The 55941-nt window shown below is 60.3% G+C and carries 53 protein-coding genes, 1 tRNA gene, 1 rRNA gene and 2 pseudogenes (1 of these 57 only partly in view); 31 read left to right on the forward strand and 26 right to left on the reverse strand.

Features of this window, described 5'->3' with window-relative positions; all coding sequences use genetic code 11:
• Positions 1 to 26: 26 nt before the first annotated feature.
• From rrf to BT199_RS05675, 4 genes are all read left to right on the forward strand, one after another.
• Positions 27 to 142 (forward strand): 5S ribosomal RNA (gene rrf / locus BT199_RS05660).
• Positions 143 to 333: 191 nt separating this feature from the next.
• The gene (locus BT199_RS05665) at positions 334 to 993 is read left to right on the forward strand and encodes a paraquat-inducible protein A (protein WP_014716779.1); all 660 of its coding nucleotides are present in this window, start codon (positions 334 to 336) and stop codon (positions 991 to 993) included.
• Positions 980 to 1603 (forward strand): paraquat-inducible protein A, encoded by a 624-nt coding sequence (locus BT199_RS05670; RefSeq protein ID WP_072434121.1) that lies wholly within the window; start codon positions 980 to 982, stop codon positions 1601 to 1603. Before BT199_RS05665 ends, BT199_RS05670 begins: the two co-directional genes overlap by 14 nt.
• On the forward strand, positions 1596 to 3899 hold the full coding sequence (locus tag BT199_RS05675; RefSeq protein WP_019817032.1) for a PqiB family protein: 2304 nt from the start codon (positions 1596 to 1598) through the stop codon (positions 3897 to 3899). Before BT199_RS05670 ends, BT199_RS05675 begins: the two co-directional genes overlap by 8 nt.
• A 186-nt stretch (positions 3900 to 4085) precedes the next feature.
• Here the strand turns inward: BT199_RS05675 and mksF are convergent, their stop codons facing one another.
• Genes mksF through mksB form a run of 3 tightly spaced genes read right to left on the reverse strand, consistent with a single transcriptional unit; the run spans position 4086 to position 8897 of the window.
• Positions 4086 to 6926 (reverse strand): Mks condensin complex protein MksF, encoded by a 2841-nt coding sequence (mksF, locus tag BT199_RS05680; RefSeq protein WP_072434122.1) that lies wholly within the window; start codon positions 6924 to 6926, stop codon positions 4086 to 4088.
• On the reverse strand, positions 6923 to 7630 hold the full coding sequence (gene mksE, locus BT199_RS05685) for an Mks condensin complex protein MksE (RefSeq protein WP_072434123.1): 708 nt from the start codon (positions 7628 to 7630) through the stop codon (positions 6923 to 6925). Before mksE ends, mksF begins: the two co-directional genes overlap by 4 nt.
• Positions 7620 to 8897: an Mks condensin complex protein MksB gene (mksB, locus tag BT199_RS05690; protein WP_014716784.1), complete on the reverse strand. Its 1278-nt coding sequence runs from the start codon at positions 8895 to 8897 to the stop codon at positions 7620 to 7622. Before mksB ends, mksE begins: the two co-directional genes overlap by 11 nt.
• A gap of 187 nt (positions 8898 to 9084) precedes the next feature.
• Here mksB and BT199_RS05695 point away from each other — a divergent pair, with 187 nt between their 5' ends.
• Together BT199_RS05695 and rimI are read left to right on the forward strand one after the other, a co-directional pair.
• Entirely contained in the window at positions 9085 to 9831 is a 747-nt protein-coding gene (locus BT199_RS05695; protein WP_014716785.1) for a flagellar biosynthesis protein FlhF, read from the forward strand.
• Entirely contained in the window at positions 9824 to 10276 is a 453-nt protein-coding gene (rimI, locus tag BT199_RS05700; RefSeq protein WP_003188286.1) for a ribosomal protein S18-alanine N-acetyltransferase, read from the forward strand. The genes BT199_RS05695 and rimI overlap by 8 nt, the downstream gene beginning before the upstream one ends.
• A gap of 133 nt (positions 10277 to 10409) precedes the next feature.
• On the opposite strand, the gene BT199_RS05705 is transcribed toward rimI, so the two are convergent.
• On the reverse strand, positions 10410 to 10814 hold the full coding sequence (locus BT199_RS05705) for a serine kinase/phosphatase (RefSeq protein ID WP_072434124.1): 405 nt from the start codon (positions 10812 to 10814) through the stop codon (positions 10410 to 10412).
• A 138-nt stretch (positions 10815 to 10952) separates the two neighbouring features.
• Here BT199_RS05705 and can point away from each other — a divergent pair, with 138 nt between their 5' ends.
• Positions 10953 to 11597: a carbonate dehydratase gene (gene can, locus BT199_RS05710; RefSeq protein WP_003188288.1), complete on the forward strand. Its 645-nt coding sequence runs from the start codon at positions 10953 to 10955 to the stop codon at positions 11595 to 11597.
• Here can and BT199_RS05715 read toward each other — a convergent pair.
• From BT199_RS05715 to acpA, 3 genes are all read right to left on the reverse strand, one after another.
• Entirely contained in the window at positions 11594 to 12118 is a 525-nt protein-coding gene (locus BT199_RS05715) for an SET domain-containing protein-lysine N-methyltransferase (protein WP_072434125.1), read from the reverse strand. The genes can and BT199_RS05715 overlap by 4 nt on opposite strands.
• A gap of 135 nt (positions 12119 to 12253) precedes the next feature.
• Positions 12254 to 13423: a hypothetical protein gene (locus BT199_RS05720; RefSeq protein ID WP_072434126.1), complete on the reverse strand. Its 1170-nt coding sequence runs from the start codon at positions 13421 to 13423 to the stop codon at positions 12254 to 12256.
• 119 nt (positions 13424 to 13542) lie between these two features.
• Positions 13543 to 15243 (reverse strand): acid phosphatase, encoded by a 1701-nt coding sequence (acpA, locus tag BT199_RS05725; RefSeq protein ID WP_072434127.1) that lies wholly within the window; start codon positions 15241 to 15243, stop codon positions 13543 to 13545.
• A gap of 155 nt (positions 15244 to 15398) precedes the next feature.
• Between acpA and BT199_RS05730 the strand changes: the two genes are divergently transcribed.
• Both BT199_RS05730 and BT199_RS27375 read left to right on the forward strand, forming a co-directional pair.
• Positions 15399 to 15689, forward strand: a complete 291-nt coding sequence (locus BT199_RS05730; RefSeq protein ID WP_032893707.1) for a nucleotidyltransferase family protein — start codon at positions 15399 to 15401, stop codon at positions 15687 to 15689.
• An 81-nt stretch (positions 15690 to 15770) separates the two neighbouring features.
• Positions 15771 to 15908, forward strand: coding sequence for a hypothetical protein (locus BT199_RS27375; RefSeq protein WP_230633863.1), 138 nt, complete (start codon positions 15771 to 15773; stop codon positions 15906 to 15908).
• A 68-nt stretch (positions 15909 to 15976) separates the two neighbouring features.
• On the opposite strand, the gene BT199_RS05740 is transcribed toward BT199_RS27375, so the two are convergent.
• On the reverse strand, positions 15977 to 17395 hold the full coding sequence (locus BT199_RS05740) for a short-chain fatty acid transporter (protein ID WP_003188294.1): 1419 nt from the start codon (positions 17393 to 17395) through the stop codon (positions 15977 to 15979).
• 186 nt (positions 17396 to 17581) lie between these two features.
• Here BT199_RS05740 and BT199_RS05745 point away from each other — a divergent pair, with 186 nt between their 5' ends.
• A complete protein-coding gene (locus tag BT199_RS05745; RefSeq protein ID WP_020301437.1) occupies positions 17582 to 18871 on the forward strand; it encodes an MFS transporter in 1290 nt (429 codons plus the stop codon).
• A 3-nt stretch (positions 18872 to 18874) separates the two neighbouring features.
• On the opposite strand, the gene BT199_RS05750 is transcribed toward BT199_RS05745, so the two are convergent.
• On the reverse strand, positions 18875 to 20245 hold the full coding sequence (locus BT199_RS05750) for a GntT/GntP/DsdX family permease (RefSeq protein ID WP_072434128.1): 1371 nt from the start codon (positions 20243 to 20245) through the stop codon (positions 18875 to 18877).
• 217 nt (positions 20246 to 20462) lie between these two features.
• Between BT199_RS05750 and BT199_RS05755 the strand changes: the two genes are divergently transcribed.
• The 4 genes from BT199_RS05755 to BT199_RS05770 all read left to right on the forward strand — a co-directional run bounded on the left by BT199_RS05755 (position 20463) and on the right by BT199_RS05770 (position 26992).
• Positions 20463 to 21368 (forward strand): cation diffusion facilitator family transporter, encoded by a 906-nt coding sequence (locus tag BT199_RS05755; RefSeq protein WP_047712521.1) that lies wholly within the window; start codon positions 20463 to 20465, stop codon positions 21366 to 21368.
• 109 nt (positions 21369 to 21477) lie between these two features.
• Positions 21478 to 22704: a TolC family protein gene (locus BT199_RS05760; protein WP_032902209.1), complete on the forward strand. Its 1227-nt coding sequence runs from the start codon at positions 21478 to 21480 to the stop codon at positions 22702 to 22704.
• Between the two features lie 19 nt (positions 22705 to 22723).
• A complete protein-coding gene (locus BT199_RS05765; protein ID WP_072434129.1) occupies positions 22724 to 23830 on the forward strand; it encodes an efflux RND transporter periplasmic adaptor subunit in 1107 nt (368 codons plus the stop codon).
• Positions 23831 to 23848: 18 nt separating this feature from the next.
• Positions 23849 to 26992: a CusA/CzcA family heavy metal efflux RND transporter gene (locus BT199_RS05770; protein ID WP_072434130.1), complete on the forward strand. Its 3144-nt coding sequence runs from the start codon at positions 23849 to 23851 to the stop codon at positions 26990 to 26992.
• A 59-nt stretch (positions 26993 to 27051) separates the two neighbouring features.
• On the opposite strand, the gene BT199_RS05775 is transcribed toward BT199_RS05770, so the two are convergent.
• From BT199_RS05775 to BT199_RS05785, 3 genes are all read right to left on the reverse strand, one after another.
• Complete coding sequence (locus BT199_RS05775) at positions 27052 to 28512, reverse strand: heavy metal sensor histidine kinase (protein ID WP_072434131.1); 1461 nt, start codon at positions 28510 to 28512, stop codon at positions 27052 to 27054.
• Positions 28509 to 29183 carry a heavy metal response regulator transcription factor gene (locus BT199_RS05780; RefSeq protein ID WP_014716797.1) on the reverse strand — a complete coding sequence of 225 codons (675 nt, stop codon included), beginning with the start codon at positions 29181 to 29183 and terminating at the stop codon, positions 28509 to 28511. Before BT199_RS05780 ends, BT199_RS05775 begins: the two co-directional genes overlap by 4 nt.
• A 337-nt stretch (positions 29184 to 29520) precedes the next feature.
• Positions 29521 to 30840 carry an OprD family porin gene (locus BT199_RS05785; RefSeq protein WP_038448772.1) on the reverse strand — a complete coding sequence of 440 codons (1320 nt, stop codon included), beginning with the start codon at positions 30838 to 30840 and terminating at the stop codon, positions 29521 to 29523.
• Between the two features lie 226 nt (positions 30841 to 31066).
• Between BT199_RS05785 and BT199_RS05790 the strand changes: the two genes are divergently transcribed.
• The 4 genes and pseudogenes from BT199_RS05790 (at position 31067) to BT199_RS05800 (ending at position 33448) form a co-directional block, all read left to right on the forward strand.
• Positions 31067 to 31399 carry a DUF2790 domain-containing protein gene (locus BT199_RS05790; RefSeq protein WP_014716799.1) on the forward strand — a complete coding sequence of 111 codons (333 nt, stop codon included), beginning with the start codon at positions 31067 to 31069 and terminating at the stop codon, positions 31397 to 31399.
• Positions 31400 to 31585: 186 nt separating this feature from the next.
• Positions 31586 to 32272, forward strand: a pseudogene (locus BT199_RS27640) (PAS domain-containing protein); the annotation flags it as partial.
• Positions 32273 to 32380: 108 nt separating this feature from the next.
• Positions 32381 to 32812, forward strand: a pseudogene (locus tag BT199_RS27645) (methyl-accepting chemotaxis protein); the annotation flags it as partial.
• 60 nt (positions 32813 to 32872) lie between these two features.
• Complete coding sequence (locus BT199_RS05800; protein ID WP_072434132.1) at positions 32873 to 33448, forward strand: flavin reductase family protein; 576 nt, start codon at positions 32873 to 32875, stop codon at positions 33446 to 33448.
• Between the two features lie 139 nt (positions 33449 to 33587).
• Here BT199_RS05800 and BT199_RS05810 read toward each other — a convergent pair whose 3' ends face one another.
• Positions 33588 to 34397 (reverse strand): AraC family transcriptional regulator, encoded by an 810-nt coding sequence (locus BT199_RS05810; protein ID WP_072434134.1) that lies wholly within the window; start codon positions 34395 to 34397, stop codon positions 33588 to 33590.
• A gap of 136 nt (positions 34398 to 34533) precedes the next feature.
• On the opposite strand from BT199_RS05810, the gene BT199_RS05815 reads away from it, so the two are divergent.
• Entirely contained in the window at positions 34534 to 35172 is a 639-nt protein-coding gene (locus BT199_RS05815; protein WP_072434135.1) for a LysE family translocator, read from the forward strand.
• A 44-nt stretch (positions 35173 to 35216) separates the two neighbouring features.
• The gene (ddlA, locus tag BT199_RS05820; RefSeq protein ID WP_038448779.1) at positions 35217 to 36314 is read left to right on the forward strand and encodes a D-alanine--D-alanine ligase; all 1098 of its coding nucleotides are present in this window, start codon (positions 35217 to 35219) and stop codon (positions 36312 to 36314) included.
• A 22-nt stretch (positions 36315 to 36336) separates the two neighbouring features.
• Here the strand turns inward: ddlA and BT199_RS05825 are convergent, their stop codons facing one another.
• The 5 genes from BT199_RS05825 to BT199_RS05845 form a co-directional block, all read right to left on the reverse strand.
• On the reverse strand, positions 36337 to 36651 hold the full coding sequence (locus BT199_RS05825) for a helix-turn-helix domain-containing protein (RefSeq protein ID WP_019817027.1): 315 nt from the start codon (positions 36649 to 36651) through the stop codon (positions 36337 to 36339).
• 500 nt (positions 36652 to 37151) lie between these two features.
• Entirely contained in the window at positions 37152 to 38981 is a 1830-nt protein-coding gene (ggt, locus tag BT199_RS05830; protein ID WP_072434136.1) for a gamma-glutamyltransferase, read from the reverse strand.
• Between the two features lie 38 nt (positions 38982 to 39019).
• Complete coding sequence (locus tag BT199_RS05835; RefSeq protein ID WP_020301448.1) at positions 39020 to 39799, reverse strand: PhzF family phenazine biosynthesis protein; 780 nt, start codon at positions 39797 to 39799, stop codon at positions 39020 to 39022.
• 128 nt (positions 39800 to 39927) lie between these two features.
• Positions 39928 to 40004, reverse strand: a tRNA-Met gene (locus tag BT199_RS05840).
• Positions 40005 to 40239: 235 nt separating this feature from the next.
• Positions 40240 to 40791, reverse strand: a complete 552-nt coding sequence (locus BT199_RS05845) for an RNA polymerase sigma factor (RefSeq protein WP_014716807.1) — start codon at positions 40789 to 40791, stop codon at positions 40240 to 40242.
• Between the two features lie 264 nt (positions 40792 to 41055).
• Here BT199_RS05845 and BT199_RS05850 point away from each other — a divergent pair, with 264 nt between their 5' ends.
• The 11 genes from BT199_RS05850 to sctU are packed head-to-tail and all read left to right on the forward strand — an operon-like array spanning position 41056 to position 51196.
• A complete protein-coding gene (locus BT199_RS05850; protein ID WP_014716808.1) occupies positions 41056 to 42120 on the forward strand; it encodes a TyeA family type III secretion system gatekeeper subunit in 1065 nt (354 codons plus the stop codon).
• Positions 42117 to 44210 (forward strand): type III secretion system export apparatus subunit SctV, encoded by a 2094-nt coding sequence (gene sctV, locus BT199_RS05855; protein ID WP_014716809.1) that lies wholly within the window; start codon positions 42117 to 42119, stop codon positions 44208 to 44210. Before BT199_RS05850 ends, sctV begins: the two co-directional genes overlap by 4 nt.
• A 37-nt stretch (positions 44211 to 44247) precedes the next feature.
• A complete protein-coding gene (locus tag BT199_RS05860) occupies positions 44248 to 45147 on the forward strand; it encodes an FHA domain-containing protein (RefSeq protein WP_072434137.1) in 900 nt (299 codons plus the stop codon).
• Positions 45144 to 46502, forward strand: coding sequence for a FliI/YscN family ATPase (locus BT199_RS05865; RefSeq protein WP_014716811.1), 1359 nt, complete (start codon positions 45144 to 45146; stop codon positions 46500 to 46502). The genes BT199_RS05860 and BT199_RS05865 overlap by 4 nt, the downstream gene beginning before the upstream one ends.
• Complete coding sequence (locus BT199_RS05870) at positions 46489 to 46917, forward strand: type III secretion system stalk subunit SctO (protein WP_014716812.1); 429 nt, start codon at positions 46489 to 46491, stop codon at positions 46915 to 46917. Before BT199_RS05865 ends, BT199_RS05870 begins: the two co-directional genes overlap by 14 nt.
• Positions 46914 to 47372 (forward strand): type III secretion system HrpP C-terminal domain-containing protein, encoded by a 459-nt coding sequence (locus BT199_RS27210; protein WP_014716813.1) that lies wholly within the window; start codon positions 46914 to 46916, stop codon positions 47370 to 47372. Before BT199_RS05870 ends, BT199_RS27210 begins: the two co-directional genes overlap by 4 nt.
• Positions 47369 to 48382 (forward strand): FliM/FliN family flagellar motor switch protein, encoded by a 1014-nt coding sequence (locus BT199_RS05880; protein ID WP_014716814.1) that lies wholly within the window; start codon positions 47369 to 47371, stop codon positions 48380 to 48382. The genes BT199_RS27210 and BT199_RS05880 overlap by 4 nt, the downstream gene beginning before the upstream one ends.
• Complete coding sequence (gene sctR, locus BT199_RS05885) at positions 48379 to 49032, forward strand: type III secretion system export apparatus subunit SctR (protein ID WP_014716815.1); 654 nt, start codon at positions 48379 to 48381, stop codon at positions 49030 to 49032. Before BT199_RS05880 ends, sctR begins: the two co-directional genes overlap by 4 nt.
• A 7-nt stretch (positions 49033 to 49039) precedes the next feature.
• Positions 49040 to 49303 (forward strand): type III secretion system export apparatus subunit SctS, encoded by a 264-nt coding sequence (sctS, locus tag BT199_RS05890; RefSeq protein WP_014716816.1) that lies wholly within the window; start codon positions 49040 to 49042, stop codon positions 49301 to 49303.
• 10 nt (positions 49304 to 49313) lie between these two features.
• Positions 49314 to 50102, forward strand: a complete 789-nt coding sequence (sctT, locus tag BT199_RS05895) for a type III secretion system export apparatus subunit SctT (protein WP_020301451.1) — start codon at positions 49314 to 49316, stop codon at positions 50100 to 50102.
• Complete coding sequence (gene sctU, locus BT199_RS05900) at positions 50099 to 51196, forward strand: type III secretion system export apparatus subunit SctU (RefSeq protein ID WP_072434138.1); 1098 nt, start codon at positions 50099 to 50101, stop codon at positions 51194 to 51196. Before sctT ends, sctU begins: the two co-directional genes overlap by 4 nt.
• On the opposite strand, the gene BT199_RS05905 is transcribed toward sctU, so the two are convergent.
• The 8 genes from BT199_RS05905 to sctJ all read right to left on the reverse strand — a co-directional run.
• Entirely contained in the window at positions 51197 to 51562 is a 366-nt protein-coding gene (locus tag BT199_RS05905) for a hypothetical protein (protein ID WP_014716819.1), read from the reverse strand.
• Positions 51559 to 51762 carry an HrpT family type III secretion system protein gene (hrpT, locus tag BT199_RS27380; RefSeq protein WP_072434139.1) on the reverse strand — a complete coding sequence of 68 codons (204 nt, stop codon included), beginning with the start codon at positions 51760 to 51762 and terminating at the stop codon, positions 51559 to 51561. The genes BT199_RS05905 and hrpT overlap by 4 nt, the downstream gene beginning before the upstream one ends.
• The gene (sctC, locus tag BT199_RS05915; protein ID WP_072434140.1) at positions 51759 to 53900 is read right to left on the reverse strand and encodes a type III secretion system outer membrane ring subunit SctC; all 2142 of its coding nucleotides are present in this window, start codon (positions 53898 to 53900) and stop codon (positions 51759 to 51761) included. Before sctC ends, hrpT begins: the two co-directional genes overlap by 4 nt.
• Before the next feature lie 14 nt (positions 53901 to 53914).
• Positions 53915 to 54307: a hypothetical protein gene (locus tag BT199_RS05920; protein ID WP_014716822.1), complete on the reverse strand. Its 393-nt coding sequence runs from the start codon at positions 54305 to 54307 to the stop codon at positions 53915 to 53917.
• Complete coding sequence (locus BT199_RS05925; protein ID WP_014716823.1) at positions 54308 to 54523, reverse strand: hypothetical protein; 216 nt, start codon at positions 54521 to 54523, stop codon at positions 54308 to 54310. It lies immediately after the preceding gene.
• A gap of 90 nt (positions 54524 to 54613) precedes the next feature.
• Positions 54614 to 55207 carry a type III secretion system stator protein SctL gene (sctL, locus tag BT199_RS05930; protein ID WP_014716824.1) on the reverse strand — a complete coding sequence of 198 codons (594 nt, stop codon included), beginning with the start codon at positions 55205 to 55207 and terminating at the stop codon, positions 54614 to 54616.
• Positions 55185 to 55766, reverse strand: coding sequence for a type III secretion protein (locus BT199_RS05935; RefSeq protein ID WP_224796991.1), 582 nt, complete (start codon positions 55764 to 55766; stop codon positions 55185 to 55187). The genes sctL and BT199_RS05935 overlap by 23 nt, the downstream gene beginning before the upstream one ends.
• 13 nt (positions 55767 to 55779) lie before the next feature.
• A protein-coding gene (gene sctJ / locus BT199_RS05940; RefSeq protein ID WP_014716826.1) for a type III secretion system inner membrane ring lipoprotein SctJ crosses the window boundary here: on the reverse strand, positions 55780 to 55941 show its 3' portion. The gene runs 639 nt beyond the window's last position; 162 of the gene's 801 nt are visible here — the last part of the coding sequence; the start codon falls outside the window, past its right edge; the stop codon is at positions 55780 to 55782.

Genomic DNA, 55941 nt, shown 5'->3' on the forward strand with positions numbered 1-55941 from the left:
CTGGCCACGACTCAGTACCCGAATTTCTTGACGACCATAGAGCATTGGAACCACCTGATCCCATCCCGAACTCAGCAGTGAAACGATGCATCGCCGATGGTAGTGTGGGGTTTCCCCATGTGAGAGTAGGTCATCGTCAAGATTAAATTCCGAAACCCCAATTGCGAAAGCAGTTGGGGTTTTGTTTTGGGCGCTCGAAAAGTGTCCACCTTGTCCCCGCACGCCTGTCCGCCCCCACCTGCGACCTGACTGGCCCGACAAATTTGCACAGTTATTTCTGAGCGACACCACTAGAATAGCCACCTAACCATTATTAGAGTCAGAGCCCTATCTATGCCCGATCCGGTTGATGCCCGCGAGGTGTCGGATTTACCGCTGGACGACCTGGTGGCATGCCATGAGTGCGACTTGCTGATGCGCAAACCAACGCTCGCCCTCGGCGAAAAAGCCCAATGCCCACGTTGTGGTTACGAGCTATACGCTCATCGGCACAATGTGGTCGAGCGCAGCCTCGCCTTGGTACTGGCAGCCCTGCTGCTGTACATCCCCGCGAACTTTTTGCCCATCATGCAGCTCAATCTACTCGGGCAGTCCTCGGAGGACACCGTGTGGAGCGGCGTGGTCGGCCTGTTCGATACCGGTATGCAAGGCGTTGCCGCCGTAGTGTTCCTGTGCAGCATGGGCATCCCCTTGCTCAAGCTCCTGTGCCAATTGGCAGTGCTGCTCAGCATTCGCTGGAACATCGGTCGCAACTACGGGCTGCTGCTATACCGCATCTACCACCACATGAAGGATTGGGGGATGTTGGAGGTCTACTTGATGGGTGTGCTGGTGGCGATCGTAAAGCTCGCCGATATGGCCTCCATCACCATTGGCCTGGGTCTGGTCTGCTTCGTCAGTTTATTAATAGTCCAAGTTCTGCTTGAGGTGGTGATGTCACCTCATCAGATCTGGCAAGCGCTGTCAGGAGAGGATGACCATGCGGGCGATTGATGCAGGCATTCTGATTTGTACCGAATGTCATGAGTTGAACAAGCAGGAAGCGGATACCGATGAGCAACTCTGCAACCGTTGCGGCGCGTTGATCCATGCCCGTCGCCCTAATAGCCTTACACGCACCTGGGCACTGTTGATCACCGCCGCAATCCTGTATATCCCCGCTAACCTGTTACCCATCATGACGGTCAGCTCCCTCGGGCAAGGCGACCCCAGCACCATCATGTCGGGTGTCATCCAATTGGTGCAGCACGGGATGTTTCCTATCGCTGCCGTGGTGTTCATCGCCAGTATCCTGGTACCGACCTTCAAGTTGGTCGGCATTGGCTTGCTGCTGTTCTCGGTGCAGCGTCACCAGCCACTGTCCGCGCAACAACGCATTGTGATGTATCGCTTTATCGAATTCATTGGGCGTTGGTCCATGCTGGATATTTTCGTGATCGCCATCCTGGTGGCGGTCGTTAACTTTGGGCGACTCGCCAGTGTCGAGGCCAACCTCGGCGCTGCGGCGTTCGCCAGTGTGGTGATCTTGACGATGCTTGCCGCAGTAACTTTCGATCCCCGACTGATTTGGGATAACACGGAGTCGGACGACGACCATGAGTGATTTGCCTAAAGCTAAAACCCGCCCAGCCTCTAACTGGTCGGCCATTTGGGTGTTGCCCCTGATTGCCCTGATCATCGGTGGCTGGCTGGGGTGGCGTGCCTATTCCCAGCAAGGTATCGAGATTCAAGTTCGCTTTGAGAGCGGTGAAGGCATTCAGATCAACAAGACCGAAGTGGTCTACAAAGGCATGACCGTGGGCAAGGTCAAAACCCTGGCCCTGGATGACGAGGGCAGCAATCGCGGGGTGATCGCCACCATCGAGATGAACAAGGACGTTGAGCAGTACCTGAAGACCAACACCCGCTTCTGGTTGGTCAAGCCCAGCGTCAGCCTTGCCGGCATCACCGGCTTGGAAACCCTGGTTTCAGGTAACTACATCGCCGCCAGCCCCGGTGACGGCGAGCCCACGCGCAAGTTCAAGGCGCTCTCCGAAGAACCGCCGTTATCCGACGCCAAGCCCGGCTTGCACCTGACCCTCAAGGCCGATCGCCTGGGCTCGCTGAACCGTGGCAGCCCGGTGTTCTACAAGCAGATTCAGGTCGGCCAGGTTAAAAGCTACCTGCTGTCTGAAGACCAGAGCACCGTCGAGATCAAGGTCTATATCGAGCCGACCTACGCCAACCTGGTGCGCAAACACACGCGTTTCTGGAATGCCAGCGGCATCAGTATCGACGCCAACCTTTCCGGCTTGAAAGTGCGCAGCGAATCCCTCTCCAGCATTGTCGCCGGAGGTATCGCCTTCGCCACTCCTGAAAACCGCAAAGACAGCCCGCCCACCGATCCGAGCCTGCCTTTCCGCCTATACGAAGATTTCGATGCCGCCGCAGCGGGGATCAAGGTCAAGGTCAAGCTCACTGACTTTGAAGGCCTGCAGGCCGGGCGTACGCCGGTCATGTACAAAGGTATCCAGGTTGGCAGCCTGAAAACCCTGAAGATCGATCCGGACCTGTCCAGCGCCAGCGCCGAGCTGACCCTCGATCCATTGGCTGAAGATTACCTGGTCGAAGACACGCAATTCTGGGTGGTCAAGCCGTCCATCTCCCTGGCAGGCATCACTGGCCTGGAGGCCTTGGTCAAGGGCAACTACATCGCGATTCGCCCAGGCGACAAAGGCACCCCGCCACAACGCGAATACGTAGCCCGCGCCAAGGCCCCGCCTTTGGACCTGCGTTCCCCGGGGCTGCACATGGTGCTGCTCACCGACAGCCTGGGCTCGTTGGATGTCGGCAGCCCGATTCTGTACAAACAGGTCAAAGTCGGTTCGGTGCAGAGCTACCAGTTTTCACGCAAGAAAAAACAGCTGGTGATCGGCGTTCATATCGAGAAGGAATACGAAAGCCTGGTCAACGGCTCGACGCGCTTCTGGAATGCCAGCGGCGTCACCCTTACGGGCGGCCTCACCGGCGGCATCCAGGTCAAAAGCGAGTCCCTGGCCAGCCTGATGGCGGGTGGTATCGCCTTCGAAACGCCGGAACCGAATGTGCCATTGAAACATCGCATCCCGCGCTTTCGCCTGTATGCCGACCGTGATGCCGCCAACCAGCACGGCACTCTGGTGACCATCAAAGTCGACCGCGCCGACGGCCTGAGCGCCGGCACACCGGTGCGCTTCAAGGGGTTGGATGTCGGCAAGATCGAAAGTGTCGACCTCAGTGCCGACATGCAGTCGGTGCTGCTCAAGGCGCGTATCACTCAGGTCGCGGACCGCATTGCGCGTACGGGCAGTCAGTTCTGGGTGGTCAAGCCGGAACTGGGCCTGATGAAGACGGCTAACCTGGAGACCCTGGTCACCGGCCAATACATCGAAGTGCAACCGGCCGCGAAAAATGCCGGCCCGCAAAAGAGTTTTGTCGCCCTGGCCCAGCCGCCCGAAGCGGTGCATCAGGAGGCTGGCCTGAGCCTCACACTCAGCGCTGCCCGCCGTGGTTCGCTGAAGGAAGGGGTACCGGTCACCTACCGTGAAGTGACGGTGGGTAAAGTCACCGGCTACGAGTTGGGCCAGACCGCTGACCGCGTGCTGGTGCACATCCTGATCGAACCCAAGTACGCGCCGCTGGTACGCAGTGGCAGCCGCTTCTGGAACACCAGCGGCTTTGGCCTCGACTTCGGCTTGTTCAAGGGCGCGACCGTGCGTACCGAGTCCCTGGAAACGCTGGTGGCCGGCGGGATCGCCTTTGCCACCCCGGATGGCGAGCGCATGGGTAACCCGGCACGGCCGCAGCAGACGTTCCCGTTGTTCGACAAGTTTGAGGATGAATGGCTGACCTGGGCGCCTAAGATTCCACTCGGTAAATAAACCGAGGCGCGGCTATCGCGGGCAAGCCCGGCTCCCACAGTTGGAATGCATACTTGCTGAAAATGCATATCCCTGTGGGAGCCGGGCTTGCCCGCGATGAGGCCCACAAACACACCGCAAATCCCAAACCGAAAAAAAGGCCGCGATCCAAAGGATCGCGGCCTTTTTGCCTTTCAGTACAACCCGTCAGACTTCATCCAGCTCCGGCTCGTCCGCCTGTACATTCATCGTCGCCTTCACCACATCATGGCGACGGATGTACTTCCAGTCCGCCTCATCGATGTAGATCCCGCTCGGCCCGCTGCCGCCTTCCAGGTCAATCGCCACCTGGGCGGACACCTGCGGCTTCACACTGGCCAGGATCGGTACAAAGCCCAATTGCAGGCTGGTTTCCAGCAAGGCGGCCTGGTTCTTCTCATCGATGTCTGCCGCTTCATCGAGGTAGTACGGCAACCGTACGCGACCGGCCTGGTCGCGGTCCATCAAGTGCAGCAACAGGTACATGTTGGTCAGCGCCTTGATGGTCATGGTGGTGCCGTTGGACGCAGCGCCGTCGATGTCGGTATGGATCACCGGCTGGCCGTTGACCTTGGTGATCTCGAACGCCAATTCGAACAAGTCCTTGAGGCCTAACTGGTTATGGTTGGCGGCTACCAGGCGAGCCAGGTATTCCTTGGCTTCTTCGTTCTTGTTGTCCTGTTCGGCGCTCTGGCTGAGGTCGAACACCGAGAGGGTCTCGCCTTCTTCATACTGACCGGCACTGTGGATGATCTGGTCGATATGCTTGAGGGCTTCCTTGTTCGGCGCCAGCACGATGCGAAAGCTCTGCAGGTTGGACACCTGGCGTTTGTTGATCTCGCGGTTGAACAACGCCAACTGGTGTTCAAGGCTGTCGTAGTCGCTGCGGATATTGCGCAGGGTACGGGCGATATCGGTGACCGCCGCACGACGTGCCTTACCAAGCGTCAACGCCTCATCGGTGCGGTGCGCATAAGCGTTGATCAGCAGCTGCAGGCGACGCTCCATGTCATCTTCGCTGTCGAACTTGGCCACGCCCTTGAGACGCACCTGGGCGTACAGCGCTTCGATCTGGCCATCGGCGCGCAGCAAGCCCTGCCAACTGTCCTGATAGTCATTGAGCAGCGGCAGCAGGTTGTCCATGGAGTCGTCGACCGGGTCCATGAATGGCGTGCCGAACGGCAGGTCCGCCGGCAAGAGCTGACGACGGCGCAAGGCGTCATCCAGCGTGCGTTGCTTGGCTTCCATATCGCCGATCTGGCGGCCGACCAATTGCAGCTTGGCCGACAGTTGCTGGACGCGCTCGGTAAAGGCATCGCTGGAACGTTTCAACTCGTCCTGGGCGGCTTCCATCTGCGCCAGGTTTTCCAGCTTCTCGCCTTCTTCGGCGCTCAGGGTCTGGGTGCGGCGGAAGTCTTCCAAAGCCTTCTGGGCGTCCAGCACCTGCTGGTACAGCGCTTCGGTCTGGGTCTTGCTTGCAGCGCGGTCGGACGCCACGGCCTGCTGGGTTTTCAGTTGCTTGAGTTCTTTTTCCAGACGTTCTTTCTGGTCACGCAACGCGGCGCGGTCCGCCAGGGCTTGCAGTGCCGGCGGCTCGATGTGGGAGATATCGATGGACAGCCCCGGCACTTCAAAGCGCTCGCCCTTGAAGCTATCGAGGATCTGCTCCAGGGATTTGACCCACTGGCCGTCTTCGTCCAGCGTGATGCCATGTTCGCCCAGCGGCAGGCTGAACAACGAGCTGTTGAACAGGCGCATCAGGCGCTCGACATCCTGCTGCGAGAACTCTTCGCGCAGCTTGGCGTAGCTGTTGTTGTCCGCGTGATCGAGCTGCTGCTTGACCGACTTCAAGCGCTTTTCCAGGTCGCGCAGGCGCTCGTCCAGGTCCTCGGCGCTGAACTGTCGCGACTGCGCCAAGGCGCCCGCCAGTTCATCGTGGGCGTCTTTGGCGGCGAGCAGTTGTTGCTCCAGCATCTTGACGTCATCCACCAGGGCAAAGCGATGCTTGAGCACCGACAACTCGCCCAACCAACGCTGGATGCCGCTGATTTCGCGCTCCAGGCGCATCAGCTCTTGGGTGCCGCCGCGCTGGTCGTTTTGCAGCGCGTCCTGCTCGTTGCGGTAGTGTTCGGCCTGGATGGTCAGCTCTTCCTTGCGCGCACTGGCGTAGTCCGACCAAGTGCCCAGCAATGAATCCAGCAGTGGCGACAGGCGATGCAGTTTGCCGCGCAGGGCGTCGCGCTGTTTCACGCCATTGGCCAAGGCTTCAACCAAGGGGCCGGCTGCCACCAGCGAGTTGTAGTCCTGCTCCATGCGTCGCACATCGCGGAAGGCTTCTTCACAGGCTGCGATGTAATCGACACTGCCCGAACGCAGGCTGTGTTCGAAGGCATCAAGGAACAGTTGCTTGAGCTTGGCCGCGGTGATTTCGCGCATGTGTAGCAGGTTGATAAACAGCGCGCGGAACGTCTTCAGGCTCTGCTCGCTGGTGGAGCGCAGCGGAATCAGGGTCAGGTCCAGCGGGATCGACGTATGCCCGCCCACCAGCAAGCGCCGCAGCTCATCAGGCTTGAGTTCGTAGGCTTTGAGGCCCTCGCGCTCAAGGTTGGTGAACAGCTCTTTCTGGCGCAGGCAGGTGTCGTTTTTCTGGTAGTGGGCCAGGTCCAGCTTGCCGGCGTAGGCAAAGAACTGATGACCAAAGCCGCCGCCCGGGCCGCGGCCGACCACGCCGATGACGTGGGGGCCGTGGGGCAGCGAGACTTCTACCAGGATGTAGCTGGTGTCGGTGGCAAAGTAGAAACGCCGTGATTGTTCCAGGGTGTACTTGCCGAAGCTCATGTCCGACATACGTGCCAGGATCGGGAACTGCAAGGCGTTGATCGAGGCGGATTTACCCAGGTTGTTGGCGCCGTACACCGACAGCGGCTCTTCCAGCGGGAACAAACCCAGGCTGTAACCGGCGGTGTTCAATAGGGCGAAGCGGCGGATGCCGTAGCGTTCCTTACTCATGCGTCGGTCTCCTGTTCTTCGGCAATGGCACGGGCCAGGGCATCTTCTTCGCTTTCCTCAGTGAAGGCGCTCAAATCCAGCGGGTCATCGGTCTTCAGCAGTTTCTCATCGCTGTCTTCGTCGATAATCACCGGTTCTGGCAGTGGCAGTACGCTGTGCACGCTGGCGGCGAGGTCGCGGTCTTGCTGCACCGACAGGCACACATCCAGGAAGCGGTGCATCGGCGGCAGGAAGCGGTAGATACCGTTGTCTTCGCTGGCAAAACCCAGTTGGGTCATGCGGCGCATGATTTTTTCTTCGAGTTCTTCCTGGGTTTGCACCTCGGCCTGGATAAACAGGTCACGGTATTTCTCCAGCAACGAAGGCAATTCATCACGGCCCAGGCTGCCGCCGTCGAGCACGGCAACCGGGTCGCGGCCTTGGTCGGCCAGGTGTTCGACGATGATGAAAGTAAACAAGGCCAGGCGCTGGGCGGTTTTGTTCACCTGCGCGGCAGCCACGGCGGTGTCCGGGACGAAGTAGTAGAAACCGCGGGTATCGCATACCAGCTCAAAGCCCAGCGCCTTGAACAGCGTGCGGTACTGGTCCTGGAAGTTCGACAATTGCGCGTACAGCTCCGGGTCGCGGCGGCTGACGTGGTAACCCTTGAACAGCTCGCGAAAGATCGGCGCCAGTTGGGACAGTTCGGATAGATCAAGATGCATAAGGCGTGCTCGCAGAATTCTCGGTGGCATCGACGCCGGCCGGGAGCAGGGCGAAGGAGCGCAGGCTGACCTGGTGCTCGTGGGTGTGGTAATCGCGACGTTCCAGGCGCTCGCGCTTGAAGCGTTTTTCCCGGGACAGGCGCGAGAACCAGTACAGCAATTCATCGGTGGCGCCGTCCGGTTCCTGCTCCAGCAGCCAGGTCATCAGGTCCGGCATTGGCAACGCGTCTTCGCAGCGTTCAAGCATTTCCTTGACCGTACGCGGTGCGCGCGGGGCTTCGCCTTTGTGGGACTTGTGCGCCTTGGGGAAACGCGCCGGTTTCGGCTCGAAATTCGCCAAGGCGTACACATAGGCTTCGACCTGGCTGGCACTGCCCAAGAAGGTACTTTGCGGCCGCGTGAACATCGGCATCGCCGCTTGCGGCACCGCGTCCAGGCCTTTGCGGCGAATCGCCGACAGGGCCAGCGCCGCACCGCGAGTCACGGCGTTATGCCGGCGTGCTTCTTCACGCAGCGGCAGCAGCAACTCCCGTGCATGGCGCAAGGTCAGCTGGGCGCTGGTTTGCATTTCGAGAATGCGTGCGTGGGTGCGCAGCAGCATGTCGTCGTCCACCAGGTGGCCAAGACGCTGTTGCTCGGTGAGCATGCGCAGCAGCACGTTTTCCACCTTACGCACGCCTTGCTCGAAGGCGCCGTCGGCGTTCACCAACTGGATCATCGGCTCGACGTATTCGTCCCAGGTCGCCAGTACTTCGGCGTAGCGCTGGCGCAACGGAATCTGGCGGTCGCTGGTCTTGGCGCGGTCAGCCACGGCGGCGAGGGCCTGTTCGTCGTTGGCAAGTTTTTTCAGCACGTCGCGCACGCGCATATCCAGCAGGCGCAGTTGCCGAGCCAGGTCATGGCCGTCGCGGATGTCGAAGGCGTCCTGGATATAACCGGCCAGGCGCTCCAGGTGGCGCAGGTAGGCTTCGATTTCCAGGCACAGGCCAAGCCGGTGCTCCTTGCGAAGATAGGCGAGGAAGTCGTGGATCTGCGCGTTGAGCTCGAAACGGTTCGGGCTCTTGGCGACAGGCACCAGGATATCCAGGCGAATCCACACGTCCAGCAGGCTGGTGATGTCCTGGGGCGTGCTGTCCAGTTGTTGGGCGGCCAATTGCGCGCGCAGCTCGCCCAGGCTCAGGGTGCCTTGGTCGAAGTGTTCGCACAGAGGCTCAAGTAAGGCCCAGTGTTCGGCGAGGGCGCGCAGGACGCGCTTGGGTTCGATCATGGGAATGGCCGGCTGGTTGGCGATTAAAAGTCGCGATTGTACTGCATCAGGCGCGGGATTTATCCACAGCCGGTCAGTGCGCAGTGGGCGATTGTGGCCGAACAGCGGTAGAATCCCCGCTCTTTACTTATCCACAAGTGGCCGAGCTGTGCTTATCGAGTCCCGACGTCGCGCTTACTTGACCGCCATGCAGGTGGTCAACTGGCTGCCCCGCACCGAACTGCCGTTTGCCGCACCATCGCGGCCCGAGTTGTTGCAGGCGCTTGAGCCCTACGAGGCGTTCGAGTCGTCGGGAGAAGAGGCGGCCGCGCCCGTGGCGGTGGTCAAACCCACCCCAGAGACGCGCCCGGCGGTCGAGCGGGCCAAGATCGAAGTGCCGCGCCCTGCGCCGGCGACCAAGGCTGCCAAGGTGGTGGAGGAGGCTGCGCCGGTGGCCAAGGCGCCCGTGGTGCCGCCGCCACGCTTTGCCCTGCAATTGCTGCGGGCCGGGCGTTGCCTGTTGCTGGTGGAACTGCCGACCGGCGAGCGTTTCCAGTCCCGCGACCCGGCCTACCTGTTGCTCAAGGACATGCTGCGCGCCGCCGGCCTGCCTGACAGTCCTCAGATAGTCGGTGAGCCGGTGCGCTGGCCGCTGCTGGTGCGCGGCACCATGGACCAGGGCCCGGAGGCCGCACGAGATTTCGTCCAGGGGTTTGTCTCGGCACGCCTGGAAGACGAGCCCTGCGTGTGCCTGTGGCTGATTGGCCTGCCCGCCGTGCGGTTTGCCGGTGAAGCCAACGCCGAGGCCTGGTACCGCGAGCTGCAGGTTGAAGGCCTGGGTTCGGTGTGGGCCCTGCCGGGCCTGGAATTATTAATGGAAGAGCCACAGCGTAAGGCTGATGTCTGGCAAGCCATGCGCCGGCTGATGGCGCGCTGGAAAACAACTGATGAGTGAGGCTTTATCCTTTCGCCCGATGACCGAGGCCGACCTCGACGCCGTGCTGAAAATCGAATACGCGGCGTTCAGCCACCCCTGGACCCGCGGGATTTTTCTCGACGGGCTGGGCAAGTACCAGATCTGGCTGATGTTCGAAGGCGAGCAGCAAGTGGGTCACGGGGTGGTGCAGATCATTCTCGATGAAGCGCACTTGCTGAACATTACTGTGAAGCCGGAAAACCAGGGCCGTGGTTTGGGCCTTGCTTTGCTGGAACACCTGATGTCCCGTGCCTATGCGGCCAATGCCCGGGAGTGCTTCCTGGAAGTGCGCGACAGCAATACCGGCGCGTTTCGCCTGTATGAGCGTTATGGCTTCAACGAGATCGGCCGTCGCCGGGATTACTACCCGGCAGTCGGTGGCCGCGAAGACGCGGTTGTGATGGCCTGCACCCTCGTCGACTGAAAAACCGTGAGCTGTAGGAGCGAGCTTGCTCGCGAAAAACGTCAACGATAACGCGTGCTTCCTGGATGAACGCGTCGCCTGTGGGTTTTTCGCGAGCAAGCTCGCTCCTACACTTACATAGGGTGATGATCGATCAGCGCTTGCGGTTCAGCGGGTCCAGATCCGCCAGTTCCGCCTCATCCAAGCCATTCCCGCCACCAATGTCATTTTCTCCCACGACGCTCAAGTCATAGTCGGCGGCATTGTCTTCGCCTTCCTCCTGCGCATCCCGCGCGCCATCCTCACGGATCAGCGTCTGCGGGCTCATATCGTCATCGGTGGATTCATGATCATCCGTCGAAGCGCCGGTCAGCCCGGCTTCGCGCACCCGTTCGTCGGGCATCAGATGGTCGCGCTCACGGCGCGGCAGCTCGTCGCCGATTTCCGCAGTCTGGTCCTGCTCGTCAAAATCCAGCTCGCGCATCTCACCCATGCGGTCTTCGTTGTCATCGATCGGTTCCGGCTGTGTTGCGCCGTAGGGACGTCGTGATTCAGTCATGGCCAATCCTCATACTGTGGGGCTTATAGTGTGTGGACAGGCATGGCAGCCAAAAAATTCAAGCTAATTAGCGCCTGGCGTGACCCGGACGAGGGCTTGTCAGTCACAAACCTGCGCATCATTCCTGAGGCTTCCCTGATGAACGAACTACAAGACCTGCTTGATAACAACGAACGCTGGGCGGATGCGATCAAACAGGAAGATCCCGAATTCTTCGCCAAGCTCGCCCGCCAGCAGACCCCGGAATACCTGTGGATCGGATGTTCCGATGCCCGTGTACCGGCCAACGAGATCGTCGGCATGTTGCCTGGTGACCTGTTCGTGCACCGCAACGTGGCCAACGTGGTGCTGCACACTGACCTCAACTGCCTGTCGGTGATCCAGTACGCGGTGGACGTGCTCAAGGTCAAACACATCCTCGTCACCGGCCACTACGGCTGTGGCGGCGTGCGTGCGTCGATGCAGGACCGCCAGTTCGGCCTGATCGATGGCTGGCTGCGCACCATTCGCGACCTTTACTACGAAAACCGCGATGTGCTGGCCCAGTTGCCGACCGAAGAAGAGCGTGTGGACCGCATGTGCGAGCTCAACGTGATCCAGCAGGTGGCCAACGTCGGCCACACCAGCATTGTGCAAAATGCCTGGCATCGTGGGCAGAGCCTGTCGATCCATGGCTGCATCTATGGCATCAAGGACGGTCGCTGGAAGAGTTTGAACACCACCATCAGTGGCTTCGAGCAACTGCCGCCGCAATACCGCCTGCGTCCGTTGGGCGAAGCCTAAGGTCGTTTGTGCTCACGCCACCAGGCCATGAAGGCCTGGCCTTCGGCGTTCAGCGGCTCCTTGCTGCCGGCGATCCAGCCCCGGCAGTTCAGCTCGCCGCAATGGCAAGCGAACTGCCGGGCCAGTGTGTCTTCGGTGGTGGCGTAATCCAGCGTCAGCAAGCTGCCGGCGCCGATGGGTTGCACCGTCCATAGCTCCAGGTACGTCGTGTCTAGAAACACGTTCGGGTTGCAGGAGTGCTGTAACAGGCCGCAGAGCCAACAATCGTACAAGTGGATGCGGGGTGACAGTTGCAGCGTGTACGGGCGCCGTTCGCTCACGGCATAACCGGAAACCTTAGCAATGCGCGTGCGACTCTCAAAGGCCACGCGCGCCGTGACCCTGGCCGCAACCCCTTCAGCCTCTTGCTTGACCTCAAAGTGCTCGGTCGAGGGGTAACCCTGTTCCACGAGCAGCGTCTTGAAGGGATAGAGGCAGTCATTCACAGCCGTTTCAGCCTTATCCATGGCTCGAGTTTTCATCACTCTCCTGAGCGGGGCTGCATGGACCTGCGGGTGTGACGGCTAGTCTTGCAGCAAATGGGCGCGGCCCAAGATTCGCCGAAGTGGGATCCGATTTCTACTGTCAAAGTTGACAGTAGAAACGGTTTATTCACCTTAAAGCGCAGGGGCCGTGACGGTGGGGGCGGGGGCGGCATTTCTCAGCTGTTTCAACTGCGCCTTGATGGGCGCTGTGGCGCACTTGGCGTTGGCCTGCTCGGGTGTCAGGTGGCGCACCGAGGTGTAGAACAACTCACACGTCTGCTCCTTGCGCGTGACCTGCCACGTGTTCTGGCAGGCCTTGAGCAATACATTTGCATCGCTGGCGGGCTTCTGGCCCATGCCGGCTTGCCAGCAGGCGGCGCTCAAGTCCTGGCCCATCACTTTCAAGCCGGCGTCGTCGGCTTTTTGCTCGTCACCGTCATAGCTGTCGGGGCTGGCGGCATACCAAATGTAGCTGGGGTGGTTGGCGCCCAATACCGAGACGGTTTTGCCAGGCTCCGGGCTGATCTGCGCCAGGCTCAGCACGCCCACGGTTTGCCCGTATTGTTGCTGGATCCAGCTACGCACCGGCGCGCCGAAGGCCACCATCGGCAATGCGCCGCCAGGGCGCAGGCTCAGCTCCTTGACCATGCGGGTCTGGTAGTCGGTGAAATACCCGTAGACAGTTTCCAAGTCTTTGCCGGCATTGGACGGTGCAGCGATGGGCGCGATATCGATGATGGTCTGGTACGCCGGCGTTTCCGTGGCCGGTACGCCATTTTCGCTTAACAAGGTGGCCCAGCGGTCGGTGGTGGCCGATTCCAGGTAATCCTGAGCCTGGGTCAGCGAGTAATCCGGAGGGAAGTGCAACAGCTCAATGCTTTTGCGGTTTTCCAAGGCCATGCCTAACGGCAGGAACAGGTACCAGTTGTAGGCCCATTTGCCATCGCTGTTGAGCTGGCGCGCACCTTGGTAAGCCAGGTCGGCGGTATTGAGCAGCGTGGTCAGTGGCTGGCCGTAACCGTCTGGCACGCCGCTGAAGGTCGCCGTGACCTGACCGTCGTGGGTCTTAACACTGACCTTGGCCCGGCTGTAACCGTCACGTTGCAGGCTCTGGTTCAAATAGTGTTCGGCCGTCTGCTCCAGTGACCATGGCCGAAAGCAGATCACGTTGCAGTTATTGGGGTACGCGAACAACTGGGTGACGCGCTGCGTGCTGCCCAGTGGCACCTCGATGTCGGCCTGTACGACCGCACTCGCCAGTAGTGCGGCGAGGGTGAAGGACAGCCTGGTCGGTTTAAACATAGTCAATTCCTTGTCAGCGAAGCCCGTCTGCGCGGGATGGAAGCCCACCTGCACACAGTAGCGGCTGACCAGGAAAATCGCGTGTTAAATCGCCCGGCATGTCGTTATTGGATAAGCCCCTACAGGCTGAACTGCAGAGCATTGCTCAGATCGCCCATGGGCTTCTGGCCGCGCGCGATCATCGCGTCATCACGCTGCTTGAGGCCGTCCAGGGTCTCCAATTGGAACACCCGGGTGATCAAACGCAGGATCGATGCCGTGTCGTACACCGTATGGTCCACCGTGCCTTTGCGGGCAAACGGCGACACCACCAGCGCCGGAACCCGCGAGCCTGGGCCCCAGCGGTCACCCTGGGGCGGCGCCACGTGGTCCCACCAGCCGCCGTTTTCATCCACGGTCACCACCACCACCATGTTTTTCCACTGCGGGCTTTCTTGCAGCACCTTCAAGGCGCGGGCGATATGGCGGTCGCCCGAGGCCACGTCGGCATAACCGGCGTGCATGTTCAGGTTGCCCTGGGGTTTGTAGAAGCTCACGGCGGGCAGCTTGCCGGTCTGGGCGTCGGCGAAGAACCGGTTGGTGCTCGACTCATCGCCCAAGCCACCGTCACGCAAGCGCTTGGCACGTTCTGCGGGGTTTTGCGGCCCTTGCTGTTTGAAGTAATTGAACGGCTGGTGGTGGTACTGGAAATTCGGAATCTTGGGGATGCCGCCGGAGTCCTTGAACTGCTCCAGGGTGGCTTGCCACGCACCGGCGTACCAGGCCCAGTCGATGTTCTTCTTCGACAGCTTGTCGCCAATATGCTCGTGGGTTTGCGGCACCAGCACATTGGGCAGGTCGGGCTTGGAATAATCCGGGTTCTGCGGGTCGCGGATCCAGGTGGGCCAGTAGGGCGGGGCCAGGGTGTTTACCCCGTAACCATCGGGTGTCAGTGCGCTGGGGCCGAATTGCGGCGGGCCGGTCATGGCGCTGGCCGGTGACGTGTCCAAGGGTTTGAGGCGTGTGCCGCGAGGGTCATCGCTTTGCAGCGTGGCGATCTGCGCTTTGGCCACCGACTGCGCGGCATTGGGATAAAACGGCGCGGTGGCGCTGATCAGGTACTGGTGGTTAAGGAACGAGCCACCAAACGCGCCCTGGAAGAAGTTATCGCACAGCACAAACTCCTTGGCCACGTCCCACAGGCGCAGGGCATAACGGCTTTGGGCGTAATGGCCCATCACCAGCCCACCGGAATCGCCCCAGGCGACAAAACCATCATTCTTGCCGCCGTTGATCTGCATCTGGTTCTGGTAGAACACGTGCCACAGGTCGCGAGTCACCAGGCTCAATGGCAGGTCTTCGCCCTGCGGGCCTTTGAGGGCAAACGGCGCGTTGGGCAGGTTTTGCTGGAATTGCACTTCGCTGGGGTAAGTCACCCCGTCCACCGTTTGTGGGCCGACTTGCAACACACCGCCCCAGCTCGGTGGCAGGGCAGGCAATACGCTGCCATCGCGGTCGCGCTGCTGGAAGTCCTTGGCGGTTAACGCCGACAGCGGTTTCTCCACCCCGGGGAAATCTGCGAACAGATTGTTGAAGCTGCGGTTCTCGGCGTAAATCACCACCACGGTTTTCACCTGCTCGCGCAGCGCTTTGTCCAGTTCCTGGGGCGTGAGCGGCCGCGTCACGGGTGGGCTCGGTGCTTCGCTGGTATTGCCGCAGGCACTCAAGGTTGCACCCACCCCCAACACCGCCGCACCGCCGAGGAAGCGCCGACGGCTGGTGTCTACCGGCGTTTTGGGGGCGCAGTCGTGGGCAGGGTGGTCGTTGTGCTCGTCACTCATTGCGAGGAATCCTTGGCGAGATGTTGCAAGATATTTCGCAGGACGGTAGCAATGGAATGTGACGGAACAAAGACAGGCGTGTGATGGGCGGGGCGTGTCTACACAGCTCAAGCGCTGCTAGACTGCCCTTCTGATGCACATCACTGAGATGAGTCGTGAGACCTTCAACTGCACTTGATCTGCAACGAACGGCTGTACGAGAAGTGGTCGGACGTTTCCGTATTTCCAATCCCAGAGTATTTGGGTCGGTACTGATGGGGACTGACCAAGAAGGCAGTGATCTTGATTTGCTGGTAGACGCGCCGCCGGGCACAACGCTCTTTGATCTCGGTGGGTTGCAGGTCGAGCTTGAGGACTTGCTCGGCGTTAATGTCGACCTGCTTACGCCTGGCGACTTGCCTTTGAAGTTTCGCGATAAAGTGCTAGCGGAGGCCCGGCCAGTATGACGGAAAGTCGGCTAGGGGATTATCTGGCAAGCTGCCACTGACGCGATCACTTTTGTAGAGGGCTTGAGCAAAGAAGAGTTTTTGGAGGACCGGCGAACACAACAAGCTGTGGTCATGAGCCTGATCATCATTGGTGAAGTGTCGACGAAAATCATGGATCAGCATCCGGACTTCGCGGCACGCCATTCACATATTCCTTGTACAGAGTGCATTACCTGATCTATTGGCACGCCTTCCTGTAAATCCTTGACCGCAACTGTTTACCAACAGTTGCGGTCACCCGTTATTCAGGGCATCACAGGCGGCAAATACTTCAGCGTCGTTCCCAACGCCCACAGCAGAAACAACACCAGCGGCGTATGCACCAGCAACTGCACAAATGAAAACCCGATCAAATCCCGCGCCTTCAGGCCCAGCACACCCAGCAACGGCAACATATAAAACGGGTTGATCAAGTTCGGCAGCGCCTCGGCGGCGTTGTAGATCTGCACCGCCCAGCCCAGGTGGTATTGCAGGTCATTGGCCACTTGCATCACATACGGCGCTTCGATGATCCACTTGCCGCCACCCGAGGGGATGAAGAAGCCCAGCACTGCCGAGTACACACCCATCAGCAGGGCGTAGGTGTCGTGTGAGGCGATGGAGGTGAAGAACGTCGAGATGTGGTGCGCCAGGGTCTGGCCGTCGCCGCCCTTGACTACCGTCATCAGCGCGGCGATCGAACCGTACAGCGGGAACTGGATCAGCACGCCGGTGGTGGTCGGCACCGCACGGGCCACGGCATCGAGGAAGCTGCGCGGGCGCCAGTGCAGCAGCGCGCCCACCATGATGAACAGGAAGTTATAGGTATTGAGCCCCGAGATGGCGCTGATTGCCGGCTTGGTCGAGAACTCATGGAACAGCCAGCCGGCCGCCAGCAACGCCAGCAGAATGGTCAGCAACGGGCTGTGTTCCAGCCATTCACCGGGGCGTGTCGGCGCCTGTGGCTTGGGCAGGTTGAAGGCCGGGTCAATGCCGCAGGCCTTGGCATCCCGGGCGCTGTTGGGGCCAGGAGCGGTGGCGTAGGCGATGATCAGCGACACTACGATCAGCGCCAGCAACAGCACGCCGGATTGCCACAAAAAAATAGTCTCGGTGAACGGGATCATGCCGGTGATCGACAGAATCGACGGCGGCAAGCTGGCCGGGTTGGCCTGCAACTGCGCGGCCGACGACGACAGCCCCAGCGCCCATACGGCCCCCAGGCCCAGGTACGCTGCAGCGCCAGCGGCACGGTAGTCCATGCGCAAGTCCGTGCGCCGGGCCAATGCCCTTACCAACAAACCGCCGAACACCAGGGACAGGCCCCAGTTAAGCAATGAAGCCACCATGGAAATCAACGCCACCCAGGCCACGGCCGAACGGCCATTCTTGGGAATACGTGCCAGGCGGTCGATCAATTTTACTGCGGGTGGTGAGCTGGCGACCACGTAACCGCCGATCACCACAAAGGCCATCTGCATGGTGAACGGGATCAGGCTCCAGAACCCATCGCCAAATGCCTTGGCCGCTTCGGCCGGTGCGGCGCCCATGCCCAGGGTCGCGACGGCGACGATAATCACGGCGAGGGCGGCAAACACCCAGGAGTCAGGAAACCAGCGCTCGGCGAAGTTGGAGCAACGCAGGGCAAATCGGGCATAGCGGCTGTCTTCGATAGCATCGGCCACGAGTCTTTCCTCTTGTAGTTATTATGGGGTTTGGCAGTTTTACGGCATGTTCCTCTACGGCCATTGATTTGGGAATGTTGTTATCTTCAACGATCAATGAGTAAAACAAATATATCCGCCGCGATTGCCATCGATGGGCTCAGCTCATAACCTGCACGCCATTTTGTTTGTCTGCCGAGCCTGCACATGACTGCCACCTTTTCCCCACGGGCGCAGCGTTTTTCCCGCTCCGACTACAAAACTCTGGGCCTGGCCGCCTTGGGTGGAGCCCTGGAAATCTACGACTTCATTATCTTCGTGTTCTTTGCGCTGACCCTTAGCCAACTGTTCTTCCCCCCAGAAATGCCCGAGTGGCTGCGCCTGCTGCAAAGCTTTGGCATCTTCGTCACCGGTTACCTCGCCCGTCCACTGGGCGGCATCCTGATGGCGCACTTTGCAGACCACCTGGGACGCAAGCGCGTCTTCAGCCTGAGCATTCTCATGATGGCCTTGCCCTGCCTGCTGATCGGCGTCATGCCGACCTACGCGCAAATCGGCTATTTCGCCCCGCTGATCCTGCTGGCGCTGCGCGTGCTGCAAGGCGCAGCGGTGGGCGGCGAAGTGCCCAGCGCCTGGACCTTCGTCGCCGAGCACGCACCGCGTCACCATCGTGGCTATGCCTTGGGTTTTTTGCAGGCCGGCCTGACCTTCGGTTACCTGCTGGGGGCACTGACCGCCACTTTGCTCGCGCAAGTCTTCACCCCCGCCGAGATCCTCGACTACGCCTGGCGCTTCCCCTTCCTGCTGGGCGGGGTATTCGGCGTGATCGGCGTATGGCTGCGCCGCTGGCTCAGCGAGACCCCGGTATTCCTAGAGATGCAGGCGCGTCGCCAGGCCGCTGCCGAAATGCCCTTGCGCACCGTGCTGCGCGACCATCGCGCCGTGCTGCTGCCGGCGATGATCCTCACCTGCGTGCTGACGTCTGCCGTGGTGGTGCTGGTGGTCATCACCCCGACCATGATGCAGAAAACCTTCGGCATGAGCCCCAGCCATACCTTCGCTCTGAGTGCCCTGGGCATCGTCTTCCTGAATATCGGCTGCGTCCTCGCCGGCCTGCTGGTGGACCGCATCGGCGCGTGGCGCGCGGTATTGGTCTACAGCCTGTTGCTGCCGGTGGGCATTGCGCTGCTGTACGCCAGCCTGATCGCCGGCGGCGTGTGGCTCGGCGCGGCGTATGCCGTGGCGGGCCTGAGTTGCGGCGTGGTGGGCGCGGTGCCGTCGGTGATGGTCGGGCTGTTTCCGGCGCAGGTGCGGGTGTCGGGCATTTCCTTCACCTACAACATTGCCTACGCACTCTGGGCAAGTACTACACCGTTGTTGTTGATCGCGCTGATGCCAACCAGCCCGTGGATCTGCGTGGGGTATTGCGTGGTGATGGGGGCGGTCGGGGTAGCGAGTGTGGCGCTGTTTGGCAAGCGCCACACCTTGGCCGCCTGAGGGTCAGGTCAGGAAGTGCCAGAGCAACAAGGTACCCACCAACCCAACCACCGAAACAATCGTCTGCAGCACCGACCACACCCAGATTGTCTGCTTCAACTGCAAGCCAAAGTACTCACGCACCATCCAGAATCCGGCGTCGTTGACGTGGCAGAAGAACACCGAGCCGGCGCCGATGGCCAGGGCGACCAATGAGCTTTGAGTCGCCGCCAACCCGGCCATCATCGGCGCGAGGATGCCGGCGGTCGTGGTGGTGGCCACGGTGGCCGAACCGGTGGCCTGGCGCAGGGCCACGGCAATCAGCCAGGCCAGCAGCAAGTAGGGCATGTGCGCGCCTTCGGCGACTTTGCTGATGGTCTGGCTGACGCCGGCGTCCAGCAGGGTTTGCTTGAGGCCGCCGCCGGCGCCGATGGTCAGCAGCAGTACGGCGATAGGCGCCAGGGCTTTGCGCAGGGTGTTGCCGACGTCGGCGCGTGGCATGCCCGCCGCCCAACCCAGGCAGACGACCGCGGCGATTACGGCCAGGCCGAGGGCGACCAGCGGTTCACCGAGGAATTTCAAGGTCAGGGCGAGGGTGCTTTCCGGCGCCAACGCGACTTTGGCCAAGGTGCTGCCGAGCATCAGGATCACCGGCAACAGAATGATCAGCAATGACACACCGAAGCTCGGCTGGCGCGGGGCCTTGGGCGGTGCGCTGAACAAGGCGCCGATATCCGCCGGTTCATCCACGTGCAGGCGCTTGGACAGCCAGTTGCCATACAGCGGCCCTGCCAGGATCACGGCCGGCACCGCCAGGCAAAAGCCCAGCAACATGGTCAGGCCCAGGTCGGCGTGCAATGCGCCCACGGCGATCAGCGGCCCCGGATGCGGCGGCATCAAGGCATGCAGGGTGGTCATGCCCGCCAGCGCAGGGATGGCGATTTTCAGCAATGGCTGGTTTGAACGCTTGGCCATCACAAAGATGATCGGCACCATCATCACCAGGCCCACTTCGAAGAACAGCGGCAGGCCGATCACCATGGCAACCAACGCCATCACCCAGGGCAATGACTTGCCTTTGCCCAGCCCGAGCAACGTGGTGGCAATACGGTCGGCCGCGCCGGATTCGGCCATCAGCGCGCCGAGCATCGCACCCAGGGCAATGATGATCCCGGCTTCGCCGAGAAACGCCCCGGCGCCTTTACTGAACGCCTTTGCCACTTCTTCCGGCGGCAGGCCGGCGCCGACCCCGGCGATAAAGGTGCCGATCAAAATCGACAGGAAGGGCGGCAGTTTGGTCGCGCTGATTAGCACAATGATGCTGGCGATCGCCAACAGTACGCAGAGCATGAGGCGGGTGTCGTGAACCATCCACGCGGCAGTCGATAACTCCAAGACGGGACTCCTTATCGAGCAGGTTGGCTAATGTGTTTCTTTTTGTTTCAGCCTGAAAAGCATACCTGATAGCGCTCCCCCAACGCGTGCATGAACGATTTTGGTGCGCCCGAAGCTAACGACGCTCTGGCGCTCAGATGACAATTTTGCAAACCATGCCAGTGGAACTGGCCTATAGCTCTATGATCCGCCCCATCCCAACCCACGAGGACATTTCATGAGCGCAGGACACAGCCACGCCCAAGTACGCGCCGGCCACGAACGCAAGTTATGGATCGCCCTGGGGCTGACCGGCAGTTTCATGCTGGCCGAAGTCATCGGCGCCTTTGTCACCGGCAGCCTGGCGCTGTTGTCCGATGCAGCGCACATGATGACCGACGCCCTGGCCCTGGCGATTTCCCTGGTGGCGATCCAGGTCGCCAAGCGCCCGGCAGACCGCAAGCGCACCTTCGGTTATGCGCGGTTCGAGATCCTGGCGGCCGCCTTCAATGCATTACTGCTGTTCGCCGTGGCGTTCTACATCTTGTACGAGGCTTACCAGCGGCTGCAGGCGCCCGCCGAAATCCAGTCCACCGGCATGCTGGTGATTGCGCTGCTGGGGCTGGTGGTCAACCTGATCTCCATGCGCCTGCTCAGCGCTGCCAGTGGCGAGAGCCTTAACGTCAAGGGCGCCTACCTGGAAGTCTGGAGCGACATGCTGGGCTCCGTCGGCGTGATCATTGCCGCGCTGGTGATCATGTTCACTGGCTGGGGTTGGGTTGACTCCGTGGTCGCGGCCGCCATTGGCTTTTGGGTATTGCCGCGCACCTGGACGTTGCTCAAGGCGAGCATGAACATCCTGCTGCAAGGTGTGCCGGAGGGTGTGGACATCGAGCAGGTGGAGCAGGGCATTCGCAGCGTGCCTGGGGTCAAGGACGTGCACGACCTGCACATCTGGGCCCTCACCAGTGGCAAGAACGTGCTGAGTACGCACCTGGTCGCGGATGCGTCCCAAGGCAGCGAGCAACAGATCCTCAGCCGAGTGACGGAGTTACTGCACGAACAATTCGATATTTCCCACGCCACGATCCAAGTGGAGGGCGAGGGATTCACGCACGACGAGCATGACGAAGTGCATGCCTGAGCCTGGCTAACGGATTTGTAATCTTTCGCCCACGGCCCTGATAAGTACCGAAAGCTACATTGCCCCCGCTGGGAAACCTCAGCGACTTCATGGGCGTGGAACTCTCGTTATGGCAATTTTTGTTAGAACACTGTTGGGGGCGGCGGCATTGGCAGTGTGGATATCCGCAAACGCCGCCCAGGCACAACCCCTCACCCTCGATGCTGCCTTGCAAACCGCCTTCGCCAACAACCCGGACCTGGCGGCCGCACAATGGGAAATCGACATCGCCGAAGGCGGCCGCCAACAGGCCGGCTTGATCCCCAATCCGGTGGCCTCCTGGGACGCCGAAGACACCCGCCGCAACAGCCGCACCACCAGCATCAAACTCAGCCAGACCCTGGAACTGGGCGGCAAGCGCGGTGCGCGTATCGAAGTGGCCACCCGCGCCCAGGATGCCGCCGCGCTGACCCTGGAGCAGCGTCGCAACTTGTTGCGCGCCGAGGTCATCGACAGCTACTACGGCGCCCTGCGTGCCCAGGAACGCCTCGACCTGGCGCAACGCTCCATGACGCTTGCCGAACGCGGCCTGGTGGTCGCCAACGGGCGCGTCACTGCTGGCAAGTCGTCACCCGTGGAAGCCACTCGCGCCCAGGTGCAGGTGTCGCAAATCCGTCTGGAATTGAACCGCGCACAGATCGGCCTCACTGACGCCTACCGTCGTCTGGCCACCAGCACCGGCAGCGCCGCCACCGACTTCCAGGTCGTCGCCACGCCAAGCACTTCCGTACCGGCGTTACCCGCCGCCGCGCCATTGTTGGCACGCCTTGAGCAGACCGCCGAATTGCGCCTGGCCGAACTCAACATTGTGCAGAACGAAGCCAGCGTGGGCCTGGAAAAAGCCCAGCGCATTCCGGACCTGGACGTGTCCATCGGCAGTCAATACGACGCCAGCGTGCGCGAACGGGTGAACCTGGTGGGCGTGTCGATGCCGATCCCGTTGTTCAACCGCAACCAGGGCAACATCCTCGCGGCCACCCGACGCGCCGACCAGGCCCGCGACCTGCGCAACGCCGCGGAGCTGCGCCTGCGCACCGAAACCCGCCAGGCCCTGGACCTGTGGCAGACCGCGAATACCGAAGTGCGCGCGTTCAACCAGCAGATCCTGCCCGCCGCACAAAGTGCGGTAGACAGCGCCACCCGTGGCTTCGAGATGGGCAAGTTCAACTTCCTCGACGTGCTCGACGCCCAGCGCACCTTGATCGCGGCCCGCACCCAATACCTTGCGGCCACCGCCCAGGCCACCGAGGCCTGGGTACGCATCGAACGCATTTACGGCGACCTCGCCCGCTTTTGATTTTTCCTGGAGTCTTCTGATGAACAAAAAACATGGCATGGCGCTCGCCGTCGCCCTGGGCCTGATGCTTTCCGGCTTCGCCCACGCCGAGGAAGAAGAAGGCAAGCTCGAACTCACCGAGCAGCAGATTCAAGCCGCCGGCATCCAGTTGGCCCAGGCGCAACCGCGTGCCATCAGCACCGTGCTGACGCTGCCGGGCGAAGTGCGTTTTGATGAAGACCGTACCTCCCATATCGTGCCCCGTGCGGCAGGCGTGGTGGAGGCGGTGAAGGTCAACCTGGGCCAGTCGGTGAAGAAGGGTGAACTGTTGGCGGTGATCGCCAGCCAGCAGATTTCCGACCAGCGCAGCGAATTGGCGGCCAGTGAGCGCCGGGTCGAACTGGCGCGTACCACCTTCCAGCGCGAGCGTCAGTTGTGGCAGGACAAAATCTCTGCCGAACAGGATTACCTGCTGGCGCGGCAGACCCTGCAAGAAGCCGAAATCGCCCTGAACAATGCGCGGCAAAAGATGACCGCCCTCAGCGGCAGCGCCGTATTGGCCGGCGGCAATCGTTATGAACTGCGTGCGCCCTTCGCCGGTGTGGTGGTGGAAAAACACCTGGGGGTGGGCGAGGTGGTCAGTGAAACCAGCAATGCCTTCACCCTCTCGGACCTGTCACAGGTGTGGGTCACCTTCGGCGTATTTCCCAAAGACTTGAACAAGGTTCGCGTGGGCAAACCGGTGAAAGTCAGCTCGACGGAAATGGGCACCGAAGTGCTGGGCACCGTGGCCTATGTGGGCAACTTGCTCGGTGAGCAGACGCGCACCGCCACCGTGCGCGTAACGGTCCCCAACCCTGACGACGCCTGGCGCCCGGGCTTGTTCGTGGCCGTGCAAGTGGCCACCGATACCTACCAGGCCAAGGTCACCGTGCCGCAAACCGCTATCCAGACCGTCGAGGACAAACCCTCGGTGTTTGTGCGCACGGCGGACGGCTTTATCACCCGCCATCTTGAACTGGGCGTCAGTGAAAACGGTTACGTCGAAGTGCGTAAAGGCCTGGAGGCCGGCGCGCTGGTGGCGACGGCTGGCAGCTTCATCCTCAAGTCCGAACTGGGCAAAGGCTCGGCCGAACACGCCCATTGATCCTGCGAGTGATTCCCCATGTTTGAGCGCCTTATCCAATTCGCCATCGAGCAGCGCATTATCGTGTTGCTGGCGGTGCTGTTGATGGCCGGTGTCGGCATCGCCAGCTATCAGAAACTGCCCATCGACGCGGTACCTGACATCACCAACGTACAGGTGCAGATCAACTCGGCGGCGGCCGGTTTTTCGCCGCTGGAAACCGAGCAGCGCGTCACCTTTCCCATCGAAACCGCCATGGCCGGCCTGCCGGGCCTGCAGCAGACGCGTTCGCTGTCGCGTTCCGGTTTGTCCCAGGTCACGGTGATTTTCAAGGACGGCACCGACCTGTTCTTTGCCCGCCAACTGGTCAACGAGCGTCTGCAAGTGGCGCGCGAGCAATTGCCCGACGGCATCGAAACTGCGATGGGGCCGATTTCCACTGGCCTGGGGGAAATTTTCCTATGGACCGTCGAAGCCGAGGACGGTGTGCGCAAAGAGGACGGTACGCCTTACACCCCCACCGACCTGCGGGTGATCCAGGATTGGATCATCAAACCGCAGCTGCGCAACGTGCCAGGCGTGGCCGAGATCAATACCATCGGCGGCTTCGCCAAGGAATACCAGATTGCGCCAGACCCCAAGCGCCTGGCCGCCTACAACCTGACGCTCAACGATCTGGTCACGGCGCTGGAGCGCAACAATGCCAACGTCGGCGCCGGTTACATCGAGCGCAGCGGCGAACAGTTGTTGATCCGCGCGCCGGGCCAGGTGGCGTCTATCGACGACATCGCCAACATTGTCATCACCACCTCGGACGGCACGCCGATCCGCGTGCGCAATGTGGCCCAGGTCGACATTGGTCGTGAGCTGCGTACCGGCGCCGCCACCGAAAACGGCCGTGAGGTGGTGCTGGGCACGGTGTTCATGTTGATCGGCGAGAACAGCCGCAGCGTGTCCCAGGCGGTGGCGAAAAAGCTTGAGGAGATCAACCGCTCGCTGCCCGAAGGCGTGGTGGCTGTCACTGTTTACGACCGCACCAACCTGGTGGAAAAAGCCATCGCCACCGTGAAGAAAAACCTCTTCGAAGGTGCATTGCTGGTGGTGGCGGTGTTGTTCCTGTTCTTGGGTAATATCCGTGCAGCGCTGATCACGGCGATGGTGATTCCGCTGGCGATGCTGTTCACCTTCACCGGCATGTTCACCAACAAAGTCAGCGCCAACCTGATGAGCCTGGGCGCGCTGGACTTCGGCATTATCGTTGACGGTGCGGTGGTGATCGTCGAGAACGCCATCCGCCGTCTGGCTCATGCGCAACACCGTCATGGCCGGTTGCTGACCCGCAGTGAACGCCTGCACGAAGTGTTCGCCGCGGCCAAGGAGGCGCGACGCGCGCTGATCTTCGGGCAGTTGATCATCATGGTGGTGTACCTGCCGATCTTCGCCCTCACGGGCGTGGCCGGGAAGATGTTCCACCCGATGGCCTTCACGGTGGTGATTGCCTTGCTCGGCGCGATGATTCTGTCGGTGACCTTCGTACCGGCGGCGATTGCGTTGTTTGTCACCGGCAAGGTCAAGGAAGAAGAAAACATTGTGATGCGCAGTGCACGCCGGGTGTATGACCCGGTGCTCAACTGGGTGATGGTGCGTCGGCCCTTGGTGTTCGGCCTGGCCGCACTCACCATCGTCGTCTCGGGTCTGGTTGCCAGCCGCATGGGCAGTGAATTTATCCCCAGCCTCAGCGAAGGCGACTTTGCCCAGCAGGCGCTGCGTGTGCCCGGCACCAGCCTGACCCAATCGGTGCAGATGCAGCAGCAACTGGAAAAAACCTTACTGGCCCAAGTGCCGGAAATCGAGCGGGTGTTTGCACGCACCGGTACGGCGGAAATCGCCTCCGACCCGATGCCGCCGAATATTTCCGACAGCTACGTGATGCTCAAACCCAAGGACCAATGGCCGAACCCGAAGAAGTCCCGCGAGGCAATTATCGCTGACATCCAACGGGCCAGCGCGATTGTGCCGGGCAGCGTGTATGAGCTGTCGCAGCCGATCCAGTTGCGTTTCAACGAGCTGATTTCCGGAGTGCGCAGCGATGTGGCGGTGAAGGTGTTTGGCGATGATATGGCGGTGCTCAACCAGACAGCTGGGGAAATCGCCGAGACCTTGCAGAAGCTCAACGGCGCCTCGGAAGTGAAGGTGGAACAGACCTCCGGCCTGCCGGTGCTGACCATCAATATCGACCGCGACAAGGCCGCTCGCTTTGGCCTGAATGTAGGTGATGTGCAGGACACCATCGCCGTCGCGGTCGGTGGGCGCCAGGCCGGTACGCTGTACGAGGGTGATCGGCGTTTTGATATGGTGGTGCGCTTGTCCGATACGTTGCGCACCGATATCGACGGCTTGTCACGCCTGTTGATCCCGGTGCCGGCGCTGGCGAGTAGTACCTCGGGGCAGTTGGGCTTTATCGCCTTGTCCCAGGTTGCCAGCCTCGACCTGGTGCTGGGCCCCAACCAGATCAGCCGCGAGAACGGCAAGCGCCTGGTGATCGTCAGCGCCAACGTGCGCGGGCGCGATATCGGCTCGTTTGTCGAGGAGGCCGAAGCCGCCATCACCACCCAGGTGAAAGTCCCCGCCGGTTACTGGACCATCTGGGGCGGCCAGTTCGAACAGTTGAAGGAGGCTTCTGAACGCTTGCGCATCGTGGTGCCGGTGGCCTTGCTGTTGGTGTTCGGGTTGCTGTTCATGATGTTCAACAACCTCAAGGACGGCCTGCTGGTGTTTACCGGCATCCCCTTCGCGCTCACCGGCGGGATCATGGCGCTGTGGCTGCGCGATATTCCGTTGTCGATTTCAGCGGGGGTGGGCTTTATCGCCTTGTCGGGCGTTGCGGTGCTTAATGGCCTGGTGATGATCGCCTTCATCCGAAACCTGCGCGAGGAAGGTCGCTCATTATCGGTGGCGATCCACGAAGGCGCGTTGACCCGTCTGCGCCCGGTGCTGATGACCGCGCTGGTGGCGTCCCTGGGGTTTATCCCCATGGCGCTCGCCACCGGCACCGGTGCCGAAGTGCAGCGCCCATTGGCGACCGTGGTGATTGGCGGGATTATTTCTTCGACCTTGCTGACCTTGCTGGTGCTGCCGGCGTTGTACCAATGGGCTCATCGCCGCGATGAAGAGACCGCCTGACAACCGTGAAAACGCCGCAACCCCCCTGGGGGAGCGGGCTTGCTCGCGAATGCGCCGGGTCAGTCGATACCTTTACTGACGGATACACCGCCTTCGCGGGCAAGCCCGCTCCCACAGGGGGCCAACGGCGCTTCCAGAGCCTGGGGAAACACCAGGCTGAACCGCGTAAAACGCCCAGGCTGGCTGGTGACATGAGCATGCCCCTGATGCAAATGCATGATCGATTTCACGATGGCCAGCCCCAGCCCGGTGCCGCCCTCGGCACGGGTACGGCTGCTGTCGGCGCGGTAGAAACGTTCGAACAGGTGCGGCAGGTGGTGCGCTTCAATGCCTCGCCCCGGGTTGCCCACCGACAGCGATACGCTCTGCTCGTAGGTCTCCACCAACAGCAACACGGTAGAGGCCTCGGGTGTGTGGCGAATGGCATTGGAGAGCAAGTTGGAAATCGCCCGCTGGATCATCAGCCGATCGCCCGTCACCCAGGCATCGCCGCGCAGGCTCAGGGTGATGTGTTTGTCTTCGGCACTCAGGGCAAACAACTCCATCGCCCGCTGGGCTTCCTGCGCCAGGGACACCTCGGTGAATGAGGCCCGGGCCGCCGGGTGGCTGACCTGCGCCAGAAACAGCATGTCGCTGACAATCCGCGCCAGGCGTTCGAGCTCTTCGGTGTTGGATTCCAGCACCGCCTTGTATTCCTGCGGCGGGCGCTGGCGCGACAGGGTCAACTGGGCCTTGCCCATCAGGTTGGTCAAGGGCGCGCGCAGTTCGTGGGCCAGGTCATCGGAGAATTGCGAGAGTTGCTGCACCCCGGCGTCCAGGCGGTCGAGCATCACGTTGATGCCGTGGGCGAGTTCACCCAGTTCGTGGGGCAGGTTGTCCACAGACAAGCGATGGGTGAGGTCTTGGGTGGTGACTTTCGCCGCCACCTGGCTGAACTGCTTCAACGGCGCCAGGCCCCGTTGCACCAGCCACCAGGCGCCCATGCCAATCAGTATCAGCAGTAGCGGCAGCGCAATCAGCGTGGCGCGCAGGTAGGCACTGAGCAATGCCTGGTCGTCCATGCGGTCCAGGGACAGCAGCACCCGCACGCGTTCACCGTTGGCCAGGCGCATCAAGCTGGAGGCACTGAGTATCTGGTTGCCGTAGCTGTCGACCCAATTGAGGTAGCCCAGGGTTTCCCGTGGCTTGAAGTCGGTGAGCAGTGGCTCCTGGGGCTTGCTGCCGACGTTCAGCAGCACGCTGTTATCGGGCGCGGTGCCGACGATGGTCAGGTGGAAATTGTCGTGGCCGATCACCAGGTCCATCAGCGAGTGCGGGCGGCCGCGAATGGCGTGGGCGTCCAGGCCCAGGGCCAGGCTGTGCTGGATCTGTTCCATTTTGCTTTCCAGGTTCTTGCGCGCGAGTTTTTCCAGCTCATGGGTGAGGGCCAGGTAGGCCAGGGTCGCCAGCAGCAACACCAGGCCCGCGCCCATCAGGCTGACCGTCAAGCCCAGGCGCATCGACAGGCTGCCGGTCTTCATGGGCGCGCTTCCAGCACGTAGCCCACGCCGCGAATGGTGTGGATCAGCTTGACCTCGCTCTGGTCATCCACCTTGGCGCGCAGGCGGCTGATGGAGACTTCGACCACGTTGGTGTCGCAGTCGAAATTCATGTCCCAGACCAGGGAAATAATCTGTGTGCGGGTCAGCACTTCGCCGGCCTGGCGCATCAGCACTTGCAACAGGGCGAACTCCTTGGTGGTCAGGTCGATGCGCCGGGTGCCGCGATAAGCGCGGTGGCGGCGCGGGTCCAGTTCCAGGTCCGAGACGCGGAACACTTCCGGCTGTGGAATGTGCTCGCTGCGACGCATCAAGGTGCGCACGCGGGCCAGCAGTTCGGGAAACTCGAACGGCTTGACCAGGTAATCGTCGGCGCCCATGTCCAGGCCCTTGATCTTGTCAGCCAGCCGGCCACGGGCGGTGAGCATCATCACGCGCTGGGTGCCGTTGCGGCGCAATTCTTCCAGTACTTGCCAGCCATCCTTGCCCGGCAGGTTGACGTCCAGAATCACCAGTTCATAGGCGTGTTGCCCTGCCAGGTGCAGGCCGTCGACGCCATTGGCGGCGCAGTCGACCACGTAGCCACTTTCGTTCAAGCCCTGTTGCAGGTAGTCGGCGGTTTTCTGCTCGTCTTCAACCACAAGAATACGCATGGGGGTTACCTCTTGAATTAGGGGGAGAGAAGGCGCCCATGTCCCTATGGCGGCGGTTTCGGAAGTGGGAAAAGTCTGAAGGCTAAAGTAGCTTTAGGGTCAACTGCGACCGTCGGTCGCATGTGTCGCAGGCAAAAAAAACGCCCCAAGCGGGGCGTTAAAAATTCATCTCTTTCCAAAGGAGCTACACAAAAGCTTCAGAGATGAATGTGCTCGGGTGAATAAGTTGAAGCGAGTATAGAAAGTTCCACTTAACGAGAAGCTGAGGCCAATATTACAATTTTGATAACTGGCTATTTGTGAACAGATGTTAGTTAATCGCGAGCGAATGTAAGGGCTACAGCACGACCAATGGGTATTCGGCAATCAGACGAACTTCTTCCAGGTCTGACTCGAACGCACTGGAGCGCACGGTGGCCTGGCGCAAGCGCAGGGACAAATCTTTCAAACGCCCACTTTGCACCACGTATTTGGCCTCGATATCCCGTTCCCAGCGGCGTTGATCGGTCAAGGGGTTACCCGCTGCATCGCGGCGCATATACACGGCATTGGCGTTGCTGTAGTCGGCGCCGGTGCCTTTGCCGTAGCGGGTCATGAACGACAGGCCGGGAATGCCGAACGCCTGCATGTCCAGGTCGTAGCGCAGCATCCATGAGCGCTCCTTGGGCGCGTTGAAGTCGCTGTACTGGATGGAGTTGTTGAGGAAGATCGAATCAGACTGGCGCAGATAGTCGAAGTCATCGTCGCCGTTGTTACGCTGGTGCGACACGGCCAGGCTGTGGGCACCGACCTTGACCCCGAGCCTGGCGCTCCAGATGTTGTTGTCGAACTCGCCGAGCCGTTTCTGGCCTTCGTCCACGGCCTTGTAGTAGTTGAAGTCGCCGAACAATGACACGTCGTCGGTCAATGCGTAATTGGCATTGCTGCCGAAGTAGTACTGGTCCCAGGCGTCCTTCAAGCGGCTGCTGTACAGGCTAAAGCCCAGATGGCTGTTGAGCTGGTAGTCACCGCCGAAGTAGGCGATCCAGGGCGAGTCGACCTTGCCTGCATAGAAGGTGGCAAAGCCTTTGTTCATGCCGCTTTCACTGGGCTGGCTCATGCCGCTCAGGCGCCCGCCTTGCAGGCTCAAGCCTTCCAGGCTGGTGTTTTGCAGGGTGACGCCGCGAAAGCTCTCGGGCAACAGGCGAGAGTCGCCGTAGGCCACCACCGGGGTGAGTGGGAACACGTCGCCGGCCTTGATCACCGTGTCCAGCACGCGCAGTTTCGCCGCGCCGCCGATTTTGCTGTAGCTGTCTTCCGGCTGGTTGTCGCTGTTCACCGGCAGCACGCCGAACGAGCCTTTGCCGCCGCTGCGGCCGCTGCCCGAGTCAAGCGTCAGGCCGTACATGGCGAACGCGTCCAGGCCAAAACCCACGGTGCCCTGGGTAAAACCGGATTCGAATTTGCCGATAAAGCCCTGGGCCCAGGCTTCGGAGTAACCATTGCCAGTGGGGCTGGACTGGCCTTTGCGGTCATCGCGGTTGAAGTAGAAATTGCGTGCCAGCACGTTGATGCGGCTGCCCTCGATAAAACCTTCGGGCTTGTCCTCCACCGCCAAGGCGGCCATGGGCAGTGCAGCCATCAGTGAAAAGGGAAGGGTGTAATGACGAATGCTCATGATGCGCTCCTCGGTGATGGCAGTTATCGGCTTCTTATAGAGGCGGGCGTTTTTATTGATCTGGCCCTGGCTGATAGTTGCAAACGACGGATAACAGCTGCATGGCGCGAAGATTACAATTCTGGAAACTAACGGCCATCTAACAAATAAGTAATGTTCTGGTGAACCTGGCGTCAGGGTGGGTTGGTTAATCTCGACACTGAACTTTTCAGTCGAGGAAACCGCGATGAACTTTTATAAAGCAGGTTTGGCTGTATTAACGGCTGTGTTGTCATTCGGCGCACTGGCCGAAGGGGGTGGGGATCGCACCTTTGCCCTGATGATGGAGCGCAATGAGAAAGCCATGGCCGCCTACGCCATCAAAAAAGGCAAGCCGGTGCCCGAGGTCCAGGCGTACCGCTATGGCATGGACCTGGACATTGCCAAGGTCGTCAACGTGACGCCGCCGATCCGCTCGTGCAACGCCGTGCCGTCGCGCATGACCTATGAAGACTCCAGCGGCAAGCTCAATACCCTGGAATATCAGGTCATGGGCGTATGCCGTAACAATGGCGGTTGAAAATATAGTTCGGCCCAGGGCTCAAGCGCTCTTCAGAAAACCCCGGCAGCGCCGATGCAAGGGAGTACACCCACCTCACTTGCCTAACGGTGCCCCATGTTCAATACCCGCCTGAAGCAGGAGCTGACCGCTCTGCGCGAAGAATTGTCGAGCTTGCTTCAGGTGAAAGAGAGCCTGGAAAGCGAAATGCTCTGCCTGACGCTGGACCCTGAAGGCCGTGTGGAGTGGGCCAATGCCAACTTCCTGCAGGAGCTGGCTTACTCGCTGGGCGAGATTGTCGGGCGCGCGATCGAAGACTTGGTGCCGGCCCACGTGCGCCAGGACGAGTTCCAGCTGCGCTTCAAGCACGCGCTGGCCCGCGGCGAACACTTTGCCGGCGCCGTGCGCCTGATGCGCGGCAATGGCAAGGAAGCCTGGTTGCGCTCAATCGTGCAGCCGGTGCGCAGTTCTGAGGGGCGCATCAAGCAGTTTTCGATGTTCTCCAGCGACCTTACTCGCACCATCGAGAGTTCGCGTGAACATGAAAACCTGATCACCGCGCTGATGCGTTCTACCGCGTTGATCGAGTTCGATCTGGAGGGGCATGTACTCACCGCCAATGACCGCTTCCTCGGCGCCATGGGTTACAGTCTGGCGCAGATCGAAGGCAAACATCACCGTATGTTCTGTGAACCACAGGAATACAACAGTGCCGAATACCAACAGTTCTGGAAGCGCCTGAACGCCGGTGAGTTCGTCGCCGCGCGCTTCAAACGCGTGGACAGCCACGGCCGCCTGGTGTGGTTGGAGGCCACCTACAACCCGGTGCTGGACGCCAATGAGCGGTTGTACAAAGTGGTCAAGTTCGCCACGGTCATTACCGACCAGGTCAACCGCGAGCAGGCGGTGGCCGAGGCCGCCAATATTGCCTACAGCACCTCGTTGCAAACCGACGACAGCGCCCAGCGCGGTACCACTGTGGTCACCCAGGCCGTGGACGTGATGCGCGACCTGGCCCAGCACATGCAGCAGGCCGGCGAAGGTATCGAGGCGCTGAATGCCCAGTCCCAAGTGATCGGCAGCATCGTCAAGACCATCAGCGGCATTGCCGAGCAAACCAACCTCTTGGCGCTCAACGCCGCCATCGAAGCGGCGCGTGCCGGTGAACAGGGGCGGGGCTTTGCGGTGGTGGCCGATGAAGTGCGGCAATTGGCGTCACGCACCAGCAAAGCCACCGAGGAAATTGTCGGTGTGGTGCGCCAGAACCAGGACATGGCCCGCGACGCGGTGGCCTTGATGGCCGACGGTCGTGCGCAAGCCGAGCAGGGCCTGGCCCTGGCGGCGGAGGCGGGTACCGTGATCGTCGAGATTCAGGACGGTGCGCAAAAGGTGGTGAGTGCGGTCGGGCAGTTTGCCAATCAGCTGTCGAGCTGACCTGTCGGGCTTGTGCTTGAGGTATCGTAGGTCTTTTCTCGCTTGCAGAGCTGATCGACCATGAGCCCTACGTTCCGTCGCCCCGTCCCATTGTCCAAGGCTTACCGTTTGCTCAACCACGGGCCGACCGTGTTGGTGAGTGCAGCCCACAACGGCCAGCGCAATATCATGGCCGCTGCCTGGGCCATGCCGTTGGATTTCGAACCACCGAAAGTCGCGGTGGTGCTCGACAAGGCCACCTGGACCCGCCAACTACTGGAAGGCGCCGGCACTTTTGTGCTGCAGGTGCCTTGTGTTGCGCAGGCTGATCTGGTGCAGACGGTGGGCAATACCCGCGGCGTTGAAACCGACAAATTCGCAGCCTATGGCCTGCACACTTTCAGCGGTGAGCACACCGAGGCGCCGATGCTGGAAGGCTGCGTGGCCTGGCTGGAATGCCGCCTGCTGCCCGAGCCGCATAATCAGCAGGCCTATGACCTGTTCCTGGGCGAAGTGGTCGCGGCCTATGCTGATGAGCGGGTATTCAGCGAGGGGCGCTGGCATTTTGAGGGGCATGATGAACTGCGCACGTTGCACCATGTGGCGGGCGGAAACTTCCTGGCCATTGGTCAACCGGTTGTCGGGCGCCAGCTCTGACAGAGGCGCAAAGCCACGAAGATCAACTGTGGGAGCTGGCTTGCCTGCGATGGCATCACCTCGGTGTACCTGATGTACCGAGGTGTCTGCATCGCAGGCAAGCCAGCTCCCACAGTTTGAACGTATTCCAACCCAGTACTCAGCGTCCGAGCATTTTCACCCAACGCGATGGCGGCATGCCGTAGGTGCTGCGAAATTGGCGGGTCATGTGGCTTTGGTCGGTAAAGCCAGCGGTCATCGCCGCATCCACCAACGATTGGCCCTGGGCCAATAAGTGGCGCACCAGGTCCAGCCGGCGCATGGTCAGGTAGCGGTAGGGGCTGGTGCCGAACAACAGACGAAAATCCCGCGATAACGCCCAGCGGTCGCGGCCGGCATGGTCGGCAATTTCATCGAGGTTGATGCTGCGGCCCAGGGCGCTGTGGATGAATTCACGGGCGCGTTCGGCCGCGACGTAGTCGAAGGATTTACGGCGAATGAGGGCCCCGGACGCAGCGCTCAGCGCGTGGGCCAGGTCGAACATAGCGTCTTGTTCTTGCATCGGGTCTATCGGGCAATCCAGGCTCTGCAGCAACACTTCGCTGGCGCGGTGCAGCCGTGGGTCGGTGGACAAGCCGTCGGGGATAAACGGCAACGGCTGGCCACCGAGGATCTGCTGGATCAGCGCCGGCTCCACATAAATCATCCGATACTTGAAGCCTTCGTCGCTGCCGGCGCGACCGTCATGGGTTTCATCCGGGTGGATCACCATGGTGGTGCCAGGCAGGCTGTGGGTCGTGCCGCCGCGATAATGAAAACTCTGTACGCCGAACAACGTGCGCCCGATGGCGTAGGTGTCATGGCGATGAGGGTCGAAGGCAAAGCCGGCAAAGTACGCCTCGATACGGTCAAGGCCACTGGCGTGGGGCGCGCGGTGCAGCCAGTCGAGGGAGTGGATGGGGTTGCCCATGGTGACTTGTCACAAAAGGAAGTGGAAACACGTTAACTGAGTCTGCACCGGTTGTCTGCTGGGGTCTTGTACGATTGTGCAGGTGTGGGGCGAGGCCTATGCTCCCTGTTCGTATACTGCGCTGGTGGTGCTCCTCATGGATGTTTTCAACCCTGCCTATGTGGCGCCGCTGGTCTCGCTCGCGCTGCTGTGGACGGTCGCCGTGGTGACCCCCGGTCCCAACTTCTTCAATACGGCGCAGTTGGCCGCCAGCTGTTCGCGGCGTCACGGTGTGGTGGCGTCGGCGGGCGTGGCGACCGGCACGATTATCTGGGGGTTGGCTGGTGGCTTGGGCATCAAGTCGCTGTTTACCGCCGCGCCCATGTTGTACCTGGCGTTCAAGATCATCGGCGGCTGCTACCTGATCTATCTTGGGCTGAAGCTGTTCAAACGCTCGGCGCCGAGCACGGGGCAGACGGTGTTGCCCGATGAGCCGCGACGGTCACTATTTTCCGCATGGCGTTTCGGTTTACTGGGCAACTTGTCCAACCCCAAGGCAGCTCTGTTCGTCGCCACAGCCTTTGCCTCGACGATGCCACCGTCACCCTCGCCGGCGCTGTTGACGCTGGCGGTCATCACCATGGCTACCTTGTCGTTCAGTTGGTATTGCAGCGTCGCCCTGGTGTTTTCCAGCGAGCACATGGCCAACCTCTACAGCCGTTCGCGCAAGTGGCTCGACCGCTTTGCCGGGAGCTGCTACCTGTTATTCGGTGCACATCTGGTAGCGAATCGCTAACCACCCATGGTAAGAAGCCTTACTTTCAACAGTGAGGCCGGGTCATGAGCAAGGTGCGGGTAGGGATTATTTTTGGTGGCCGTTCGGCTGAGCACGAGGTCTCGCTGCAATCGGCGCGCAACATTGTCGATGCCCTTGATCGCTCACGCTTCGAGCCGGTTTTGATCGGTATCGACAAGGCCGGTCACTGGCACCTCAATGACACCTCGAACTTCCTGCTCAACCAGGAAAACCCGGCGCTCATCGCCCTCAACCAGTCCAACCGTGAATTGGCCGTGGTGCCCGGCAAGGCCAGCCAGCAAGTGGTAGAGACCTCTGGCCAGGGCGTGCTGGAACACATCGACGTGATCTTCCCGATTGTCCACGGCACCCTCGGTGAAGACGGTTGCCTGCAAGGCTTGCTGCGCATGGCGGACTTGCCCTTCGTCGGTTCCGACGTACTCGGCTCGGCGGTGTGCATGGACAAAGACATCAGCAAGCGCTTGCTGCGCGACGCGGGCATTGCGGTCACGCCGTTCATCACCCTTACGCGAGCTAATGCGGCGCGCACCTCTTTTGAAACGGCCGCTGGCAAGCTCGGTGTGCCGATGTTCGTCAAGCCCGCCAACCAGGGTTCGTCGGTGGGGGTAAGCAAAGTCGGCAGCGAAGCCGAGTACCGCGCTGCCGTTGAACTGGCGTTGGGGTTTGATGAGAAGGTGCTGGTGGAGTCCGCCGTCCAGGGCCGTGAGATCGAATGCGCCGTGCTGGGCAATGACGAGCCCATCGCCAGTGGTTGTGGCGAGATCGTGGTGAGCAGTGGTTTCTATTCCTACGACAGCAAATACATCGATGGCCAGGCCGCCCAGGTGGTGGTGCCGGCGGCGATCAGTCATGACGCCAGCGAGCGGATCCGCAGCCTGGCCATTGAGGCGTTTGAAGTGTTGGGCTGCGCCGGGTTGGCGCGGGTGGATGTGTTCCTGACGCAGGACGGCGAAGTGCTGATCAACGAGATCAACTCACTGCCCGGTTTTACCCGCATCAGCATGTACCCCAAGCTGTGGCAGGCGGCAGGCATGAGCTACAGCGAGCTGGTGAGCCGGTTGATCGAGCTGGCGCTGGAGCGGCATGCGGGGCGCAAGGGCTTGAAGATCAACCGCCAGTGATTGGCCCGAAGCAGTAACGCGATCAGGCGTTACTGAGTACTTCGCGAAAAACGTCCGGCCTTATGGCCGCAATATGCAGTAGCGAACGTGCTGCTCCGGAAGGTGCGCGACGCCCTTGCTCCCATTCTTGAAGGGTTCTTACTGACACGCCCAGAAGCTCGGCAAATTTGGGTTGTGAGAGCCCTGTCTTGCTTCTTGCTTCGGCAGCCTGAGTGACCTCAACGTGCTGCACGGCACCGTAACGTCCCGCTTTGACATCCTGAATGGCTGTGAGTAGTTCTTCGCCTATATTGCGTTTGGCGTCACGTTCCTTCAGTTCTTTATCAGTGAGTGGCATGGTTCATTTCCTTTGCGATTTTGTACAGGATATGTGCCGGAATATTCTCCGTGGCGCTCTTGCCATAAATCAGTAGCGCGACGACTGCTCCGCACTCCAGTTGTGTGGTGTAGATGACCCGCACTGATCCACTTTTACCCCGGCCTCCATGCTCCAGCGTATCTTTCGGCAACCTCCCGAGCGCGGAATGACATTTCCAGCATCAGGATGGCTGGCGAGAAACGCCATGAAGATACCTTTTTCATCTTCAGTCCAATAGTCAGGCCATTGCCTGCTGAAGAGAGGGGATTCTATGAGAGTGAACACGCGAAATTCTACGTCTTTGACGTAGCCTCTGGCAAGAAAGGGCGGGCCAGAAAATCGCAGGTGAGATGGGGCTGCTCAAGAAGGTTTTTATCGCAAAAGATGACATGGCACTTTGAGTTCTGGCGCTCCGCGTAGGATTTAAGGCGTAAGGGTGCAGGTCTTTTTTTATAAGCCTGTACGGATAGATCAACACCTTAATCACCCAACGCCTCACCTTCACGCCGAGGGTCCGCGCCACCACTGAGCGTCACCTTACCCTGGGCATCCCGTGTGCGCACGATGGCCTGCACGCCGCTGGTCATCTCGATCTCGCTCAGGGCGTGGCTCTTGTCCTTGAGCGCCTGTTTCAGCGCCGGACTGAACAGCCCAGCTTCCAACTCGGTAGCACCATTGCGACTGCCAAAGTTGGGCAGGCTGATGGCCGCCTGCGGGTCGAGCTTCCAGTCGAGCATGGCCACCAGGGATTTACTCACGTACTCGATGATCTGCGAGCCGCCGGGGGAGCCGACGGTAGCCAGCAGTTCGCCCGAGTTGCGGTCGAACACCAAGGTCGGCGCCATGGCCGAGCGTGGGCGTTTGCCCGGTTGTACGCGGTTGGCTACAGGCTGGCCGTTTTCTGCGGGGATGAACGAGAAGTCGGTCATCTGGTTGTTGAGCAAAAAGCCCTGGACCATCACATGAGAGCCGAATGCCGCTTCAACCGTGGTGGTCATCGACACGGCGCCGCCCTGGTCGTCCACCGCCACCACCTGTGAGGTGGAGATGCGCAGCGGCGAGCGGTCTGGCGCATACGCTACCTGAATACCGGCGGGTTGGCCGGGCTTGGCGATGCCCATGCTGCGTTCGCCGATCAGCGTGGCGCGCTGCGCCAGGTAACTCGGTGCGACGAGGCCGGCGACGGGTACGGGGGTGAAGTCTGCATCGGCCACGTACAGCGCGCGGTCGGCAAAGGCCAGGCGCCCGGCTTCGGCGAGCAGGTGCACGGCCTCGGGTGTCGGCTCAAGCCCGGCCGGCGAGGCACTCTTGACCGGTGTCATAGGGGCGATGGCCAGGCGCGGGGTGCGGTTTTCCAGCGCCTGCAGTGTCCCGAGGATCTGCGCCACGGCAATCCCGCCCGAGGACGGCGGTGGCATGCCGCAGACCTTCCATTGTTTGTAGTCGGTGCACAGCGGTGCGCGTTGCTTGGCGGTGTAGCCCTTGAGATCAGCCTGGGACAGGCTGCCGGCATTGCGATGGCCCTGCACCTTGCGTGCGATCTCATCGGCAATCGATCCTTGGTACAGCGCATCCGGCCCTTCCTTGGCGATGCGCTTGAACACCGCGGCCAGAGCCGGGTTTTTCAACAGCGTGCCGGTGGCTTTTGGCGAGCCATCGGCATTCAGGAAGTACGCCGCCATGTCGGGCGATTGCGCGATAAAACGGTCAGCCGCGATCAAGCTGTGCAAGCGTGGGGAAATGGCGAAGCCTTGCTCCGACAGGCGAATCGCCGGTTCAAACAGCTTGGCCCATGGCAAGTGGCCGCTCTTTTTGTGCGCCATCTCCAGGGCGCGCAATACCCCTGGAGTGCCCACCGAGCGCCCGCCAATCTGCGCATCCGTGAACGCCATGGGCGTACCGTCGGCCTTCAGGAAAAGACGCTCCGTGGCCCCGGCCGGCGCAGTTTCGCGGCCGTCATAAGCCTGCACGTTGTGCCCATCCCACAGCATGATGAACGCACCGCCGCCGATGCCGGAAGACTGCGGTTCCACCAGGGTCAATACCGCTTGCATGGCAGTCGCCGCATCAATGGCTGAACCGCCTTGACGCAGCATTTCACGCCCGGCTTCAGCGGCCAGCGGGTTGGCGGCGGCGGCCATATGGCGCTCGGCGTGGCGGGTGCTCAGGTCGGTGCGGTAGCCCGAGCCCAGCTCTGGCGCCGGAGGCTGTTCGTTGACGGGCGTGTGGCAGGCGGCGAGGGCCAGGGTTGCGGCGATGACTGTCAGACTGCGGCGGGAAATCAAAAACACGCGCTGAACTCCGTTCATGTTGAGAAGGTGCTGTGGTCCTTGGGCTACTGCGTTGTTTACAGGTAAATCGTGCCTTGCATGTACAGCACGGCCTTGCCGGAAATAATCACCCGGTCACCCTGCAGTTCACAGCGCAGCTGGCCCTTACGCTGGCCGCCTTGCTCGGCGCTCAATTGCGATTTGCCCAGGCGCTCGGCCCAGAAAGGTGCCAGCGACGTGTGCGCCGAGCCGGTAACCGGGTCTTCATTAACGCCCACATTCGGGCCGAACCAGCGCGAGACAAAATCAAACCGAGTGCTTTTAGCGGTCACCGCAACCCCGCGTTTAGGCAGGCCTTTGAGCCGCGCAAAGTCCGGTGTGAGAGCCGCCACCTGTGCTTCATCTTCCACCAGCACGATGTAGTCGTCGGTGCCAAACACCTCGGCGTTTTCAAGCCCCAGGGCGCTCAACATGCCGTGGGGCGGCTCGCAGCGTTCGGGTTTTTTGGCCGGAAAATCCATCGCCAGCTCATCGCCGTTGCGCGTTACCCGCAACTCGCCGCTACGGGTGGCAAAGCGCAGAACCTGCGGGGCGTCCGCCAACTTGTGGATCAATACCCACGCGGCTGCCAACGTGGCATGGCCGCACAGATCCACCTCGACTTCCGGCGTGAGCCAACGCAACTCATAGAACTCGCCACGGGGTACAAAGAACGCGGTTTCCGAAAGATTATTCTCGGCTGCAATCTGCTGCAGTTGCTCGTCGGCCAGCCACTCAGTGAGTGGGCACACCGCTGCCGGGTTGCCGCCGAAGGGATGGTGGCTGAAAGCGTCGACTTGGTAGATGTCCAGTTGCATCGGGGCACTCCGTGTTTAGGGGAGGCAGGACACTAACAGTGGGGTTGGGGGGCGTCAAAATACAGTTGGGGAGTTTTTTTGCGCGCATAAAAAAACGGCCCACCTTTCGGTAAGCCGTTTTTAGTACTTGGTGGCTACACAGGGACTTGAACCCCGGACCCCAGCATTATGAATGCTATGCTCTAACCAACTGAGCTATGTAGCCAAGTGGCGCGCATTATTCGCTTGGAACGGCAATGCGTCAAGCGTTTTTGTTGAAAATTTTTCTACGCTTTCAACTGTTTAAGCCAAAGCGCTGATTTTGGCGACGGGCGGTGGCGAATGCACCGTGCATGAGGGGAGCGCAAGCGCTAAGCGTCTTCGAAGGTCTACTCACGGGCCCAGTCCGACAGTGTTGGGCAGATATCCCTGTCGCCCAACGCTTGACTGGCTAGTTCAACTTACTGATGCAGTGGGGTGTGGGTGACGCGCTTGAGCTGTTCGCGTGCCCGTGACAGGCGCGAGCGCACGGTGCCGATAGGAATGTCCAGTACGTCGGCGGTGTCCTGGTAACTGCCGTCGGTTTCCAGGGAGGCATACAGTGTTCTGCGCATCTCTGTGGGCAAGTGATCAATTGCGCTCAGGGTATTTTCCAGGCGTCGGTTGACCTCGAATTCCCAATCCAGGCTGTGGTTTTCTTCATGGCCATGCCACAGCGACTCGTCGAATTCGCAATGAGAGGGCTTGGCATACAGGCGCCGGAAGTGATTGCGGATCAGGTTCTGCGCGATGCCACACATCCAGGTGCTGAGCGTCGCGGTACCACTGAAGCGCTCGCGATTGCGCCAGGCCTCCAAGTAAGTCAGTTGCAATAGATCATCCGCGTCTTCCGGGTTGAGGACCCGTTTGTGAATGAAGCGCCGCAGTTTTTTCTGTTGATCGTCTGTCAGATGGAGCATGAATTGAGGCGAATTGCCACCAAGGTGAACTAAGGCTTCAATAGGGATATTCATGATTTTTTCCTTAAGGTAGACGCAGTCGAAAACGTATCGACAGGAACCCGATTGCACTGCGTGTGCCAAAGAGAAAAAATCGTTTAATAGCTTGATATACATAGATAAATATTTTGAATGGAGGTGTTTTTACGCAGACTTTTGCACGGGGGACCAGGTGCCTGTGCAAGTCTTTTCAAACCCGGCTCAGCCTCAAATTTCTATGGAACCGTATGGGTGGGCCTCGCCACACAGGGAAAACACTCTTCCTGAACTGGCCTGTCCATGAAAGTCGAATCTCGCAACGATGTGCAAACGGTCCAAAGCTCGGATCAACCTGTTATCAACACTGGCTCCGTGCCTGCACCTGCGAAGGGTGTCGACGAACTGGCCCATCTGTTCAATCAGGAAGTGGAGCTCAATAAGCTCCCGCTGGCCCATCGGCAAATGGGCGTGCGCGTGCCTGCGGCTGAAAAGCTGGTGGAGCTTTATGACCAGTTGGGTCACCCGGCCCAGGCGAGCATGGCTTCGGTTTCGCGCCGAATCAGGATGCAGTTGCTGCAAAGCGCCAGTCTCGAAAAATTGCTCGACCTCGCCGGAGGCGACCCGGCGCGTGCTTTCGTGGTGCTCAAGCATGTGGTGAGCGAGGCGGACGCTGAAGTCCGTAAATCCGAAGCGGCCCTGGCACACGCAGCCATCGCCAAGCTGGAGGCGCGTTTCAAGGGCGAAATCCAGGCCGGCCTGAACATCGCCTTAACACTGCAAGCCGCCAGCGTGGACCCCGAGGAGCGCCAGGCCCTACGTGCGCTCTACTACGCCAGCGTGGTCACGCGCCAATCCCTGGCAACAATGATGCAAGCCCTGCTGGGTGTATACGGCGGTGATGGGTTTCAAGAAGGGCTTAACGTGATGCGTAAAGCCCTGGCAGACGATATTGCCGCCTTGGTGTCCTCGGTGCCTACACCATTGCTGCGCTCCTTGCTGGTGGGGCTGCGAAGCTGCGGGCAGTTGAGCGCAGTGCTGGCCAGTTGCGTGACGTGCAAGCAGCGCCTGGAGATGGAGGATGAGGCCGTTACGCTGCTGCAGCGCCTGCTCGGATATGCCAGCAGCGGCATAGGCGCCGATGAAATTCTGCGGTTGGGGAATGAGATGGGGAGTGGTTCGCCTACCAGGCAATTAACAGCTCTCAACGCGCTTTACCCTCTGATCCGGCAGTTACCTTTGGCCTTGTGGCCTGACACCAGAGTCCGTGAGGAAACCTTGTTCAAGTTTGTAGCGGTGATGGACGAACTGAACCGGATCGATGGCGGAACCCAGCGTTCTCCTGAGCTGGCCGAGGCTATGACGTGACCCTGCTGTCGACCATCAATGGCTTACTGCTCAAAGTGGCACAGCGAGCTGAAGTGCTGGGCGCTGTGGTGGTCATGGCCATTATCTTTATCTTTATCGTTCCACTGCCGACCTGGCTGGTAGATATTCTGATTGCTCTCAATATCTGCATATCTTGCCTGTTGATCGTACTGGCGCTTTATCTACCGGGCCCTTTGGCGTTCTCGTCGTTCCCGTCGATCCTGTTGTTGACCACTATGTTTCGATTGGCGCTGTCGATCGCGACCACGCGCCTGATCTTGTTGGAACAGGACGCCGGTGACATCGTTGAGGCGTTCGGTAATTTTGTGGTGGGGGGAAACCTGGCGGTGGGGATGGTGATCTTCCTGATCCTGACCCTGGTCAACTTCCTGGTGATCACCAAGGGTTCGGAGCGGGTTGCCGAGGTCGCGGCGCGATTTAGCCTGGATGCAATGCCGGGTAAGCAGATGTCTATCGACAGCGATTTGCGTGCCGGGTTGATTGACGGTGTGCAGGCGCGCGACAAACGCGATCAGCTGTCGCGTGAAAGCCAGCTGTTTGGGGCCATGGATGGCGCCATGAAGTTCGTCAAAGGCGACGCCATCGCCGGTTTGATCATCGTCGTGGTCAACCTGTTGGGCGGCTTCTCCACGGGCATGTTCCAGCACGGGTTGAGCGCTGCCGATTCCATTTCGTTGTATTCGGTGCTGACGATTGGCGATGGCCTGATAGCACAGATTCCAGCGCTGCTGATCTCTCTGACTGCGGGCATGATCATCACCCGCGTGGCGCCGGATGGACGCAAAGGCGTCAGTAACATGGGCGTCGAAATTGCTCGGCAAATGACCAGCGAGCCCAAGAGCTGGGTGATTGCCTCGGTGGGAATGCTTGCGTTTGCCCTAGTGCCGGGCATGCCTACCCTGGTGTTTATTCTTATCGCGCTGATCACCGGCTGTGTGGGTTACTACCTGGTACGCCAGCGTCAACGACAGGCAGAGCCCGCCAACGAAGCCGCTGAGGTCGTTCGACCTGAAGAGAACGGTAAAGAGGACTTGCGCGGATTTGATCCGTCGCGCCCCTACCTGTTGCAGTTTTCCCCCGTGCTGCGCGGAACGCCTGAGGTGACGGACCTGATTCATGGGATTCGCCAGGCGCGAAACTCGCTGGTCGCCAATATCGGCCTGACATTGCCGCCGTTCGAAGTTGAACTCGATGATTCCCTGGCCGCCGATGAAATGCGCTTTTGCGTGCATGAGGTGCCCATGGTCAGGGCGTCAGTGGTCAACCATGTGGCTGTTGAGCGCAAGGCGCTGACGGTTGAGCCTGAGCACGCCATACCGGGGCTGGCTGAGCGGGATGAACAGGATTGGCTCTGGTTGCCTCCTGATGATCCGCTGCTGGAGGACCCAGAGCTGGAGCGCTTCACGGCTACGCACCTGATCCTGGAGCGCATGAGGCAGGCAATGATGCTTAGCGGGCCGCAGTTCCTGGGGATTCAGGAGAGCAAGTCGATCTTGAGTTGGCTTGAGCATAACCAGCCGGAACTGGTGCAGGAACTGCAGCGCATCATGCCGCTCTCGCGTTTTTCGGCGGTGTTGCAACGCCTGGCCAGTGAAGGCGTACCGCTGCGAGCAGTGCGGCTGATTGTCGAGTCGCTGATCGAGTACGGGCAGCATGAGCGTGAGCCGGAAGCCCTGGCCGACTATGCGCGCATTGCCCTCAAGGCACAGATCTACCACCAGTACAGCGAGGCCGATGGCCTGCATGCCTGGCTGTTATCTCCGCAGAGCGAAAACATCCTGCGCGAGGCGCTGCGCCAGACCCAGACCGGCGTGTTTTTCGCGCTGGACGAGAACCACAGCGCGGCCTTTATCAGTTTGCTCAACCAAGCCTTTGTTCTAAGGGCCAAGAGCAAAAGTGTGATGTTGGTGGCGCAAGACTTGCGCAGCCCATTGCGGACCTTGCTGCTGGAAGAGTTCAACCATGTACCGGTGCTGTCTTTCGCTGAGTTGGGAAGCACATCCAAGGTCAAGGTCCTGGGGCGCATAGACCTGGGCCAGGAAGCCTTGATGCGGGGGGCGGCGGCATGAGCCTGCGGCCATGGTTAATACGAAGGAGGGCTCGATAATGTATGAGCTAAGGGTGCTTGATGGCCAGCGCCAGGGCGCTGCGTTGCCGTTGTTTGGCGAACAATGGAGCATTGGCGCCCAGGCAGATGCTGACTTGGTGCTGAACGATCCAGGGGTTGCCGAGCAGCATGCGTTGCTGCGCTTTTTTGAGGCTAACTGGTCGGTGCAGGCCCAGGCGGAACTGTTGTACGGGGCTGCTGGGCAAGCCATGGCGCAGATCCCGAATCTGGCATTGAACGTGCCCTTTCTGGTGGGCAGCGTAAGGTTGTGCGTCACCCTGGCGGATCAACCGTGGCCCGAGCCTGTGGCGCCGGCGGCCGCAGCGGTGCCATCGCCGGATGAACCCGCGCAGGCACTGATGTTGTCCGCCATTGCGCCCTCGCAGCAAAAGCGCTTGATCAGCCTGGTGCTGGTGATGGCGATCATCATCGCCGTAGTGGGCATGGTCTCGACAGGGGAGCATGAGGCCCAGGCTTCGCTGATGCCTGCGGTGGCTGGCAAACAGGAACTGGCCTCACCGATTGATGTGCGCCAACAGTTGGTGAAGATGCTTGGCGAGCGTGAGTTGAACCCGCGCATCGGCTTGCAGGTGATCAACGGCCAAGTCGTGCTGAGCGGGGATGTTTCCCAGGAAGATGTGGAGTTGGTGTCGCGGATGCTCAGCCGTTTTGGTGAGCAATTCGACAGTGCGGTGCCGGTGATCAGTCGTGTCCGTGTGCGCGATGAGGCCTTGCCGTTCAGGATTGTGCAGATAGTGGGCGGACCGAACGGCCACGTGGTTCTGGAAGAGGGGAGCCGGCTTTTTCTGGGGGATCAGGTAGATGGCCTGCGCCTGGTGTTGATCGACAACAGCAAGGTGGTTTTCGACGGCGCGCAGCGTTATGAGGTGCTTTGGTGAGTACGCAATTGCAAGCGCGTCTCGACGCCTGGCAACAGCGCCAGGCCCAGGCGCTGAGCAGCTTTGCGCCAGTGGCGATGCGTGGTCGCATCCAGCGCGTCAATGGCATGTTGCTGCAATGCCGATTGCCTCAGGCGCGCATCGGCGATTTGTGCCAAGTGGAAAAAGGGCCGGGCGATTTCATGCTCGCCGAAATCATCGGCTTTGATCAGCAGGATGCAGTACTCAGTGCCCTGGGTAATCTGGAAGGCGTACGAGTGGGCGCTGGCGTTGAGCGCCTGGGCGTTTCGCATCGTGTGCAGGTCAGCGAGGCGCTGTTGGGCCAAGTACTGGATGGTTTCGGGCGACCGATTACGGGGCAGGGCGCCAGTGCGTTTGTCGAAGCTGAACTGCCCGATACCAGTGCGGTGCTGTGTGAAGCGCCGTTACCCACCGAGCGCCCGCGGATCAACCGTGCCCTGGCCACTGGGGTGCGTTCCATTGATGGCTTGATGACGCTGGGTGAAGGCCAGCGCGTCGGTCTGTTCGCCGGGGCCGGTTGCGGCAAGACGACCTTGTTGGCCGAGATCGCCCGTAACGTCGAATGCGACGTCATCGTGTTCGGCCTGATCGGCGAGCGAGGCCGCGAGTTGCGTGAGTTTCTCGACCATGAGCTGGATGAGCAACTGCGCTCCAAAGCGGTACTGGTGTGTGCTACGTCTGATCGCTCCAGCATGGAGCGCGCTCGCGCTGCATTCACCGCCACGGCGTTGGCTGAAGGTTTCCGGCGCAAGGGTCAACGGGTGTTGTTGCTGATTGATTCCCTGACTCGTTTCGCCAGGGCCCAGCGCGAAATTGGCCTGGCTGCCGGTGAGCCCCTGGGACGCGGTGGTCTGCCGCCTTCGGTGTACAGCTTGCTGCCGCGTCTGGTGGAACGCGCCGGGTTGACCCGTGACGGTGTGATCACAGCGATCTACACGGTGCTGATCGAGCAGGACTCCATGAACGACCCAGTGGCCGACGAAGTGCGTTCGTTGCTTGACGGCCATATCGTGCTGTCGCGCAAATTGGCCGAGCGTGGGCACTATCCGGCGGTGGATGTGCTGGCGAGCCTTTCACGAATATTGAGCAACGTCGCAGAACCTGCGGATATCCAGGCGGGCACGGCGTTGCGGCGTTTGCTATCGGCGTACCAGCAGATTGAGTTGATGCTCAAGCTGGGCGAGTACCAGCCTGGCAGCGATGCCCTGACGGACCTGGCGGTGAACAGTCGCCAAGCGGTGGATGGTTTCCTGCGCCAGGATTTGCGTGAGCCGACACCGATGGCTGTCACGCTGGAGCAACTCAAGGAGCTGACCGCCCATGTCCCATTCTGACGTACTGCTCGGTGAGGTGGAGACGCTGCGGCGCCTGCGCAGGCACCGGGCCGATCGGGCCGAGCGTGCCCTGCGTGAGGCCAAGCGTGCGCAGCAGGCCCTGCTTGCGCACATCCAGCAGGCCCAGGAAGCACTTGAACAGACTCGGCAGGAGGAAGCCCGGCAAAGTGCGCAGTTGCTCAGTCAGCATCAGGGCCAGACCCTGACCTTGAAGGGGCTGAAATCCTGGCGCGCGCAGGAACACTCCTTATCCGCCAGCACCCAGCGAGAAGAGGGGCAGCTTGAGGCGTTGCGCAGCCAACGGCCAGTAAAAGAAAGCCACGTTGGCAAAGCCCAGAGGCAAGCCACCGAATGCTTGCGACAGGTCGAAAAGTTACAGGAGTTATCACTTTTACTGGCACGGGAGCCGGCATGACTAAGGTTGCTAATAAACCCCCTCAAAGACCGCCCCTGCGTGAGCCACGGGAAGAACGTGAGCCGGGAACAGCGGGCGTGGTGCCCTGGGAGCAAGGGCGACTGTTTGCGCGGCTGTTTGCTGATGAGCGTGAGGGCACAGGGACGGGAGCCTCCTTATCGGGAAAAAAATCAGCATCCGGTATCGCCATGATCGAGGCGCTCGCCGAACAGCTGGCGCCGCGTGTATTGGCCGGTTCGCAATGGCCGTTGCAGGCAGTGTTGTACTTGCCACGTCTGGGACGGATCAATGCCAGCGTGCGCCGAGAACAGAGCGCCTGGACCATTGAGCTGGAAGCAGAACAGGGCGCCACGGCACGGTGGCTCAGTGGCGTACGACAGCAGTGTGAGGAACGTTTTGCGCAAGCGCTGGGGCGGCCAGTCAGCGTACTTGTGCCAAGCGTCGGCAACCTATGATCGTACCGCTACTGACATTCCCGTCGATCAAGAGCGACTTGGTTGCCGCACGCAACCGACTGGGGCGCGGCCTGTACCTGCCGTTCCATGTCGCGGGTCAGGCCGGTGAGCTGCGGCTTGAGCCTGGACGTGCGCCAGTTGGCAGTGAAGCGGTGTGCTTTGACACGCAGTGCGGCGTGCTGGCGCTCGCTAAGGCAGGGCCGTTGCTCAGCCTGATGGGCGAGTGTCCGGTGACCCTCGCTGGGGCCGACAACGAACCAGACTCCTGGTTCTGGGCGTTGTTCCAGTATTACCTGAGCCCCGAAGTGCGGTCGTTGTTGGGTTATGTGAGATTGCTGCACACCGAGCGACCAAGGGGGTTTGGCTGCCGCCTCACCGTGACCCTGGGGGCATCCTGGGCTGAGGGTTATGCCTGGTTGAGCCCCGAAAGCTTTTTGGCCTTGCACGAGGCGAGTTCCTGGCGGGCCACGGCTGCGCCACTGCCGTTGTCGTTTCAATTGGCAATTGCCGTGACCCTTGGGCGGTTGCGGTTACCGATTGTACAGGCCAGTAGCCTGCGGACCGGCGATGTGCTGGTGCTTGAACAGACCTTTTTCCAGGCCCTGGGCAGCGGCTATGTGCAGGTTGGCAGAGAGCGCCTGCACGGGGGCATTGACGATGACAACGGGCGGTTACGTTTCATTCTTACTTCTATCGAGGACATGTCCGTGGACGAAGATTTAGCTGTACCTCATTACTCGGGGCATGAAAACGATGAACCTGTCATGGACGTATTCGGCCCCGAGCCGTTCGATGAGTTGAGCATGACGCTGAACGTACGCTGCGGAACACTGAACCTTACCCTGGGGGAGCTGCGTAACCTCGTGCCCGGCTCGGTATTGGGCATTGCCGGTTTCGCCCCGGGCACGGCGGGACTGTATTACGGTGATCGACCCATCGGCCAGGGACAGTTGGTGGAAGTTGACGGGCGTCTGGGGTTGCAGTTGTCCCGAGTGGTGTTCGGTCGATGATTCTTCAGGGGCTGGACCCGGTAGTTCTGGCGGTATTTCTGGGGGCGTTGTCGTTGATGCCCATGCTGTTGGTTGTCTGCACAGCCTTCTTGAAAATCGTGATTGTGCTGATGATTACCCGCAATGCCATCGGCGTACAACAGGTGCCTCCAAGCATGGCCATCAACGGAATCGCCCTGGCTGCCACCTTGTTCATCATGGCGCCGGTGGGTTACGAGATCGCCGAGAACCTTAAGGCTTCGCCTCTGGACATGACCAACGTGCAAACGTTTCTGAGTACCGGCAATGAGGCCATCAACCCCTTGCGTGCCTTCATGCTGCGTAATGTGGACCCGGATGTGCTGACCCATCTATTGGAAAATACCGCACGTCTGTGGCCAGCGAAAATGGCGCAGGAGGTGCAGCGTGAGGATCTTATCCTGCTGATTCCGGCCTTTGTGCTTTCGCAATTGCAGGCGGGGTTCGAGATCGGGTTCCTGATCTACATCCCCTTCATCGTGATCGACCTTATTGTTTCCAACCTGCTGCTGGCGCTGGGTATGCAGATGGTCTCGCCGATGACCATTTCCCTGCCGCTCAAGCTGCTGCTGTTCGTGCTGGTGTCTGGCTGGTCGCGGTTGCTCGACAGCCTGTTCCTTTCTTATCTCTGAGTGGCGTATGGAACCTATCGTGCTGTTCAAGCAGGGCATGTTGCTGGTGGTTGTACTGTCGGCGCCGCCGCTGATCGTGGCGGTGGTGGTGGGGGTACTGACTTCCCTGGTACAAGCACTGATGCAGATCCAGGACCAGACATTACCCTTTGGTATCAAGCTGGTGGCGGTGGGTGTCACATTGATCCTGACGGGCCGCTGGATTGGCGTTGAGTTGATCCAGCTGATCAACCTGACGTTTGAAATGATCGGCCGTTCGGCCCTGAACTGAGGCGTCGCCTGTGCTGCTTTATCTTGACTACCTGCCCAGCCTGGTGATTGGCATGGCGCGTATTTACCCCTGTGGCATTTTGGTGGCGGCGTTTTGTTTTCAGCACGTGCGAGGCCTGCCTCGGCACACCATCGTGATGGTCCTGGCGCTGCTGCCCGCGCCGGGTATTCACGCAGCTTTGGCAGGGCAGGACCCTTCAGCAATCATGCTCGGTGCGCTGATGATCAAGGAAGTGGTCCTGGGGTTGCTGCTCGGGGTGTTGCTGGCGATGCCGTTCTGGATGTTCGAGTCGGTCGGGGCACTGCTGGACAACCAGCGTGGAGCCTTGGCAGGTGGCCAACTTAACCCGTCACTGGGGCCGGACGCGACACCGATCGGGCACATGTTCAAGCAACTGGCGATTTACCTGTTGATGGCCGTTCTGGGGTTGGGCACGCTGACCCAGGTGATCTGGGACAGTTATCTGATCTGGCCTCCCACCGTGTGGTTTCCGTTTCCAGCGGCTGATGGCATGAGCGTATTTGTCGGGATGCTGAGTGACACGTTCATGCACATGATGCTTTACGCTGCGCCCTTTATTGCCGTGTTGTTGCTGTTGGAGTTTGGCATCGCGTTGCTGGGCGTCTACAGCCAGCAATTGCAAGTGAGTACCTTGGCGCCACCGGTCAAATGCCTGGCGGGAATCGGTATTTTGTTGCTGTACTTTGCATTGTTGCAGGATCTTATTGTCGGGCGTATGAGCCAGCTGGGTGACCTTAAGCACTATCTGGGGCTTTTGTTCTCGGTCTCGGCACCGTGAGTGATTCGGGGGAAAAAAAGCACCCGGCGTCCGCCAAGAAACTGCGTGACCAACGCAAGAAAGGTCAGGTCGCCCAAAGCCAGGATGTGAGCAAGCTGTTGGCACTGACGGCTATCAGTGAAGTCGCCTTGTTCACTGCCGAGACCAGTATGCAGCGCTTTCAGCAACTGATGGTGTTCCCGATGTCGCGCTTGAGCCAGCCGTTTGTGCGAGTGCTGGAAGAAGTACTGGTGGAGGGCCTGGTCATGTTTTTCTCGTTCTCTCTGCTGATGGCCGGGCTTGCAATTGCTGCGAAGCTGATTGGCAGCTGGATGCAGTTCGGCTTGTTGTTCGCCCCGCAAACGCTCAAGCTGGATTTCAATCGCCTCAACCCTATCAGCCAGATCAAGCAGATGTTTTCTGCCCAGTCTTTGATGAATCTGTTGATGAGCATAGCCAAGGCGTTCCTCCTGGGCCTGATTGTGTACGTGGTGGTTTGGCCCTCTTTGGGGGCGTTGATCAATCTTGCCAACAGCGATCTGCAGAGTTACCTACTGGCGCTGATCGCGTTGTTCCGTCACTTGCTGCATGCCTGCCTGGGGCTGTTGCTGGTGTTGGCGTTGATCGATCTGACGTTGCAGAAGCACTTCTTCGCCAAGCGTATGCGCATGACACAGGTTGAGGTCGTCAAAGAATACAAAGACATGGAAGGCGACCCTCATGTGAAGGGGCAGCGCCGTCAGTTGGCGCAGCAATTGGCCCAGGAGGAACCGAAGGTCAAACTGCCCAAGCTGGAAGAGGCAGACATGCTGGTAGTCAACCCGACGCACTTTGCGGTCGCCCTGTATTACCGTCCTGGCAAGACGCCTCTGCCCCTGCTGATCAGTAAAGGCACGGACGACGAGGCGCGAAAACTGATCGCGCGCGCGAAGGCCGCCGAGGTGCCCGTGATTCAGTGTGTGTGGTTGGCGCGTACGATCTACACCAAAAAGTTGGGAGCCAGCATTCCTCGCGAAACCCTGCAGGCCGTGGCGTTGATCTATCGCACCTTGCGCGAGCTGGACGATGACGCCAAACGCGAGACGCTGGAGCTCCCGGAGCTTGACCAGCGCTGATCAGCGAATGGATCCTGGGTCCAGGACACTGAGACCTGCCAGCGAGAGCATCCGGCTCAGCGTCCTGTCCAGATTGCCGGGCGGTGTTGGCAGCGCGTGCCAGATCACCATGGCGCCCTGGGCATCGAGGTAGACAAAGCACCCCTCGAAGACCAGGGCCTGCTCAAAGCGGCGCTGTAATATCCGTTGCAATTGCCCGGCTTGCAACGCTTCGCGAGCGACATGCAGAGCCAGCCCCGGGCGATTGCCGGCCTGCAACGTGCACACTTTGATACCGGGCGCGAGGGACTGGTGAGCGGCAGCGCCGCTCACCAGGTCGTTCAGCACTACCTGGGGTTGGTTGCCGGGCATTTGCGTCGTGCTCATCGCTCCAGCGATACCGTCTGGTGGTCCGCGCGCTCCCCGGACGGTCCAGGCTGGACGCGCATGTGCGATGGCCACCAGATCACCATCTTCTGCGCGGTCGACTGCGGGCGTGAGCAGGAGTCGCCTTTGCATGTTGGGGTACAAGCGCTGACGAGCAGCGCCGCACCGATCAGGGTGACGCACAACAATTGATGCTTCATGGTCGGGCCTTTTTGACAGGAGTAATCAAGGTAGGGCGCGGAACGCTGAGGTGTTCATCCTTCTTCACCGGGCGCATGGCGATAAAGACTTCGGCTTCTTCTCCCGGCTTCAACCAGGCGCGTGGCCACACGGTGACGGCCAAAGTCTGCGAGTTGCTGCATTCTTTTTCATCGATGCGCACATTGCGGTTGAACTGGTTGCGCATCACCACGACGGCGACGTTGTACTCGGGGCCTGCGTACCATTGGCTGCGCTCGCTGTTCAGCGCCAGCAAGTCGCGGGGGCTGCACAGCGTGTTCAATCCCAGGGGCATGGGCGCCAACTTGAAGGCCTTGGGCACTTCTCCCGTCACCAGATGCGCCAACGTGCTGATGATGTCGCTACGCTTGATCTCGGGCTGGTGAGGGGCGTTGCGCCTGGCCAGTGGTGCAAGGGCCGTCTGCAACTCGGCCTGGTCTGCCTGAGGCAAGTAGCGGGACGGATCGGCCTGGTCGCCGATGACGCGTGGGGTGATGATGAACAGGCGTTCACGCCGATTGTTCTGCCGTTCGCTTGAAGAGAACAACGCCTTGCCCAGCAGTGGGATATCGCCCAGCAGCGGCACCTTGTTGTGCTTGTCGGTGCTTTCCGTGACATGGAATCCGCCCACCACCATTGAGCGTTTTTCCGCCATGACCGCCTGGGTACTGACGTTACCGCGGCGCACATCCAAGTTATTGAGGTCACGATTGGGGTTGGACTCATCGAACGTACCGTCCTCGATATCCACCACCAAGTGAATCTGATGGCTGCCTCGGCTGGTGATGACGCGGGGCACGACCTGCACGCTGGTACCCACGGTGACCGGCAGGATGGTTGCGTTCTGACGACCGGGTGTCAGGTACTGAGTGCGGTTGAAGTCGATCACCGCCGGTTGGTTTTCCAGGGTGAGCACGGAGGGGTTGGACACCATGGTCGCCAGCCCCTTGGCTTCCAGGGCGCGTATGTCAGCATAGAAACGGTCGCGATTCTCGATCGACAACTGCTGCGATGTGCCGGGCGCCATATTTGCACCACCACGGAAACGGCTGTTCTGAAACCCCCAGTTCACGCCGAATTCACGCAATTGGGTGCGCTCGATATCCAGAATGATCGTATCGATTTCCACCAACTTGCGCGCCACATCGAGTTGAGCGATCAACTCGCGGTACATGGCCTGGCGCTCTGGCAGGTCATAAATGAGCACCGCGTTATTGCGCATATCGGCTTCGACGCGAATGCGACTGGTGGGTGCCGGCGCCCGCGGGCTGAGTGTGGCGCCAATATCCATTGGCATGGGAGTGCTGTTTGTAGCGAGCATCTGCCCCAGCAACGGGTTGCTCAAGCGGGGAACGTTGGGTACGAGAGGGGCGGGCTGTGAGGCGGGGCGCTGGGCTAACGCAGGGGGTGTCGCGTTGGAGCGTGGCTCCAGTAAGCCCCGCACAATGCTGGAAACACCGGCAATGGTGATCTTCTGGCCGCGATAATCCACGTGGCGATCCGCTGCATTGGCAAACTTCAGCGGGAAACTCAGCACGCTCTGTTTTTCGTCCACCGAGCGGCGTTGGCTGCTGAACTGTTTGACTTGCTCGATATAGCGCCGAGGCCCTGAGACCAACACGATGCCATCGTCGGGCAACTCACCCCAACCGAAGCGGCTGTCGAGCAGGCCGATATCAGTGAGGGCTTGCTTGAGGTCGGCAATGGTCTCGGAGGAGACCTCCAGGCGCGCTGACTCTTGCTGGTCCAGAGTACTGACGTAGAGCGTGTTGTTGTACAGGTACCATTGGAAGCGATGCTCTACCCCCAGGCGGTCGAGCAATGACTGCGGGGTGTTAGCGCGTATCTTGCCATTGACGATGCCTTCCAGCAGGCCCTCGATCTGCAGTTGTGTACCGAAGGTCTGGGCGAAATCTTCGAGTACCTCGCGCACCGGCTTATGCTCGGCTTCATAAGCGTAGGCGGTGTTTTTCCATTCCGAAGGGATGGCGGCCAGCGCGCTTTGTGCTGAAACCAGCAACCAGGAAAACAAAAACACATTCCGCCAGTGGGTTCTTTTGGCTGTAACGGCAGGCGAGCCAAGGTACGAGCGATTGCCCTTATGGGTCTTGTTAGACATAGACAGTTCTCTGATTAGTACGAACGTGAACTTAGCGGGGTGGGTTTGAGGTTTTGAACTGGGCGAGCAAGTCGTGCATTGATTGCGCGCCATGTGTCGCGTTGGTTGAGCAGGGCTTCAAGGCAGCCAAGCAGGCCGGCTTCTCCACGGTCGGCGCGCAGGCTGTTAATCACCCATAGCGCTCCCGTGTCGGCTTTTTGAGCCAATGCACCTTGAAAATGATTCAAGCTGGCCGCGCCCAGGCGCAGCCAGCCTTGCAAGGCTGAGTTATCGGGTAGAGAAGAGGTCAGTTGAGCCCCCAATAAAACGGTGTCTCCCTGACGTTGCAGGGTGACTTCGTCGTCGCCCTCAAATAGAGCGATTTTTTCCTTTCCGCTGCTCAACCAGTCACTCACGAGCGCCTTCATCTACTGGAAGCTTTCAATAGTTGTTTTAAGCATTTGGTTGACGGTTTTACCGTGCTCGTTATAAAGCGCAAAGGTGACCTCTCTACGCGTTACCAAGTTGTGAAAGAGTTCGCTGTCTTCGGCGGCCAGGCTTTCTTCGAAGCCGGCTTTGAACTCCTTGTATGTCGATGTTTTATTTCGGGCAATCGAATGAGTCAGTTCTTTGAAAAAATCCATGATTTTTCCTCGGTTTTCTATTGTCGATGGATGAATTTAAACAGTCAGCTCTGAGTGATTAACATAAAGAAAGTCTCTATGTTCGTAGGATTAAATCTCGATCAAGTACTCTTTATCCTGCTTGAAAAAAGTGTCGAGCATGGCGTTCCAGCTGATACGGAAGTCGCCCTCATCTGTTTTCAGTACGAGTGTCTGAAGATGAACTGTGTCGTCGGCGCTTAACTTCCAGGCGTTGCTCTTGTGGCGTGCAAGGCTCTGCCTTATTTCCTCAAGATCAAGGGGATGACAGAGCAGCGTCGCGCTGACTTCCTGAACTTGGCTCTCCAGCAAGTGCTTTAACAGTGCTGCGAGCCTTTGCGGGGCAGTCGTCTCGCCGAGCAAGCAGCGAATGGCCTGGTTGGTTATGGAGGTCGCATAGTGTTCAAGGTTGTCGCGCATCGTTTGACGGTCGCGTTCCCATTGCTTGAGTTGTGCATCTGCGCGTTGCCAGATTTCCAATGAGGCTTGTTCAAGCATGGCCTCGCATTTTTTCTCGGCCATACTTATCAATTCGTCGGCCTGGGCCTTGGCGTGGCTCAGGAGGTGGTTGGCGTGTTCCCAATGGGCAAGCTCTTCGCGCTTGATAAGGCTTCCTCGTGCGCCGGATGCGTCATTGCGTAACTCAATAGTATGTCGGCATAACATTACTGTTTTCCTCACCTGTGCGAGACAGGGGCGTGTTGCCGCTCGCCATGGTCGTGACGCGCCAGACGACGGCCTGCCAGAGAGTGTTCAATCGGCCGCTTGCATGTTCGAGTGGGGCGTTTGCTATTTCAGCCTCGCTCACACGTGTACGGGGAAAGCGCAATCGAAGACGCTGCCAGATAGCCGGTTCAACCCAGCTATGAAGCAGTCGCAGTGGATCGGAATGTGGGGGCAGCATGGAGGGGTGCAGCGCCATGGAGAGGCGCATGCACCACTGGTGATGACTTTCACTCAATGGTGATGGCGCTTCGGGATTGAATATGTGCGTGACCAATGCCAGCCCCAGGTTCAGTTGATCCGTCGTGGCCAGGGCCAACCGAAGCACGGTAGCGTGAGGCGCAGCAGGCAAGCAGGCTTTAAAACCCGTCAGGTTGTCGGGCACTGACCGGCCGTTGTAAAAAAGCCTTTCAATCGCACGATACTCCTCACCTCGCCAGTCTTCGTGGGCCTGCTTCCAGGGAAAAGCCCACCACTGAGCCCAGGCCAGTTGTTCACGCATGAGAGGGTCGGGTCTAGGTGCCATGCGTTGACCCCGCTGAGTCGCCTTTAATGGCCGGCTCCTGGGAGTGACGCTTGCGCCGCGCTTGGAGGAAGATCATGGCGGCCACGGCCGAAACCAGAGCGAGCAGCACAATCATTATGCTGGTTCGCCAGAAGCCGAGATCGTCGCCAGG

Source organism: Pseudomonas sp. NFR02 (assembly GCF_900119375.1).
GTDB lineage: Bacteria > Pseudomonadota > Gammaproteobacteria > Pseudomonadales > Pseudomonadaceae > Aquipseudomonas > Aquipseudomonas paracarnis.

What these genes read in the sequence shown, in the direction of transcription:
- BT199_RS05665 (WP_014716779.1), top strand. Translation starts at nt 334, where the DNA reads ATGCCCGATCCGGTTGATGCCCGCGAGGTGTCGGATTTACCGCTGGAC.
- BT199_RS05670 (WP_072434121.1), top strand. Translation starts at nt 980, where the DNA reads ATGCGGGCGATTGATGCAGGCATTCTGATTTGTACCGAATGTCATGAG.
- BT199_RS05675 (WP_019817032.1), top strand. Translation starts at nt 1,596, where the DNA reads ATGAGTGATTTGCCTAAAGCTAAAACCCGCCCAGCCTCTAACTGGTCG.
- mksF (WP_072434122.1), bottom strand. Translation starts at nt 6,926, where the DNA reads ATGAGTAAGGAACGCTACGGCATCCGCCGCTTCGCCCTATTGAACACC.
- mksE (WP_072434123.1), bottom strand. Translation starts at nt 7,630, where the DNA reads ATGCATCTTGATCTATCCGAACTGTCCCAACTGGCGCCGATCTTTCGC.
- mksB (WP_014716784.1), bottom strand. Translation starts at nt 8,897, where the DNA reads ATGATCGAACCCAAGCGCGTCCTGCGCGCCCTCGCCGAACACTGGGCC.
- BT199_RS05695 (WP_014716785.1), top strand. Translation starts at nt 9,085, where the DNA reads ATGCAGGTGGTCAACTGGCTGCCCCGCACCGAACTGCCGTTTGCCGCA.
- rimI (WP_003188286.1), top strand. Translation starts at nt 9,824, where the DNA reads ATGAGTGAGGCTTTATCCTTTCGCCCGATGACCGAGGCCGACCTCGAC.
- BT199_RS05705 (WP_072434124.1), bottom strand. Translation starts at nt 10,814, where the DNA reads ATGACTGAATCACGACGTCCCTACGGCGCAACACAGCCGGAACCGATC.
- can (WP_003188288.1), top strand. Translation starts at nt 10,953, where the DNA reads ATGAACGAACTACAAGACCTGCTTGATAACAACGAACGCTGGGCGGAT.
- BT199_RS05715 (WP_072434125.1), bottom strand. Translation starts at nt 12,118, where the DNA reads ATGAAAACTCGAGCCATGGATAAGGCTGAAACGGCTGTGAATGACTGC.
- BT199_RS05720 (WP_072434126.1), bottom strand. Translation starts at nt 13,423, where the DNA reads ATGTTTAAACCGACCAGGCTGTCCTTCACCCTCGCCGCACTACTGGCG.
- acpA (WP_072434127.1), bottom strand. Translation starts at nt 15,243, where the DNA reads ATGAGTGACGAGCACAACGACCACCCTGCCCACGACTGCGCCCCCAAA.
- BT199_RS05745 (WP_020301437.1), top strand. Translation starts at nt 17,582, where the DNA reads ATGACTGCCACCTTTTCCCCACGGGCGCAGCGTTTTTCCCGCTCCGAC.
- BT199_RS05755 (WP_047712521.1), top strand. Translation starts at nt 20,463, where the DNA reads ATGAGCGCAGGACACAGCCACGCCCAAGTACGCGCCGGCCACGAACGC.
- BT199_RS05760 (WP_032902209.1), top strand. Translation starts at nt 21,478, where the DNA reads ATGGCAATTTTTGTTAGAACACTGTTGGGGGCGGCGGCATTGGCAGTG.
- BT199_RS05765 (WP_072434129.1), top strand. Translation starts at nt 22,724, where the DNA reads ATGAACAAAAAACATGGCATGGCGCTCGCCGTCGCCCTGGGCCTGATG.
- BT199_RS05770 (WP_072434130.1), top strand. Translation starts at nt 23,849, where the DNA reads ATGTTTGAGCGCCTTATCCAATTCGCCATCGAGCAGCGCATTATCGTG.
- BT199_RS05775 (WP_072434131.1), bottom strand. Translation starts at nt 28,512, where the DNA reads ATGAAGACCGGCAGCCTGTCGATGCGCCTGGGCTTGACGGTCAGCCTG.
- BT199_RS05780 (WP_014716797.1), bottom strand. Translation starts at nt 29,183, where the DNA reads ATGCGTATTCTTGTGGTTGAAGACGAGCAGAAAACCGCCGACTACCTG.
- BT199_RS05785 (WP_038448772.1), bottom strand. Translation starts at nt 30,840, where the DNA reads ATGAGCATTCGTCATTACACCCTTCCCTTTTCACTGATGGCTGCACTG.
- BT199_RS05790 (WP_014716799.1), top strand. Translation starts at nt 31,067, where the DNA reads ATGAACTTTTATAAAGCAGGTTTGGCTGTATTAACGGCTGTGTTGTCA.
- BT199_RS05800 (WP_072434132.1), top strand. Translation starts at nt 32,873, where the DNA reads ATGAGCCCTACGTTCCGTCGCCCCGTCCCATTGTCCAAGGCTTACCGT.
- BT199_RS05810 (WP_072434134.1), bottom strand. Translation starts at nt 34,397, where the DNA reads ATGGGCAACCCCATCCACTCCCTCGACTGGCTGCACCGCGCGCCCCAC.
- BT199_RS05815 (WP_072434135.1), top strand. Translation starts at nt 34,534, where the DNA reads ATGGATGTTTTCAACCCTGCCTATGTGGCGCCGCTGGTCTCGCTCGCG.
- ddlA (WP_038448779.1), top strand. Translation starts at nt 35,217, where the DNA reads ATGAGCAAGGTGCGGGTAGGGATTATTTTTGGTGGCCGTTCGGCTGAG.
- BT199_RS05825 (WP_019817027.1), bottom strand. Translation starts at nt 36,651, where the DNA reads ATGCCACTCACTGATAAAGAACTGAAGGAACGTGACGCCAAACGCAAT.
- ggt (WP_072434136.1), bottom strand. Translation starts at nt 38,981, where the DNA reads ATGAACGGAGTTCAGCGCGTGTTTTTGATTTCCCGCCGCAGTCTGACA.
- BT199_RS05835 (WP_020301448.1), bottom strand. Translation starts at nt 39,799, where the DNA reads ATGCAACTGGACATCTACCAAGTCGACGCTTTCAGCCACCATCCCTTC.
- BT199_RS05845 (WP_014716807.1), bottom strand. Translation starts at nt 40,791, where the DNA reads ATGAATATCCCTATTGAAGCCTTAGTTCACCTTGGTGGCAATTCGCCT.
- BT199_RS05850 (WP_014716808.1), top strand. Translation starts at nt 41,056, where the DNA reads ATGAAAGTCGAATCTCGCAACGATGTGCAAACGGTCCAAAGCTCGGAT.
- BT199_RS05860 (WP_072434137.1), top strand. Translation starts at nt 44,248, where the DNA reads ATGTATGAGCTAAGGGTGCTTGATGGCCAGCGCCAGGGCGCTGCGTTG.
- BT199_RS05870 (WP_014716812.1), top strand. Translation starts at nt 46,489, where the DNA reads ATGTCCCATTCTGACGTACTGCTCGGTGAGGTGGAGACGCTGCGGCGC.
- BT199_RS27210 (WP_014716813.1), top strand. Translation starts at nt 46,914, where the DNA reads ATGACTAAGGTTGCTAATAAACCCCCTCAAAGACCGCCCCTGCGTGAG.
- BT199_RS05880 (WP_014716814.1), top strand. Translation starts at nt 47,369, where the DNA reads ATGATCGTACCGCTACTGACATTCCCGTCGATCAAGAGCGACTTGGTT.
- sctR (WP_014716815.1), top strand. Translation starts at nt 48,379, where the DNA reads ATGATTCTTCAGGGGCTGGACCCGGTAGTTCTGGCGGTATTTCTGGGG.
- sctS (WP_014716816.1), top strand. Translation starts at nt 49,040, where the DNA reads ATGGAACCTATCGTGCTGTTCAAGCAGGGCATGTTGCTGGTGGTTGTA.
- BT199_RS05905 (WP_014716819.1), bottom strand. Translation starts at nt 51,562, where the DNA reads ATGAGCACGACGCAAATGCCCGGCAACCAACCCCAGGTAGTGCTGAAC.
- hrpT (WP_072434139.1), bottom strand. Translation starts at nt 51,762, where the DNA reads ATGAAGCATCAATTGTTGTGCGTCACCCTGATCGGTGCGGCGCTGCTC.
- sctC (WP_072434140.1), bottom strand. Translation starts at nt 53,900, where the DNA reads ATGTCTAACAAGACCCATAAGGGCAATCGCTCGTACCTTGGCTCGCCT.
- BT199_RS05920 (WP_014716822.1), bottom strand. Translation starts at nt 54,307, where the DNA reads ATGAAGGCGCTCGTGAGTGACTGGTTGAGCAGCGGAAAGGAAAAAATC.
- BT199_RS05925 (WP_014716823.1), bottom strand. Translation starts at nt 54,523, where the DNA reads ATGGATTTTTTCAAAGAACTGACTCATTCGATTGCCCGAAATAAAACA.
- sctL (WP_014716824.1), bottom strand. Translation starts at nt 55,207, where the DNA reads ATGTTATGCCGACATACTATTGAGTTACGCAATGACGCATCCGGCGCA.
- BT199_RS05935 (WP_224796991.1), bottom strand. Translation starts at nt 55,766, where the DNA reads ATGCGTGAACAACTGGCCTGGGCTCAGTGGTGGGCTTTTCCCTGGAAG.